Genomic DNA, 57,671 nt, shown 5'->3' with positions numbered 1-57,671 from the left:
CGATCTAGTGGCAAACTATGCTAACCTTTGGGGTGTGGGCAACGAGAATAACAATGAATCGATTTTTGAGATTCAGCACACCCAAAAGGCTGACTGGGGCGACTGGGGATGGCGTAACGGCACCGAAGGCAACTGGGCTGTTGTAATGACTGGTTTCCGCGGTGTTGAAGATCCCATTTACGAGTCCGGATGGAGTTTTCAGCCTGCCAGCCAATCACTTGCCGATGAGTTCGAACCAGGTGATTCGCGTTACTCAGTATCAATACTAGATGCAGCAGCCGAAAGTTTGGTTTACAAGCCTGAAAACTGCTACCAGCATACCGGGTATGCATTCAAAAAGTTCTACCCTCGTAAGGCTGACAGGCCCGCCACTAACGATGCCTTGAACTGGCCTTATAACCGTCCCGTAATCCGTTTTGCCGATGTACTGCTTATGGGTGCTGAGCTATACCTTGACAACAATCTTGGTAAAGCACAGGACTACTATAGCCGTGTTCGTAAACGGGCTTTTGGCGATGCACACGTTGCGCCTACTCTAACAAACGATCAGGCTGGCCTTGACCTCATTTACCATGAGCGCAGGGTTGAATTTGCTGGCGAAGGGCTCCGTTACTGGGATTTGCTCCGTAGGGGTTTAACCTATGCTGAAACAAAGATTAACGCAGCAGCAGGTGCAAGTCCTTTGGATGAAACATTCAGCTCGGCAACTAAGGGCTTGTTGCCAATACCCCAGACAGAAATTACACTTTCGGGGAATAAACTAAAACAAAATGCTGGTTACTAATAAATTAAGAAGAGCTATGAATAAACGACACATCATATTTTCCGCTCTGGTTCTTGTTGGGCTTACCTGGTTTGGTTGCGAGCCCATGGAACTAGATAAACCAAAAATTGGGAATGCCCCTACAGCTGAACAGTTAGATTTTACCATTACCCCTGGCGATGATGCATTTCACTTTGTAATTACTAACACATCTACAGTAAAAGGTATTGCAAACTGGGATCTTGGCAATGGCGTTAAAGCAGTTGGGAATTCAGTTACTGCATACTACCCTCTTGCTAAAACCTACAATATCACTCTAACCCTATATGCCTCGGGTGGTAGTACATCTAAAACAAAGGAGTTAGAACAAACAGAGACCGACTGGTCATATCTGGAAAGCCCGATCATTACTGCCCTAACAGGTGGAGTTGATGCACCTAATGGGAAAACATGGGTAATCGACAGCCTTACGGAAGCACATCTTGGCGTTGGCCCTGCCGATTCATATTCGCCGGTATGGTGGGCTGCAGCCCCATTAGCCAAATCAGGGCACTTCCTCTACGACGATGAATTTACCTTTAAGCTTGTTGGATTTACCTATACCATTGACACTCATGGCAAAACCCATGTAAACCACGATGGTAATGCCGATGAAGATGGCTTATCCGCTGGTTACTATGTATCATCATTCTGGAACGACGCCTACGACATCGACATGAACACCAACGATGCTGCCCGTGGCGAACTTACATGGTCAATCAGTGAGGAAAATGGTAAATACTATATTCAGATTTCGAGCCAGTCAGGCAATATCTCTTACGACGATGGCAACCCCCGCAAATACGAAGTTCTTGAATGGAACGAAAACTTCTTCCACCTCCGAACAGTAGGTGGGGCTGCCCGTTACCACAAGATAATTCCTAAAGGGTATGTAAGACCTACTATATCATATACACTAAATGTTACAGCAACCGCTAACCCCAACGAGTACACATTTGCTCTTGAGGATTTAACAGTACCCTCATCGTTTACCATTTCGAATATTACTTACGACTTTGGCGATGGCTCCAGCTATCAAACAACCAATGGAGCCGAGGTGGTAACTCATACCTACATGCGTAAGGGAAATTACAACGCCAAAGTTACAGTAACAGCTAACGGGCAGGATTTTGTTAAAACCTCAACGGTTGACGTTGCCGCTAATCACCCAACCTACCAGGAGTACCTGCTCGATGCTATGGTAATGTACAACGACTTTGGCGAAACCACCCTTGTTCCCATGCAGGTTGATCAGTCCGATGGGGGAGCCACACTTGAAATAGTAACCAACCCCGACAATACCCTTTACCCGAACCGTAGTGCGCATTGTGCCCTATTCACAAAATACAATTCCCAGTGGGCAAACGCTTATACTCGCCTGCCCGATGGCTACCGCTTTGACCTAACCAAACAAACTGTATTCAAGGTTTTGGTTTACGGTAAGGCTGGCGACGAGGTGCTTTTGAAGCTCGAAAACACTGACCGAGGCGGTAATGCTTGGCAAACCGGAACCCATGATTTGAAATACACCATCCAGAATGATAATAAGTGGGAAATTGCCGAGTTTAACTTTGCCGGTGTTGGTGCAGGTTGGGATTGGACAGGTGACATTTTCACCGGCGATGTAACCACTGACTCAAGGTTTAACAAGGACTTCTACAACGTGGTTCGCATAATGATTAACCCCGGTAACAACTTAGGAACCTTTAGCGTTCACCTCGACGATTTGGCTGGGCCTCATATCGAAGGGCTTAAGTAACCTATTCTGTTCACAGGGTAACCCTTAACGGGTTACCCTGTTTTAACCCGAAAAACGGAAAATGATGAGATTGAAATTATTAATTGCAGTTGTAACGTTGGCAGCATGGTCGTGTAGTGGCAATAAAACCACAATGGACCATTCGGGGGGCAAACTATCTATCGAACCAGCAATTGAAAGGAAGGTTGACTCGGTTCTAAAGCTTATGACCATTGACGAGAAGATAGGCCAGCTAAACCAGTTAACCGGTAATGGAGAGACCACTGGCCCTATCACCTTTGCAACTGAGTACCAGGATGCTATTCGGAAAGGTGAAGTGGGAAGCATGCTCAACGTTAATGGCGCAGCCTACACCTATAAGGTGCAAAAAATTGCTGTAGAGGAAAGCCGTTTGGGTATCCCGCTCATTTTTGGCTACGATGTGATACATGGCTATAAAACCATATTTCCCATTCCGCTGGGCGAGGCAGCCTGCTGGGATTTAGATGCCATCGAAAAATCGGCACGTATTGCAGCCATAGAGGCTGCTGCTGCAGGGCAGCACTGGACTTTTGCACCAATGGTAGATGTTGCCCGTGACCCACGCTGGGGGCGGGTAATGGAAGGAGCCGGAGAGGATCCTTTCTACGGTTCGCTTGTGGCAAAAGCACGGGTTAAAGGTTTTCAGGGCTCATCGTTGGCTGACCCATCAACAATTGTTGCATGCGCCAAACATTTTGTAGCCTATGGAGCAGCAATGGGAGGCCGCGATTACAATACGGTAGATATTTCAAACAGAACACTGCACGAAGTTTACCTACCCCCATTCAAGGCTGCCATTGATGCTGGTGTTGGAACATTTATGTCGTCGTTCAACGAGCTAAACGGTGTACCCGTTACTGGTAACAAGGAAATGGTTAAGGATATCCTTAAGGACGAATGGCAGTTTAATGGATTTATTGTTTCGGATTGGGCCTCAATACGCGAGATGCTGGTTCATGGGATTGCCGCTGACGACTACCAAGCAGCCGATTTAGCCATGAATGCCGGAATAGACATGGATATGGAGGGTCATATCTACATACATCAGCTTAAGAAGTTGCTTGCCGATGGCAAAATTACCGAAAAACAGATTGATGATGCCGTAAGGCGTATTCTTCGCATTAAATTCATGCTTGGCCTGTTTGATGACCCTTACCGCTACTGCGATACAATTCGGGAGAAAGAGTTAATACTCAACCCACGCCATCTTGAGATTGCACGTGAAGTTGCACGTAAATCGATGGTTCTGCTAAAAAACGATGGGGTGTTGCCACTTAGCAAAAAACTCAACACCGTTGCAGTTATTGGCCCATTAGCCGATAATACCGAGGATATCATTGGAACCTGGTCAGCAAGGGGTGAAGGCAAGGATGCTGTATCGGTTTTGACCGGTATTCGTCAAAAATTACCCAACACAAAGGTAATTCACGCAAAGGGTTGCGATATTACAGGCGATTCAAAAGCTGGATTTGCCGAAGCAATAGCCACAGCTCGCAAAGCCGATGCTGTTGTTTTGGTAGTAGGCGAAGCGGCAATGATGTCGGGCGAGGCGCTCAGCAGGGCTTTCCTCGATTTGCCTGGTGTTCAAAAGGATCTGGTTTTGGCAATCAATGAGCTTAAAAAACCCTTGGTGGTTGTTCTCATGAACGGTCGTCCGTTAACCATTGAGTGGATGGACAATGCAGTTCCTGCCATACTCGAAGCATGGTTACCCGGAACAATGGGAGGCCCTGCCGTTGCCGATGTACTTTTTGGCGACTACAACCCATCGGGCAAACTTCCAATGACCTTCCCCCGTAATGTTGGACAAATTCCATTATTCTATTACCATAAAAACACCGGTAGACCAAGGGTAGAAACCGAAAGGTACACCTCAAAGTATATTGACAGTCCAAATACACCGCTTTACCCATTTGGCTACGGACTTAGCTACACCTCTTTCGATTACAGTAATTTTGGTATTAGCGCCAATGAAATTGGCATGAGCGATACCCTTAAAGTTTGGGTAGATGTGACCAATACCGGAAACTACGATGGCGAAGAGGTTGTACAGCTCTACATTCGCGACATGGTGGGATCTGTTACCCGACCAGTTAAGGGGCTAAAGGGTTTTGAAAAGGTGTTCATCAAAAAAGGAGAAACCGTAAAGGTAATGTTTAAACTTACCGCAAGCGACCTGGCTTTTTATACACGCACCATGGAATTTAAAGCCGAACCCGGCGATTTCAAGGTGTTTGTAGGTGGCAACAGCCGCGACTTGCAAGAATTGAGTTTTAGGTTGAAGTAACTTTGGGTAAAAGGCTTTCGGATTAATTGTCCATAAAAAAGTTTTTTTTCGTATAAGTATGGTTAGGTGAGATGGACAATTCCCGAAAGCCTTTTTCTTAAAAACAAAAAAAAGAATGAGCAGAAAGTTTATCAATAGCATCATAGCGCTACTATTGGTAGTTCCCTTTACATGCCTTGCTCAGGTTAAGGTTCTGGTATGGAACGATGAGTTTAACTACACAGGATTGCCTGCAACCGATAAGTGGGGTTACGATGTAGGTGGAGGAGGTTGGGGAAACAATGAGCTACAGTACTACACTAATGCCCGATCCGAAAACGCTCGCGTTGAGAATGGGAAACTAATAATCGAAGCCCGGAAGGAACAGTACGAGGGCAGCGATTACACCTCGGCCCGATTAGTTACCCGCCATAAAGGCGATTGGCTTTACGGTAGGGTTGAAGCTTACGCTAAGCTGCCATCGGGCAGAGGAACATGGCCTGCCATTTGGATGCTACCCACCAACTGGGTTTATGGCAGTTGGCCTAAGAGTGGTGAAATTGATATCATGGAGTATGTTGGCTACGACCCCGGGGTAGTGCACGGAAGCATTCATACGGAAGCCTACAACCATGTTCTTGGCACTCAAAAAACCGCAACAATCTCGGTTCCCGATGCCGAAACGGCTTTTCACCTTTACGCCCTTGAATGGACACCAGAAAAAATTGACATCTATGTAGATAACAACAAATACTTCACCTTTGCCAATGAGCATAAGGATTATAAGACCTGGCCATTCGACCAGGTGTTTCACCTGATTCTTAACATTGCTGTTGGCGGGAACTGGGGTGGTGCTCAAGGAGTTGACCCCAATATTTGGCCACAAAAAATGTATGTTGATTATGTTCGGGTTTACCAATACATCGATGTATCGGCCTTGAAAGTTTCCGGTCCCGATTACGTTTCACCAAACCAAACGGGCGTTACATTCAGCATTCAGAATGTTGCCGATGCAACGTTTAGTTGGAGTGTCCCTGCAGGTGCAACCATTGTTAGCGGTCAGGGAACTAACTCAATAGTTGTTAACTGGGGAGATGTGCAGGGTGATGTATCTGTAGAAATTACACACCCACAAGCCGGTGGAACATACACCAAGACAGTAAAGACAGCCGTTATTCCAACCGGCGATAGGTATAGCCTGTTAAATGTAAAAGAAAATGGACTTATGGGTTGGGCTGGTTTAAATACCAGCCCCAACACCATCACGCTTTCAGCTGTCGATACGCTTTTGAAGGTTAACTACAATATCACTAAACCTGAAGACTTTCCGTATTTCACCTATACATTTCAAAGCCCTGTAGACATGAGCAACCTTACAGTCCTCAATGTGGAAATGATGACCTATAACCAAAGCAAATCGGTAGTAATGCGCGCCGACCTTTTCGACACTGATGGCCGGCTAACCGATGTATCGCCTGTTTTCCGCTTTTACCCCGTTGAACCCCATGGTGTATTCCATTACTACTCATTCGACTTTAACAACAACTGGGGGTCGAACACTCCTGAATATGGAAAGCAAGTAAACTACCATCAAATTGCAGGTGTTCGATTTTATGTAAACTATGGCGTTTACGGCAAAGCCGCATCTGATTCATTGTGGATTTCAGATGTTGTTTTGAGCAATACATTGCTAACCATCCACTCGCCAAGTGAGAATAAAATAAGCAGGTTTGACATTTACCCAAATCCTGCATCAACCTATATCAAAATCAACTCAAGCGCTTTAAAGGGAAATGTAAAAATTCAAGTAATTAACATTGCAGGTGTTCTTGTAAAAGAAATTATTGCAAATAGTGATAGTGAAATTAATATCTCAGACCTTCCAAATGGGTTTTACAGCGTAAGAATAATTACACAAACAAACTTGCTACAAACTGGCAGTTTTATTAAGCTTTAGCCTTACAGGTTCAGCATAAAATCAACCAGGTTTGTATCGCTTTCAATTTTGAGCTTTTTCCTTAGCCTGTATCGGCTTATTTCCACCCCGCGAACGCTAATATTAAGTATCTGGGCAATATCCTTTGTGGTCATGTTAAGGCGAAGGTATGCACACAACCTAAGTTCGCTGGGTGTTAGCTCCGGATACAACTCCTTAAGCTTCTTGATAAACCCGCTATGAACCTCATCGAAATGGTGCTCAAAGCGCTGCCATTCCTTGTCCATCTTCAAGTCATTGTCAATATTTCGGATGAGGTCGAGCACTTCTTTCTGAGAAACAGGGTTAATTGATTTAGCAATCACTTCAAGCCTTAACCTAAGCCTGTTAAGGAAGTCGTTCTTGTGCGCAATTTGCATTGCAATAGCGGCTAGTTCACGGTTTTTGTGTTCAATCTGTACCTGAAGATTCTCTGTTTTAAGCCTTATGATCTCCCGTTCCGCCTCAAGCACTTGACGCTTATGCTCCTCCTCCTTTACTTTTAGCTCCAAATTCTTTTGCTCTTTTACCCTTGCAGTGGCACGTTGAACCTTCCTCCTAACAAGAATGCGAAGCGTATAAAAAGCAGCTACCAAAAGTACCAGGTAAAGAATAAAAGCATACCAGGTAAAGTACCAGGGCAAACCAACCTGAATATGCACAACAGTGGGTTCAGATATTCTGCCCATTGCATCGCGTACGCGAACCATTAGGTTGTACTCACCGTAGGGAATTTGGCTAAAATCCTTAGCATTATCACGCTGCCACGGACTCCAATCGGTATCGTAGCCCTTAAGTAAAAAACTAAATGTAATTTCGCCTGCATTGTAAACAGGGGCAGCCGCTGTAACCCGAATTGAATTTTGGTTAAATGGAATATACAAGTCTCCATTGCCTGTTACAGCATAATCGTTGAAAATCACGCTTTCATGCTTACCAGTTGAGCTGATACTTTTTACAGCACAATACAACTCGTTTTTTTGCAGTTCAGGATTATAAAGGCTGCTGTAATACACCAACCCATTTTCAGTACCAATGAATATATTACTATGATTGTAAACGTAGATATTTTCAAACGAAGTAACAAGGTTCGAGCCAAATCGGCTAACGGGAGTTTGATAAACCCTTTTAGTTCCATCTGCTTCGCGGACTAACTTTAGAAGACCATTTGACTTTAATATCCATATATTTCCCTTTTCATCCTCAACCATACGCCGAACGCCTGTAGCATCGCCAATAATCTGATTCAGCTCCTGGTATGGCTCCATATTATCGGTAAGGGAGTTATACCTATACACACCTTGTGGGGTAAGGAATACAACCTGATTTCCAATCTTTTCAACATTTATGGCAAACTTACCCGGAAACCCCCTTGTATTATCGTAAAGAGTTGAAAACCTAATGCTATCCTTGCTTTGGTTAAGCATCAACTTAAAAATACCTTTATAGCCGTGGGCCATCCAAATGCTCTCGTTATCATCCTCAACCAACAACCTTGACGACTCGTTGAATCCTGCAATCTTTTTAAGGTACCTCCATTCACCATTAGCTTTTGAGTACAGATGAAGGCCCTTATACTTACCAACAATCATCAGGTCGGGAACGCTACGAATAGGTAAAAACATCCACGAGCCCTCCTCGGGCGATATCAGCCTGACATTCAACCCTTTATCAATAACAAAAGTACCAAAGTTATGGCCACAGTAGAGCTTGCCATCGCTTTCAAAAAGCGACCATACCTGTCCTTTGGTTAAAGGAACCATCCGGAAAGGCTTGGTGCCATCAATAAAAACGCCAATAGGCCATGATGCCACGTAAAGCCCCTGATTAGTACCTACAAATATTTTTCCGTCAAAAATTTTTGTGGCATACACTGCCCCTTCAAGCCCTAACCCCTCACCAATAAAGCTGAGGGGTGAGTTAAGCTCAATGTAGTCGATCCCGTTATCCAAACCCAGCCAAAGATTATTGGCATTATCAACAAAAGTGCTTAAAATTGTATTATTCTGTAACCCGGTTGATTTATTGATAAACTTAACCAGATTCCCCTGATTGTCGGTAATGATTAACCCGTTCTGAATGGTACCAAAGGCTATGTAACCACCACTTACCCTCGATGCCGAAAACACCTGGTACGCTTTAAGCAAATCGTTAACCTGCCCTTTCCAGGGTGTAAAGGCGATTCCATCGAAAATCCAAACGCCGTGGTTTATGGTAGCAAGCAAGGTTTTACCGCCCGAGATTTCGAAGCATGCCCAAATTTGCTTTCCGTTAAAAATACCGTTATCGTTAAATCTATCAAAGCTACCATTCTGATAAAGGTAAATATTTCCCTCCTTACCCTGCACGTAGTAGTTGCCCCGCATCACAAACGAGAACTGAAGCAGTTCTGGGGCTCTAAAGACGCGCATTTCTCCTTTGCTGTATTCTAGAATGTGGCTAAAAGTTTGAAAAATGTATGTTGGACCGATCTTAAATATCCGCCAAGCCTCATCAAAATTCACATCGGTTTTAGGTACTAGACTGATTAATGAGTGATAAACCATATCGGACTGGCGGTGATATACAAAGTAGCCTATCTCCTCAAAAGCCCCCACAAAAATTGTATCGCCGCTACAGTAAACCGATCGGACTAACTGGTTGTTTGGCAATGGGAATAAATCCCAGCTATTGCCATCGTAACGGAGCAACCCGTTGTTGTTGGCAAAATATAAAAATCCACGACTATCCTGGCAAATAGACCAGTTTTGGGTTCCTGCACCATATACCGATTTGGGGTAATGCTTTATGATAGGTAACCCTGCAGTATTGATCTGAGAAAAAGCATTTGTTGCAAAAATCGCAAAAGCGATGAATATCAGCTTTCTCATCTATCCTTCATTAATGAATTAGCACAGAAAGTTATGAAATTAAATCTAAATATAAAAAATCGCAAACAAGTATCAATATATAAACATTTGTTTATTAGTTACTTGCATTCAGAAATCGATTTCGGGATTACAACACTTGTTAACCTTTCACCACGGGTCAATATCGCCAAAAAAGAGTAAATTTGTGCTCCACTCAGTAAACAAACTTGAACTTGTAAACGTTTTTTGAATAAGGAATTTTCAGAAAGTTTTTAACCTTTTAACAGCACACTTTAGTATGATTAAAAGTAAAGTCCTTTTAATGATTCTCGATGGATGGGGAATTGGGAACAAAGACAAATCGGATGTAATTTATAGCACTCCTACACCTAACATCGATAGGCTTACCAGCAAATACCCTAACGCCCAGCTACTAACCAGCGGGGAGAATGTTGGATTGCCCGATGGTCAAATGGGAAATTCCGAGGTGGGACACCTCAACATAGGCGCCGGACGAATTGTTTACCAGGATTTGGTTCGCATCAATAAAGATATCAAGGAGGGTAAATTGGCCCAAATGCCAGTTCTGGTTAATGCGCTACAATATGCCAAGCAGAATAACAAGGCAGTTCACTTTATAGGATTGGTTTCCGATGGTGGCGTTCACTCGCTGGACAAGCATCTGTATAAGCTATGCGACATTACCAAGGAATACGGATTAAGCAAGGTTTACATCCATGCCCTTACCGATGGTCGCGATACCGATCCACAAAGCGGCCTTGGCTTTGTGAAAAGCCTTGAAGATCACCTAAAATCAAGTAATGGCGTTATTGCATCGTTGGTTGGTAGGTACTACACCATGGACCGCGATAAGCGTTGGGAACGCGTAAAGGAGGGTTACGACCTGATGGTTCATGGCAAGGGTAAACCCACCACCGATATAGTTAGGGCAATTGAAGAGTCCTACGCCGAGGGCGTAACGGATGAGTTCATCAAACCCATAGTGCGGGTTGATGCTGAAGGTAAGCCGGTTGGCCTTATCCGCGAAGGCGATGTGGTAATCTGCTTCAATTTCCGCACCGACCGACTCCGTGAAATAACCATTGTGCTTACCCAAAAGGATATGCCCGAGTTTGGTATGCAAACCATGCCACTGCATTACGTTACCATGACCCGCTACGACGACACGTTCAAGAATGTTAATGTTATTTACGAAAAGGATAACCTACTGAACACCCTTGGCGAGGTGGTTAGCAATCAAAACCTGAAGCAACTGCGTATTGCCGAAACCGAAAAGTATGCCCATGTAACCTTTTTCTTTTCGGGTGGTAGGGAGCAAGAGTTCCCGGGCGAAAGCCGTATTCTTATACCCTCGCCCAAGGTAGCCACATACGACCTACAACCCGAGATGAGCGCACCCCTGGTAAAAGATGCCATTGTTGCCGAACTCCACAAGAAAACACACGACTTTATCTGCCTTAACTTTGCCAATGGCGACATGGTAGGGCACACCGGTGTTTACACCGCCATTCAAAAGGCAGTTCAAACAGTTGATGCATGTGTTGGTGAGGTAGTTGATGCCGCAACCGCTAACGGCTACGAGGTGGTAATCATTGCAGACCATGGCAATGCCGATTATGCCTTAAACCCTGATGGCTCCCCTAATACGGCACACTCACTTAACCCTGTTCCCATCATCCTGGTTTCCGACAGGTTCAAAAAGGTAGATAATGGTATTCTGGCCGACGTAGCTCCAACTATCCTTACCATGATGGGCCTGCCAATACCCCAGGAAATGACCGGAACGGTTCTCTGCCAGTAAAAAGTTAGGTAAATGATGATAGAAATAGACAACAAGGTGGTAAGCAGCGAGATCCTGGAACAGCGGTTTTGCTGCAACCTGCCTCGTTGTTTGGGGAAATGCTGTGTTCACGGCGACTCAGGAGCACCCTTAACACCCAACGAAGCTCTTACCCTTGAGCAAATCCTCGAAAAGGTTAAACCCTACATGACACCCCAGGGTATTGCTACCGTTCAGGAGCAAGGAGTTGCCCTTACCGATAGCGATGGCGATTTGGTTACCCCGCTCATTGACGGCAAGGAATGTGCTTTTACTGCATTTGAAAACGGTATAGCAACCTGTGCCATTGAGAAAGCATGGAACAATGGTATAGTTGATTTCCGTAAGCCAATATCGTGCCACCTTTACCCAATTAGGGTTAAAGAATACTCAACCTTTACTGCAATTAACTATCATCAGTGGGATGTTTGCGCTCCCGCACGTGAACTGGGGGAGCAAATAGACCTACCGGTTTACAGGTTCCTTAAGGATGCTATAATCCGCGCTTACGGCAAAGAGTTTTATGACCAGCTTGAGGACGCTGCAAAATTGTTATCTTTACGAACAGAATAGCTAAATACTAAAACCAAATCTTATGGATACAATCAAAGCCTACATCGAGGAGAACAAACAACGTTTTCTCGACGAGCTTTTCGGGCTGCTCCGAATTCCATCCATCAGCTCAATCTCGGAACACAAACCCGACATGGTTAGGGCAGCAGAATACTGGCGCGAAACGCTACTCAAAGCCGGAGCCGACAGGGCTGAGGTAATGCCAACTCCGGGCAATCCGGTGGTGTACGGCGAAAAAATTATCGATCCAAAACTCCCAACCGTTTTGGTTTATGCCCATTACGATGTAATGCCGGTCGACCCTATAGAGCTTTGGAAATCGCAACCCTTTGAACCCGAAATTCGCGATGGCAAAATATTTGCCCGTGGTGCCGATGACGATAAGGGACAAGGCTTTATGCATGCTAAAGCCTTTGAGCTGATGGTTAAAACCAACACCCTGCCCTGTAACGTTAAATTCATGATTGAGGGTGAGGAAGAGATTGGTTCACCAAACCTTGGTAAGTGGTGCCAGGATAACAAGGAGATGCTAAAAGCTGATGTTATTCTGGTTTCCGATACATCAATGATAGGGAAAGACGTCCCATCAATTACAACCGGGCTTAGGGGATTAGCGTATGTTGAGGTTGAGGTTACCGGACCAAACCGCGACCTTCACTCGGGACTCTTTGGAGGAGCCGTTGCCAACCCCGCAAACATCCTTGCCAAAATGATAGCCTCGCTCCACGACGAGAATAACCGCGTTACCATTCCCGGTTTTTACGACGATGTGTTGGAGGTAAGCCCCGAAGAACGCGCCGATATGGCTCGTGCTCCTTTTAACCTTGACGATTACAAGAAAGCTCTGGATATTGATGATATTCATGGCGAAGCCGGATATACTACCATGGAGCGCACAGGAATTCGCCCCACGCTCGACGTAAATGGCATTTGGGGAGGATATATTGGCGAGGGAGCTAAAACTGTTCTTCCCTCCAAGGCTTACGCTAAAATATCGATGCGACTGGTACCCAACCAGAACCACGAGAAAATTGCTCAACTTTTCAAAAAGCATTTTGAGTCAATTGCTCCAAAATCAGTAAAAGTAAAGGTTACCCCACACCATGGCGGACAGGGGTATGTTGCCCCCACAGACACTCCAGCCTATAGGGCTGCCAGTAGGGCTATTGAGGATGTTTACGGCATTAAACCGGTTCCTTTCCGCAGCGGGGGCAGCATTCCCATTATTAGCACTTTTGAGCAAGTGCTTGGAATCAAATCAATCCTTCTTGGTTTTGGGCTTGAGTCCGATGCCATCCACTCACCAAACGAGAACTATCCACTTGAACAATTTTTCAAAGGAATTGAAGTTATACCCCGATTCTACAAATATTTTAGCGAAAAGTAAAAAAATGAAAAAGGGGCTGAGCCCCTTTTTTATTTTGATCCATTCCGTTTCCTTTTCCTTTAAAATTATTGTAAATTTACTGACAGCTTTTACTCTTTTTCAGTAAGTTTTTTTAATTCGGTAAATTTATAACAACTATAATACCCATGGAAAAATTGAAAATGAAATTTGCACTGCTTATTGGATTAGCAGTAATTGTTTCCTGCAAGCAGGAAACTAAAAAGCAGGCTGCCACTACCGATGAAATTGTTCAGCAATCCATAAAGAGTTGGATGGAAAACCGGAAAGAGGAATACCCCAACTACGTGCCATTAGAGTTTGGCGAGCTAACCCCACGCTACCGGTTCAACAGCCGTACCCATAGCATAGAGATTGCTCTAATTACTGAGAAATCAAAGGATAACCCAAACCAGAATACTCTCGATAGCCTAAAAAGGCTGCTAAATGAAAATAGCACCGACTTTTTGGGTTATACCATTACACACCAATTCACCACAAAGGGAATTGATGGTGAGGTTAAAAAGGATGAAAAACTTTTCTTTATTGACCCGCAAAACCGTGTAATAACAGTTCTAAACTCCGATGCATGGGATTTGATAATGGATAAGGAACTATTCTTTAGGCCCGAAAGTCCCGATAGTGTGAAATAAAAAAGCCCCCATTTACCGGGGGCTGTGGTGCCACGTGGAATCGAACCACGGACACAAGGATTTTCAGTCCTTTGCTCTACCAACTGAGCTATGGCACCAGCGCTCAATTGCGGTGCAAATATATATTCAATTTTTTAATCGTGCAAAACATCAACTAAAAAAAATCATAAAACATCCTAAATGGCTATGAAACAGAATATTTATTCCATCCTAAAAAGTGTAACACTACTTGTTGTTATCACCTACAGTAATCAAGGGGCTATTTATGCTCAAAATCAGGATTGCAAAGTGCTTCTCCCTGAAATATCGGCAGCTTACACAGGAAAGTGCAAAAATGGTTTGGCTCACGGAAAAGGCAAGGCATGGGGTACCGATAGCTACGAGGGGAAGTTCAAGAATGGACTACCTCATGGTTTTGGTATTTACACCTGGGCAAATGGCGATAAGTACGAGGGTAACTTTTATAATGGCCAAATGGACGGAAAGGGTATCTTTAAGGGCAAAATCAACGGGAAAGACTCAGTATATACAGGCTTTTGGCAAAAAGGAGTACTACACCATAAAATCTTACCCCCTAAGTACCAAATTATAAATGCAAGGAATGTTCAGCGTTATACCATAACTAAAACCGGTTCGGAAAACCGTATTCTAATTGCATTTACTCAAAACGGAACCACAAACAACCTTGTGACCAACCTTCAAATTGTTTGCGATACAGGCTCCCCATTTAAATTAGGCGAGAAATCCGGCTTTGAAAACATCCTTTTCCCGGTAAACTGTAAAATAACATATCAAACACCCAATGCACTCAGAACCGTTTGGTACGATGTAACCTTTGAGTTTACAATAAACGAAGCCGGAGAATGGGCAATAAATCTATTTAACTAGGCGATATCGCCAACCGGCTCAACGCCTGCCCCACTCTTCAGGGTTTTGTCGCCAACTTTTAAGCAGCTCAAGTTCTGTTGGGGTAATGCTACCCTGTTCTAATGCTGCCTCAATTAACACTGAGTAGTTCGATAGTGTTGCAAATTCAACACCAGCTTTAGCAAAGCTACTTACTGCCTGATCGAACTGATACGAAAAAATGGCCAGCAAGCCAAGAACCTCACAATGTGCATCGCGAAGAGCATCAACAGCAGCAAGGCTGCTCATTCCGGTTGATATTAAGTCTTCAATTACCACTACCCTTTGGCCGGGTTTATAATCGCCTTCGATTTGATTTGCCAAACCATGCGATTTGGGCGCTGAACGGACGTAAATAAAAGGTAGATTTAGCCTGTCGGCTACAAGCATTCCATGCGCAATGGCTCCGGTGGCAACTCCGGCAATAACCTCAACCTGAGGATACCTCTCCTTTATTGCCTTGACAAAGCCATCGCAAATGGCATTGCGAACCTCGGGAAACGATAATGTTTTTCGGTTATCGCAGTAAATGGGCGATTTCCATCCCGATGCCCAAGTAAACGGATTTGCAGGATTGAGCTTTATTGCGTTTATTTGCAGTAATTTATTGGCTATAACTTTGCTATCCATGACCTTGAATTATACCATTTTCTTTTACAATCGCAAATTTATTATCACTTCGGACCCCCAAGAAGTGCTCATGGCCGACTCAACATTTTTCTGTTGGGGCGACACTAAGCCCGAAGACATTTCAAAGTTAATCGATTTTTTCCAAAGCCATACCGAGGTGTCCACACTTTTTGCCTGCTCCTCCGATCCCAAAACAACAATGAAACATTTCACTAACAGCTTTAACCACATTGAGGCAGCCGGTGGAGTTGTATGCAATGACAAGAATGAGATTCTACTCATTAAGCGTTTTGGCCGCTGGGACTTGCCCAAAGGCAAGGTAGAGCCAAACGAACCTATTCCCGATGCCGCTTTACGCGAAGTTAGTGAGGAAACCGGGGTAAAAGGCATTACTCTTGGAAAGCAAATTACAACAACCTACCACACCTATACTTTAAATGGCAAGCAAATGCTAAAATCCACGCATTGGTTTAATATGTACACCACTAAATGCGATACCCTAAAACCCCAAACCGAAGAGGGAATAGAACAGGTAAAGTGGGTTAAAAAATCGGATATCTACGTCTATCTTGCTGGCAGTTACTCAAGCTTACTTTCCGTACTTAGCGGACTTGACTAAATTTCCCCTTTGCTTCGGAGCAATTGAAAGAATCGGCGTTCAAAGCCCTCCTCTGGCGAAGGCGCTGGTGAAAGAATCATTTTCCGGTCAGGCCCAATCAAAAAATATGTTGGATATACACGTATATCGTAATCCTTTAGTATTTCCGGTTTATTCCCAAAGTGTAGGAATGTCCAATCGTACTTACTGTTTTCCAAAAAGCTTTTTAAATCATCGATATTATCGTCGGCTGAAATGGTGACAACCTCCAGATGCTTCTTGTACTGCTTGCTAATTTTTTCAAGCTGAACAAACTCCTTTAAACAAGTGTAGCTTGTGGTGGTGCAAAAGTTTAGGTAAACATACTTGCCCTTGAATCTATCAAGCGAAACCTCACGACCATTAACATCGTTGAGCGAAAAAGGCGCAGGAACAAAACCCGGTAAAAGCTTGGTAATCCTGTTCCTGATATTCTCTGCAACTATCACATGTTCCGGTATGGTGGTGGTTCTGTAAATGGAGTCGAGAATGGTAAGCAGAGCCGATCGGGAGAAATTATCGCTGAAAAACTCATCGTGCAACGATTTAAGAATTACCATCTCCATCAGGGTATCGTTACTAAGCACATCGTCGGTGGCAAGGGTACGCTTTAACCTACTCAAACTCTTGTAGCGCGAAATATCATCAAAAATGGCATTCCCCTGCGATGTTCTTGAAAAGAACAAAAAGTACTTGTCGTAAACCAGGTTGAACAATTCCATGTATGCCGGGTTACGGTACAGTATAGGCCTATTCAGGAACAACTCTTTTGATGTGGCAGTAGATTTTTTTATGAAGGTGATTTGCCTGAGCAAACCGTACCTGTACTCACGGTAAGCATCGAAAAAACGGTTGCCGGTTCCGGCAAACTTTTCCTCAATTCTGGTTATTAACGAATCGATGTTATGCTGACGGCCACGGTATGCATCCTGCACAATCTGATCAAAATCTTGGTTGAAGCGCAAGTCGAATGCATTTACCAGGAAGTTGATATCGTTCCCATCAACATTTTTTATGCCCACCTGCAAATCGGTTTCACGGAAAAAAGGATTGAGTCGTTGTGCCTCGGTTTTATCCTCGCGAGGGGGAAGCACTAGCTCATACCGTTTACCAGGCTCGGCAAAGAAATAAATCCTATAAACACCAAGGTGGGCAAAAACAAAGCTGGTTTCAAGCACTTTAAGCTTTGCGCTAAACTTGCCATCGCGCTCAACCTTACACCTACCAACCTCGTATTCGGTTTCAGTTATGTAATCGGAATAGGTATAAAATATGATATCGGAGCCCTTGTATTCAGTAGCATTGCCAAAAATCATGGCCTCCTGGGCGCCGATTTTACATTCAACGCCAATAAACAGCAATAAGGATAATAAAAGAAACTTAAATTTAGCCATAAGCTTAAAGATAATCCTTGATATTAATGGCTGAGGGGATAAACTGCGATGGGTCACCATTATGCAAAAGAATATCGCGGATAATGGTTGAGTTAACGGGTGTGTGCTGGGGTGCAGTAAGCATGAATACCGTTTCAATATTTGGGTGCATAAGCTTATTCACTTGCGCAATGGCACGTTCAAACTCAAAGTCGGCTGAAGTACGTAGTCCCCGTAGGATGTACTGAACGCCAAGCCTATTGCAAAGATCTACGGTAAGGCCCTCGTAGCTAATCACCTGAACGCGTGGCTCCTGAGCAAACACCTTTTGGATCATGGCAATCCTTTTTTCAATGCTGAAAAAAGCCTTTTTATTGGCATTATAGCCAATAGCAACAATCACCTTATCGAAAAGTGATAATGATCGGTAAACAATTGATTCGTGACCGACTGTAATAGGATCGAACGAACCGGGAAACAGGGCAACTTTTTCCATGGCTAAGTTTATTTAGCTCCAGCAATTTTCATACAATTATAGGTAAAATTGACGACTTAATAGTTAATAAACAAAAAAAGACCCTTAATTCAGGGTCTTTTCATGCATTATATTCACGGCTAATCAATATTCATAGGTTTATCTACCTTCTCGTTTAGCAAAGCTAAATCAAGCACCTCGTGGATGTTGCTAACGTAATGGAATTTCAACCCTTTAACGTATGCAGCATCAATCTCGGAAACATCCTTGCGATTATCGGCCGAAAGAATGATATCGGTAATGTTGGCGCGTTTAGCGGCAAGTATTTTCTCCTTGATACCACCCACTGGCAGCACCTTGCCTCTAAGTGTTATCTCCCCAGTCATTGCTACGTTTGCCCTAACCTTACGCTGGGTAAATGCCGATGCTAGCGAGGTTACCATTGTAATACCAGCCGAAGGCCCATCCTTTGGGATTGCCCCTTCGGGTACATGGATGTGCACATTCCATTTCTCAAAAACCTCGTGTTTAATTCCAAGATAATCGGCGTGCGATTTAATATATTCAAGGGCCAGAATGGCCGACTCCTTCATTACCTCGCCCAGATTACCCGTTAGGGTGAGATTACCTTTACCGCGGCTAAGACTGGTTTCCACAAAAAGTATTTCGCCACCAACTTCAGTCCAAGCCAGCCCGGTAACAACACCAGCAATATCGTTGCCTTGATAAAGTTCCTTTGTATAGCGCGGAACTCCAAGAATCTTTTCAACATCCTTATTGGTTAGCTTGGGATTATACTTTTGCTCCGAGGCAATCATACGGGTAGCGTATCGAACCAGCTTTGCAATTTTCTGGTTCAGGTTTCGAACGCCACTCTCCCGGGTGTATTCCTGAATTACCTTTGCCAATACTTTATCGCTCAACTCCAAGGCATCACTATTCAAGCCATGCTCCTTGAGCTGGTTAGGAAGCAAATGGCGCTTAGCAATCTCGACCTTTTCCTCCAAGCTGTACCCGCTAACCTCAATCATTTCCATACGGTCGCGTAGCGCAGGGTTTATGGTGCTCACGGTATTGGCAGTGGTAATAAACAGCACCTTTGAAAGATCATATTCCACCTCTACAAAGTTGTCGTGGAATGTGCTATTCTGCTCGGGGTCGAGCACTTCCAGCAAAGCCGAAGCGGGATCGCCATGGAAATCTTTACCCACCTTATCAATCTCATCGAGGATGATGACAGGATTCGACGATTTTACCTTTTTCAGGCTTTGAATTATGCGGCCAGGCATGGCGCCAATGTACGTTTTGCGGTGACCACGAATCTCAGCCTCATCGTGCATTCCTCCTAACGAGATACGAGCATACTTTCGACCCAACGCTCTGGCAACCGACTTGCCAAGCGAGGTTTTACCCACTCCCGGAGGCCCGTACAAGCATAGGATTGGCGCCTTTAAGTCGCCTTTAAGCTTGAGCACAGCCAAATGCTCCAGGATACGCTCCTTTACCTGCTCAAGGCCAAAGTGGTCTTCATCGAGGATATTTTTGGCATGATCAAGGTTGAAATTGTCATTGGTGTACTCATTCCACGGCAAGTCGAGCAGTAACTGAACGTAGTTCAGCTGAACCGAATACTCCCCGGCCATGGGGTTCATACGGTTGAGCTTGTTGACCTCCTTATCAAAATGTTCAGCAACTTCCTTACTCCACTTTTTGGCCTTAGCGCGCTCCTTGAGCTCATTTATCTCCTGCTCAATGGGGTTTCCTCCCAGCTCATCCTGAATGGTTTTCATCTGCTGCTGAAGGAAATACTCACGCTGCTGCTGGTCAAGATCGTGCTTGACCTTGTTCTGAATATCGTGTTTCAACTCAAGCATTTGCAGCTCACGGGTTAAAATCCGTAGCAGCTGCTCAGCCCGTCTCTTAAGGTCATGCTCTTCAAGCAATGCTTGTTTTTCATCAGTCTTAATATCGCTATTTGCCGATATAAAGTTCACAAGCATTTTGGGGTTATCGATATTCTTTATGGCAAACGAAGCCTCCTTGGGTAGATTTGGCGAAAGATGTATTATTCGAATGGTGAGATCCCTTATTGATTCGGTTAAGGCTATGAACTCTGTATCGTCCTCGTTTGGTAAAAGCTCAGCCAGTTCCAGAACGCGAGCCATAAAGTAGGGCTCCTCACTTACAAATTGGTCGACACGGAATCGCGATAATCCCTGAAGTATAACTGACGAGTTGCCATCGGGCAGTTCAAGCACCTTAATAACCTGAGCAATGGTGCCAACCTTAAAAAGATCGCCTGATGAGGGATCCTCAACACGGGCATCGACTTGCGAGAGCACTCCAATTATTTTCTTTTTTGGTGGTAGACTTGCAATTAGGTTTAGCGATTTCTCCCGCCCAACGGTAATTGGCATCAGTACACCGGGAAATAGAACAGTGTTACGCAATGCCATTATGGGTAGCACATCGGGGATATCTGCCTTTTTGACCTCGGGCACTTCGCCCTCTGCCAAAATGGGTATAAAGTTTACTTCTGAATCGTTAGTATCGTCCATTTGCTGATTTAGTATTGATAGTCCAAACTTTTTCTTCATTTTATCTCCTCTCAATTTTCTGACAATATGACACATTAAAGGGTAAAACTAACCCAGCTTACTATATGGTCAATTGCTATGCCAAAAAGTAGTTGATGGTTGTTGGTATTAAAACCTTGCCCCCCAGAGCGGTACAGGCCATTAAACCCTGAATCTTTATCCTTTACCTTTATCCTTTATCCTTTTCCCTTTATCCTTAATACATCCTGTATTCTCGGGTTAGCTCAAAAACCTTTAGTAGGATTTCCTTGTCGATATCGGTAAAAGGCAAATCGCGACGCGACATCATAATCCGGGCGGTTTCAAAAGCTTTTTGGGGTTGATAGGTTGTAAAGCCGGCCGCCCCTCCCCACGAAAAGCAAGGGATAAAATTTCGGGGGAAACCATCGCCAAAAATGTTGGCACTTACACCAACCACTGTGCCGGTATTAAACATAGTATTTATGCCACATTTTGAATGGTCGCCCATTATTAGCCCACAGAACTGCAAACCGGTATCAACAAATCCCTTTTTTCGGTAGCTCCAAAGCTTAACAGAAGCATAATTGTTTTTGAGGTTTGAGTTATTGGTATCGGCGCCCAGATTACACCATTCTCCTATTACCGAATTACCGATAAAACCATCGTGAGCCTTGTTTGAAAAAGCAAAAAACACGCTGTTATTAACCTCGCCGCCAACCTTGCAGTATGGACCAACGGTGGTTGGGCCATATATTTTTGCACCCATTTTCAGCGCTGAATGCTCACCAAGGGCAAAGGGGCCACGCACTATGGAACCCTCCATTACTTCGGCATCCTTCCCTATGTATATCGGACCAGTTTCGGCATTAAGAATTGCGCACTCCACGCGAGCACCCCCCTCAATAAAAACATTATCAGGGTTTAAAACAGTATTGGTAGCTGAAATTGGTTGCGACTTCCGCCCCTTAGTGATAAGGCTATAATCGCGAACCAGGGCTTCGCCATTGTTTCGGAAAATATCCCAGGGATACTTGACCTCGAGAATATCATCCGGATACTCAAACGTCTTCTCGAACAAGCCTGCTGCGGGTAAAGTGTCCACTGTGCTGTTAAGCATTGCCGCTATAAGCGTGTCGCCCTTAACAATTGCCTGGTTAGGCTTGAGCGCTCTTATTTTATCAACCAAATTGCTATCGGGGCAAACACCTCCATTTACAAACAAAACAGGTTCCCCCTTGGGAGCATTTGGATATTTGGCCTGAAGGTAATCCTGCGTTAAATAGTGAACCGATGCCCCGGTTAGCATTGACCACTTTTGGGATATGGTAAGAATACCCATGCGGATTTCAGCCACCGGACGGGTAAAGGTTAAAGGCAGTAAATCGTCGCGCCTTTGGTCATCAAAAAGAACTATGATGTTAATCATATAAATCGATTTATTTTGAACAAAGTTACCAAAAAAAGTAACCCTCTTAAAACAAAAAAAGCTCTTATACCTAAGAGCTTTTCCTGAATTATTTGAGCAACATTACTTTTTATTATCCATGTGCTTTTTGTAGCGGTTCATGAACTTATCCACACGACCGGCGGTGTCAACCAACTTAACTTTACCGGTGTAGAATGGGTGTGAAGTGTTCGAAATTTCAACCTTTACCAAAGGATACTCAACTCCATCGATAGTAATGGTGTCCTTGGTGTTCACAGCCGACTTGGTGATAAATACATGCTCATTGGACATGTCCTTGAATGCCACCAGACGGTAATTTTCCGGATGTATTCCCTTTTTCATTGTATTATAAATTTGTTTACTTCCAACTTCGGTTTAATGGGCTGCAAAGTTATCAACTTATATTTAAATATCAAACTATTGCAGCTAAAAAATGATTTATCCGGATAAGTTTTAATTTCGCCTGTTCAGTTTGGCAAGCAGTTTAAGAATTTCAATGTAAAGCCAGATAAGGGTAACCATCAAGCCAAATGCTCCATACCACTCCATGAACTTGGGTGCACCCGATGCTGAAGCCCTATCAATAAAATCGAGATCGATAATGATATTAAGCGCTGCAACACCAACCACTATTAGGCTAAAGATGATTCCAAAGGTTCCGCTACCATGAATAAAACCCAAGCTTATGCCAAAGAAACTGAGTATAAAGGAAATAAAGTAGGTTAATGCAATAGCGCCAGTGGCTGCTATAACCATCACCTTAAATTTACCTGTAGCTCTGATTGTTCCGCTGCGGTAAGCCAATAGCATCAGGAAGAAAACGGCTAGGGTTAACCCAATTGCCTGCATTACTATACCAGCTCCATACGATGATGCAAAGTAGGCAGATATTCCACCAAGGAAAATCCCCTCAAGCAAGGCATAAATCGGAGCAGTGTAAGGTGACGTTTTGGGCGCAAATATCACCACCAGCGATGTAATAAAACCGCCTATTCCTCCAACCAACATCCACGGAACAACCGATGCGGGGTTGACACTCTCGAAAAAGATACGCCAGGTATAAGCTGCTCCCAGAATTACCAGCCCAAGCATTAGCAATGCCTTATTCAAAGTTCCCTGAAGTGTCATAACCTCAGCACCCGAAGCATAACCGGCTTTTGAAAATATCCTGTCCGATAGGGCAGGATTTGATGATTTAGTTAAGTTCATACAAATACCTTGTTTAAAATTCAATACGCATTAATCAAAAATTATGCCGTGCAAAAGTAGCAGATTATTCGGTTAATTCAAAAAGTAGCTCATTACCAACCCAAGCGGCCAGTTCGTTCTCCGACTCGGTCATCCTACTGGCTGTTTCCGAAACCCTTGCAGCCAGTTCAGGGCTGCGTTTAGCAATTTCGCGTAAGGCGAACTGGGCTGCCGACTGGGTTAAATCGGTCATCTCCTCGGCCATATTCTCAATGATGCCGATATAAGGTTCAAGCAAACTCTCTTTAATGGCTGTATCGGATGCCTTACGGGCAATAATTAGCAAACCTGCTTTACGCAAAAGCTCATCGTTGCTTAGGCACCATTCAATGCTACGCGAAAGCGCAAATTCCGATTTCCAGAACAAGTTACCGCAAACCTGTTCCACAATTTCGGGGTTGGTAAACTCCGCAGCCCACTCATCAATCTGCTCACCTGTCAATCTTTCAGGGTCGGCAATCAGGCTTGCCAGAATTTTACACTCCCTGATATCTTCGGCATAAAGCTCTAACGCCAGGTCATGGTCGCCCTTATAGGGCTTTGCCAACTCCTTGAGCTCAGGAATAGGAACTCCATAGTTCACCTTGTAAATAATACCGGCCATACGCATGTTCTCTGCCACTTCGCCATTAGCCCTGTGTATTACCTGCGATTTTATCTCCAAGACCTTTTCCAACGATGCCATAAACTCTCCAATTTTGCTCAAAATTACACTGAAAAAGTGCCGTTTCAAAGTTTCGAGGTAAATAGTTCAACATTTAAAAACGCAACTATAATAAGGTGCTTGATTGGTTACTTTCCACTTAATTGCTTTTACCCTTCTGCCTGTTTTACAGGAAAAACCAAGAAAACGCAAAAACGGAAAGCGTTAACAGGGAATAGGCCAAAAATATTTTTACTGGTACATATGAAAGTAAAGGAATTTTCAACTGGTAGGAGTTGTATGCCATAAGCAACACTTTTTCAAGGGCATATACAATTACCGTTGCTGCTGCTACTCCATTTATTCCAAAATACTTAACCAGTAAAAGGCTCAGAATGATATTCATTATCATTTCAACAATTGAAATGGATAGTACAGCCACGTTTTTACGAAATCCCTGGGTAACCGTTTGCGGGAATATAACCCTGCTTATTACAATTAAGCAGTATATCATAAAAACATTAGCACTTTCCTGGAACTCAGCCCCAAAAACAAGGGGGAATAGCCATCGGGATAGAAGGATTGCAGCAATTGAGGTAGGGAAAAGAATGTGCATCAACCTTGAACTCTCCAGCTTAAGATTCAAGAGAGTATTTCCCAGCCTTTGCCTGTCGGCAAAATCGGCCAACATGGAATTGCTTAACGATGCTGCAAGAACTGTAGCCAATGGGATTTCGCGCGCTCCAAAACGGTAAACCGCAAAGGTTGATGAATCGTAATAGTATCCAATAATTAACTGATCGATATATAAGCCTGAGCTGCTAATAAGGAATTTCAAGGAAAGCGGGATGCCATCGCTTAGGTAATCCTTTAAAAAATCGACATTAACTCTGAATTTTGAATTACGGACTAAAAGCGATATTAACCAAATAAAACGGACTGCCGATACCACTATCAAACCCAATACAGCAAATGCCACATCTAAACCAAACAATACAGGCAAAACCACAAGGATTATCTGAATGCCATAGGTAATGATGCCATACGATAGCATGGCCTTATAATTTCCGTGCAGAAAGTAAATGTATTCGGCCATTGTTGAAGGGGTGCTCAAAAGCATGTAAAGTAGCATCAAGGGGAAAAGGCTATGATTAATGGCTGCAAAACCAGTAATAGTTGCGGTAAAAACTGTAGCAAACAGGCAAGCCAAAACAGTAAGCCCCAAAATAACCATAAAGGCATTAAACAAACTGTCATCTTTTGAAATGTCGTTATTACGGGGATAAAGCGGAAGCAATGCTTGAATTAGCCCTGTAACCCAAAATGTAGTAAGTAGCCCGCTAATAAAGAGCACCGCCTCATAGTTTCCTATTGCAGTTTTGCCAAAGCCAAGCCTTGCCATGGCTATCCCAATGGTAAGCATGGCAACAAAGCGCATTACCTGAAAAGCTTGCAATGCGCGTGTTGAATTTGATGCAAGGCCAAACATAAATATAACTTGCTAATGCGAAGGTATTAAAATTGATGTCAAAACAGCGTTTAATCAAATTACTTTTGAACATTTTTGCATTTAGAAAAAATGTTTATACCTTTGCAGCCGCAATTGACATGGTGGATGTAGCTCAGCTGGTTAGAGCACCAGATTGTGGATCTGGGGGTCGTGGGTTCAAGTCCCATCTTCCACCCAAACCCGGCCAAAAGCCGGGTTTTTTATTTTGATAGATTTAAAATTGCAGGTAAATTATTTTCAAATTTTCTGCTGGTCATTTCATCCTCTTCAAAACTTCTGAACGTACTCCTAGAGGAACCGCTTCAGCTGAAAACGCTATTCCATTCCTGCTTAAACATTTCTGTCGTTTCCCCTTGACTTTTCCCAATCCTAAGGGTAAATTTGGGGAAATACCAAACCGTTAGCATAATGTATAATCTGCTTAACCGTAGTAAAAAGCTATGTGCTTTTACGCTAACAGTTTTAATAGTAACCGAAACATCGTGTAACGGACAGAATATGAATAAACCTAACGATTTCGACAGGCAGCCAGCTGTGGCAGGACAATTTTATCCTGGCACAAAAGCTCAGCTGGAAAAGGAGGTGAAATCTTACTTCGATAGTGCACAAAAGGTTTTGGATGCTCAGCCCCTAGCCCTGATTGTACCTCATGCCGGTTACGTTTTTTCCGGTCAGGTGGCTGCAAGCGGATATAGGCAAATTGACAGGGATAAAAAGTTCAAGCATATCTTCCTGATAGGATCGAGCCACACCATGTTTTTTACAGGAGCAGCCGTTTACACCAAGGGGGCATTTATTACGCCGCTAGGCAGGGTTCCTATTGACCCCTTGGCAAACGAACTGGTTCAAAACCATAAGGTGTTTACGGATGATGTTAAACCACATATCAAGGAGCATAGCCTTGAGGTTCAATTGCCATTCCTGCAATACTGGCTAAAAAACGATTTTTCCATTATCCCCATTATTATTGGTGGCGAATCGCAAGCCACTGTTACCCTTTTGGCCGAAGCATTAGAACCATACCTTAACCCCGATAATCTTTTCATAATCAGTTCCGACTTCTCACACTACCCCTCTTACGAGGATGCCCGCCGCACCGACGACGATATGGCCCATGCCATTGTCTCTAACTCGCCTGTAGAGTTCATGAAAGCCAAAATCCGAAACGAGAATGCCGGTATCGACGACCTGGCAACAGCCATGTGTGGATGGACATCGGGGCTTACACTTTTGAAAATCACCGAGGGGAAACCGGGTATTACATACAAAACAATAAAGTATAGGAACTCCGGCGATTCGCCTTACGGCGGCAAGGATAGGGTTGTAGGCTATTGGGCTATTGCTGCCATTCAACAGCAAGCCAAAACTGCAGACTTCAACCTAACCGACAACGATAAACGCGAGTTACTCAAACTTGCACGGAAAACCATCACCGAATACCTTTCCGGGAAAACCCCCACACCACCCGATGAGTCAAAACTATCATCAACCCTAAAAACCAATGCCGGCGCCTTTGTAACACTGCACAACCACGGTAAGTTACGTGGATGCATTGGAAATTTTTCCACCACAACCCCACTCTACCGTGTAGTAATGGCCATGGCCATATCGGCGGCAACTGAGGATTACCGTTTTGAATCGGTAACAGCCGATGAGTTGAACGATATTGATATTGAGATTTCGGTTCTTACCCCAATGAAACGAATAAGCAACATTAAGGAGATTGAACTGGGTAAGCATGGAATATATATCAAAAAAGGAGGTCGTTCCGGAACGTTTTTGCCACAGGTGGCAAAGGAAACCCGATGGTCGCTTGAAGAATTCCTTGGCTACTGCGCACGCGACAAGGCTGGTATTGGGTGGGATGGCTGGCGCGATGCCGAAATATTTACCTACGAGGCCATTGTTTTCGATGAGAAGGAACTGGGCTTAAAGTAGATTGCCACTCATGAGTTCACCCTACCTCCTGATTCCCATTTTGTTAGCCATCACCATATATTATCTACTTGGCAGCCTAATGGTGCAAGCAGGCATTATATCTTTTTCTACCCATAGGAAGTTCTGGAACTTTGCTCTGCTGTTTGTATTCCTTGGCTGTGCCATTCTTGGAATTCTACTAACAATCAATATAAACTATAAGCTGGGGTGGAGTTTTGTAAAGGTCATACTACAGTGGCACGTTCAGCTTGGGATTGCCATGAGCGTGGTGGCATTCATTCATACCCTTTGGCACAGGGGGTACTTCAGCAAATACCTTTTGTTTAGGGGTAGGCAAACCAAAACAGCAACGGTTAATACAAAGCAGCAACTTGTAAAGTCAGCTTTTGCACTTGGACTACTCTCGGTATCGCTTCAGGTACTGCTGATTAGGCAGTTCACTAAGGTATTCCAGGGGAACGAGTTCCTAATAACATGGATAATAGGTATTTGGATGCTACTGTCGGCTGCGGGTGCCATTGCCGGAAGCCGAACGGGAAACGGGATAAACCCCCAAAAGTTAACCCGAATGGCACTAGGGTTTATGTTTCTCTCAGCCATAATTTTCATTTTCTTATCGGGCGAAATCAGGCAAACCTTTTTCCCGTCGGGAGTGCTTATTCCACCTTACCATGTTATGGTGATGATTGTCGTAATGATGACTCCCACCGCTTTCCCATCGGGCATGGTTTACGCCTTGCTCACCAAACAATTAAAATCGGAATACTCATCCATTTATGCTTACGAAGCATTAGGAAGTTTGGCAGGGGGACTTTTGCTATCGCTTGTAATTATCTGGATTTTTAATACATACATTGCAGCAATAGCGGTTGGTTTTTTAGCAAGTTTAATCATAGCCTACCCCCTTAAAAATTTTGCCAGACTTGCATTTCCATTGGCGCTTTTAACAATAGGCATATCAGTAAAAATATTAAATTTTGATATTAAAGCGGAGTCGTTGCTTTTTCCGGGGCAGAAGGTAGTATCGGTAACCGATTCGCCCCATGGAAGTATAACCGTGACCGGGTCGGAGGATCAACTCAATTTTTTCGAAAATGGAACAATGCTTTTTGGCACGCAAAATACCATTTACTGCGAGGAAGTAGTGCATTACACCATGGCGCAACGCTATATGCCCAGTAAGGTTTTACTGGTATCGGGAGGTTATGCGGGTCTGATTGATGAATTGAAAAAGTACAAGCTTGTAAAAGTAGATTATGTAGAACCTAATCCCCATCTTTTAAGGATGAGTCAAAACTATTGTAAGGTTGATTTCCCGGACAATACTAAAATTACTAATAGTGACATTCGTGGTTTTTTGAGAAAATTATCGGAAAAGTACGACATTGCAATTATCACAACGCCCGAGCCAACATCGCTTGAACAAAACCGTTTCTATACCATTGAATTCCTTAAACTTTTAAAGAAGCACTTAACAGCAGATGGGGTTTTAAGTATTAGCCTTTCAGGTATTGGGAACTACCCATCGGCACCAAAGCAAAAGGCCTACACGTCGATAGCAGCTACTTTTAAGAGCGTTTTCCGTAAAGTAGAGGTAATAAGCGGCGAGCGCGATTACCTGCTTGCATCGGATAGCACTATACGTATTGATATGGCTCAATTACTAAGCGAGCAAAATATTGGCGAAGCCAACTTATACGTACGCCCCGATTACATCAACGATGAGCACATTGCTCAGCGTAACCATTTCTTTCATGAGCAAACCCAATCAACCCAGAAAATAAACACCGATAATCATCCTTGGCCGGTATTGCAAAACACGCTAGGGTACCTATCGATGTTTGGCGATAAGGTTTGGCTACTTATGGCCGTTGGAGTCGTCCTTTTGCTTATCCCTTTCTTTGTTACTAACTACCACCTTCGCGCGATGTATGCTGTAGGATTTGCCGGATCGGCTATCCAAACCCTTTACCTATTAACTCTACAAATTGCAGCCGGCTTACTTTACGGCACGCTTGGCGCAATGATTGCCCTTTTCATGGGAGGACTTGCGCTAGGCTCAATGGCAAACGGGAAGGTAATCAGTATAAAACCTAAACACATAAAAATTTCACTAATCGGTTCATTTATTATTCTTTTTGCCCTTTTTATAACTATGATGCATGTGGAAATTTGGCTATTAATAGCCATTGTAAGTGCAGGAATACTCATTGCTTCGTTTAGTGTTGGTTACCTGTATATTAGTATTACCGAGAATTCAAACTCTAACCCCAACCAACCTGCCAAAACCTATGCTGCCGACCTTATGGGATCGGCTGCTGGCATTGTAATTGTTACACTTTTACTAATACCATCAATTGGATTTCTCTCAAGCATTGCGGTATTATTGGTTTTCATTGGCATTTACCTGTTTCTTAAAGTTTAAAAAATTCACACCATGGAAAAGATATCGCGCCGCGAATTCCTAAAAAGGAGCCTATTAGCTACCGGTGGTTTAATGGCTCTGCGATACTTAAGCCTATCGGCATTTGGATTGGACGATAAACCCTGGAAGTGGAGCCGCGAGGCCATGTTTTACACACCCACTCCGCGCGGTATGCGTTGCAACCTTTGCCCCAATGAGTGCAATATTCGTCCCGGAGAAACCAGTCAGTGCCGCAACCGGGTTAACTACAACGGAAAGCTATACACCATTGCCTACGGAAATCCGTGCGCTGTGCATATCGATCCCATTGAGAAGAAACCGCTTTACCATTACTACCCGGGAAGCAAATCGTTTTCCATTGCAACGGCTGGTTGTAACTTTGGTTGCCTAAACTGTCAGAACTGGGAGATCTCGCAAAGCAGCCCCAAGGATACCCGAAATGCAGAACTATTCCCCGAACAGGTGGTTGAGCAGGCCAAGCGCAATGGATGCAAAAGCATAGCATACACCTACTCAGAGCCAATTACTTTTTACGAATACATGTATGAAACCGCTGGAATTGCTCAGAAAAAGGGCATAGGCAATGTACTAGTATCGAACGGTTACATAAACGAGGAACCGCTACGCGAACTCGCAAAAAGGATTGATGCCGCCAACATCGATCTGAAATCGTTTAGTAATGAAATCTACCTAAAGCTTAATGCAGGAACCCTGGAGCCTATTCTTAACACCTTACGCACACTGCTCGAGATGAACGTTTGGGTTGAAATAACCAACCTGGTTATACCCACATGGACCGATGATTATGCCATGATACGTAAGATGTGCCAATGGCTGGCAAGTAATGGATTTTCCGAAGTGCCGTTGCATTTTAGCCGGTTCTTCCCGTTATACAAGCTTACCCAGCTCCCACAAACACCAACATCAACGCTGATTAAGGCAAGAGAGATTGCCCAATCGTGTGGGTTGAAATATGTTTACATAGGCAATATAGCTCTGCCCGGATCGGGCGATACCATTTGCCCATCATGCGGTAAGGTGGTTGTGGAACGTAAGGGATACAATGTAGCACTTGTTAACCTTAACAATGGGAAATGCGGCTGGTGTGGAGCAAAAATTAACGGGCGATGGTCATAGCCATTTCAACGCACTGCTCCCCTTGCTCACTCGCGTCTGCGGACGCGTGCGGCATACGCCACTCATTGCTGGCTCGGGCTTGTAGCCCGTGACAAATACTTCTTACACTTTTTTACTTATTCGAGCTGGGCTTCATTGAAAACACCTTTTAAAATAATTGCACGGATTACAAATCCGCGCGAGCGGGTCAATTTTAAGCAAACATTCAAACATTTTCGATTACTATTTCTGCAATCAAGTTAAACCTTAAACGCATAAGCCAGCTTCACTTGTGTTTGCGAATATTTTTGCAAAACCATTTTAATGTAATAGGTTTGCAGATTATTTTGCGGGAATGGAATTTGAACTCTATACACTACAAAACGGGATACGACTTGCCCATAAACGAACCGATTCGCCAGTGGCATACTGCTGCATAATGGTAAATACCGGCACACGCGACGAGTTCGATCATGAGCATGGCCTGGCCCATTTTATTGAGCATGTAATTTTTAAGGGAACAAAAAAACGCAAGGCATTTCACATCATGAGCCGTATGGAGGATGTGGGTGGCGACCTAAATGCTTACACATCCAAGGAGGAAACAGTTATTCATGCCACGTTCCTCAAGCAAGATTTCGCCCGCGCAGTTGAGTTACTGGCCGACATTATGTTCCATAGCACTTTCCCGGAGAAAGAGCTCAAGCGGGAAAAGGAAGTAATTGTTGATGAGATAAACTCATACCACGATTCGCCTTCCGAATTAATTTTTGATGATTTTGAGGAGTTAATTTTCCCCAACCACCCCTTTGGGCGAAATATTTTAGGTACAAAAAAGCAGCTTGGGAAGTTTACCAGAAAACACATTGTCGATTTTATGGGACGCACCTATAACACCGACGAGATGGTTTTTTGCTCAATTGGAAACATCCCATTTAATCGGATAGTTAAGCTTGCCGAAAAGTATTTTGGTGGCATACACCCAAACACCCGTAATTACAAAAGGCTTCCTATTACCGAATACTTACCACAAAGAAAAACTCTAAAAAAATCAACCTACCAATCGCACTGCATTGTTGGCACTACTGCGTACGACCTGCATAACCCAAACCGTATTGCAATGCACCTGGTAAACAACATCCTTGGAGGTCCTGGAATGAACTCAAGGCTCAACCTGGCGCTCCGTGAACGGCATGGCTTGGCCTACAATGTGGAATCGTCGTACACTCCATACAGCGATACCGGTATATTTACCATTTACTTTGGCACCGATAAGGCTGATACCGATAAGGCAATTGAACTTATTCTTCAGGAACTGGATGGCCTACGAAATAAACGGATGGGTATACTGCAGCTCTCCAAAGCTAAAAAACAACTTATCGGCCAACTGGCCATTGGTGCCGAAAGCGGGGAAAACCTAATGATTTCCACGGCCAAAAGCATTTTGGTTTACGAACGCCCCGATAACATTCAGAACGTGTTCAAAAGAATTGAGGAGATAACGTCGTTGGAGGTTATGGAGATTGCCAATGAAATACTTAGCCCCAATAGGCTGTCGATGCTAATATACAAGTAGCCATGTATACCACAAACCATGAGATTGACAAATACCTCGAAAGCCACACTACCCCGGTGGATGAGGTGCTCCATGAGCTAACCCGCCATACATTCCTTACCACCTATAACCCACGCATGATAAGCGGCCCCGTTCAGGGTAAATTCATTGAGATGATTTGCCAGATGGTACGCCCAAATCGTATACTTGAGATTGGTACATTTACAGGTTACTCAACCATTTGCATGGCAAAAGCGCTTCCAGCAGGCAAATACATCGACACCATTGAGGTAAACGATGAGCTGCAGGAAACCATTGAACATTATACTGCTAAAGCAGGGGTCTCCAGCAAGGTTAACCTTATCATTGGCAACGCCCTTACAGTAATCCCCGGCCTTCCCCACACATACGATTTGATATACATTGATGGTGAGAAAAAGGAGTATCCACAGTACTTGAACTTATGTACAGAAAAATTAAACGCAGGTGGATTCCTGATAGCCGATAATGTTTTATGGAATGGCAAGGTGGCTGACCCAACATGCACCGACGAGCAAACAAAAGCAATCCGACAGTTCAACAAAATGGTTCAGGAAAACACCACCCTTGAAAATGTATTGCTGCCTATTCGTGATGGAATGATGATTGTTAGAAAAAAATTCTGATAATTTTGTTAAACCTTTTAACCATTTTAGCGTTAAACCGATAAACACTTTTAGCAGTTAGCAAAATGGCTCAATACACTATTAGGCAAATGGAGTTGCTCTCAGGAATAAGAGCATCTACCATAAGGATGTGGGAAAAGCGCTACAATATTTTTTCACCCCAACGAACCGACACCAATATCCGCCGCTACGACGATAACGATTTAAGGTTTATCATTAACCTATCGTTACTGCTTAAACGCGGCTTTAGGATTAGCAAGCTGGCAAGCATGTCGCTTGAAGAGCTTTCGGACCTAGCCTCCAAGTTTGTATCGGACCACCGCATGGGCAATATCAACCTTGAACCCATGATTACAGCCACCATACAGTACAATGAAACCGAATTGCTAAAACACATCAGCGAATGGTCCGAGAAGCATGGAATTGAGTATACATTTGAGAATCTGGTTCTGCCCTATCTCCAAAGGCTTGGCGACCTATGGCAAACCGGAGCAATAACTACAACACACGAACACTTTGCCAGTAACGTAATTCGGAATTTACTTAGCCACCTTTACCGCACCTGCAAACAACCCGAAATTGGGAAAACAACACCAATCATCTTCTTCCTACCCGAAGGCGAATTCCATGAGATTGGACTACTATATTTCGCCTATATAGCAAAAAATGCAGGCTATAAGACCATTTACCTTGGCCAATCGACACCAATCGACGATGTTATTAGGTGCTCCAAGGACTTAGGCTGCAAAATGGTGTTTACATCGCTTTCATCGTTTGTTAGTGCCGATATGGACGAGGCCTTTGAGCCCATGAAGAAGGCATTACCCGATGTGGAGATTATTGCAACCGGACATGCTTTTACGGAGAAAAGCGGTCCATCGTACCTTACCTACGTTTCATCGGCTCAAGACCTGATGAAGATAATTGCCCGACTCGACCCAACAATAATTAAGTAACCACCCCAAATAAGCTAATTAACGTTATAAATCCCGCCCCTGGCGGGATTTTTTCTTTGCATGCTATTTAGACAAATTCATTCAACGCCAACCAAAACAATCAAGTTGCCATAAACTTATTTAGAACCCATAAAAGTTTTGTATCAATTGATAAATATCATCTTGCACATTGTTTAGATTAATTCTAAATTTGTTTCAACAAATTAATTTTAACTAGTCCAAATAAAAACCAAATCATATGTCACAGCAAGAATTCAACCAAGCACTCATAGAGCTGGAGCCAAATCTGGAGCGATTTGCATACAGTCTCACAGCAAACCGCGAGGATGCTCGCGATTTGTTACAGGAAACTTACCTTAAAGCTTTAACCTACAAGGATAAGTTTGAGGATAACACAAATATCAAGGCGTGGACATTTACTATAATGAAGAACACCTTCATAAACAACTACCGCAAATCGGTAAAGCAGAGCACCACCTTTGATGGCAGCACCAACCAATTCCTAATAAACAGCAAACCCGACAGCTTTGGCCCCGATGCCATGTACTCGCACAGCGAGATAAGCAAAAAGATTAATGAGCTCGACGATGAGTTCCGCATCCCCTTTCAGATGCACACATCGGGCTACAAGTACAAGGAGATAGCCGAAAAGCTAAACCTTAAAATTGGTACCGTTAAAAGCCGAATCTTCTTCTCCAGGCAAAAACTGATGAATGTTTTAAAGGACTACGAGTAGGATAATTCGGTATCCGTCCCGAAAAGAGCGCTACTTGTGTAGCGCTCTTTCATTTTACAAAAGCGATTACTTACACGAACCCAAAAATATCTTAAAGTGGAAATAATGGAATTGCTATATTTGCAGTAAACATAAGGTGTAATGCAACTAAAACTTATTGTAATCACATTCTTACTTTTCCCGCTCACATTGGCTTCGCAGCCGGTGATTGACGTATACTTTAGTTCCCTTGCACCCGAATCGAAAGGCCCATCGTTCAGTAAGGTGGAGGAAGTACATGAGTTGCTTATTCCCAAAAGCGGAACTCCGAGTTACTTTAAAATAGTAAAACAGTACAACTCCAACGGGAAGATTGTTAGCGAAAAACGTTACAACAAAGCAGGTGGAATTATGGGTGAAAGCCAATGGGAGTATAATGCAAAAGGTGAACTCACCAAAAAGGTAAACAGGCAGTTCATGAATTTTAAGGGATGGATCAACGAGCAAATCCTGCTAACCTATAACGACACCTCTGGAGTACTTGAAGAGATATCATTGTTTTTTGAGAATCAGCTTAAACAACGGGCACAAGTAATCCCCGACAAAGACCTTAAAATTACCGAGGTGCTGGTTTTTAACGAAAAAAACGTGCTAACCGGAAAGGAACGGATTGCTTATCTCCCCCAAAACAATACTATAAGGGTACTTAGCTACAAATCAAACGAACAGTTTATAGGTGCAGCCACCTACCCACTCGACCCTAAACTGCCTGAGCCACCTTCAGCCATAAAGCGCGAGTTTAACTCACACGGCGATATTGTGCTGGAAGCACTCCCCAACAGTAAAATGGAGCAGGGTTACTTTTACGAGTATACATACGACAGCTACGGGAATTGGACTGAAAAACTCACCTACCAATGCAGGGTAACCAAGAATAATAAGGTTAGGGATAAAAAGCTAGAGTACAAAATCACACGAAAGATTAGCTACTAACTCCTAAAACCCTGGCCTTACCCCATTTGCTCGCCCATTACCAAGCAAGATCTATTCTTTAAAAGAATTTTATAATGACCAGTTGCTAGTTTTGTGCACGATATTGCAAGTGCGGCGTAATGGACAAAATTCAGGCTATTTTTTAGATAATCTGTTCTAATGGACATTTTTCAGGCTTTTTTAATTTTAGGTGATTTTAAAAAGTTGCATTAAGTTAATAGTCTTACGTTTAAATGTCTGGTAAGCATAAACGGGCTTGCCTGGAGAGTAACCTGTAAGGAATACCCGAATTGTCTAACATAGATTTTCTTGAGGGCTGGCACTTGTTAACCATTAATATCGACTATTCCAAGAGCAGATGCCTTATAAAACCCATTTAAAAGCATTTCTTTTTGTTTTCAGCTTGACAATTTGAAAAAAAGCAAATTTTTCATTCAAGGCTTTCAAATTCTCCAAAGTTCGATAGTTATTGGAGTTAAGCGCCATGTCAGCCTGAAATATGTCCATTAAGCCGCAAGTGCTAAACTTATCACTTATCAATCAATTTTCTCAACAAACTTTCTCGAATCTATTGCATTTTAAAATAGGCTTAACTGCATATTTCAGAGTTAATGAACTATGAAATTTTTCTAAAATGGCCCAAGTTTTCTGGCATCCTATCATGAAAGCCAACGGGTAGTTTCACCAAAAGGGATTGATTTATAAACAAGATCCATAAAAAGTTTAAAAAAATCCGTTTCGTATTTTTACGAAATACAAAATATTTGTATACTTGCCAAGAATTTTTTGGAGAAAGATGAAAAGTAATTATACCGAGGAACAAGTAAAACTGGCGCGTTACGCCAAAGCGCTTAGCCATCCAGTACGGGTGCAGATACTCCAGATACTCTCGCAGCAAAGCTGCTGTTACAGCGGCGATATTGTAAACGACCTGCCAATAGCCCGCAGTACGCTATCGCAGCACCTAACTGAGCTGCGCGAGGCAGGCCTGATACAAGGGGAGTTCAATCCGCCCAAAATCAAGTACTGTATCCGCCCCGAGGCATGGAATGAAGCCCGTAAAATATTCGACCGTTTTTTTAATAGTAATACCTGGGAGGCTGTAAACACAAATTCATGTAGCACAAATGCCGGAAAATCAAAATAATAATGTTAAACCATTAAAACTACAGTCAATGGAAATAAAGGTTTTAGGAACAGGATGCCCCAAGTGCAAGGCACTTGAACAGGCTACCCAGAATGCAATTAATGAGCTAGGAGTTCAGGCAACCATCAAAAAGGTTGAGGACATTGTGGACATAATGAACTACGGAGTTATGCGTACCCCAGCGCTTGTTATTAACGAGAAGGTTGTTCTATCGGGCCGAGTTCCCGATGCTAAGGAACTAAAGGAAATTATAACCAAAAACCAGCAGTAAATATGAAAGCGCTAAAATACTTTTTGCTTGCAGTGGCAAGTTTTACCATTGCAAGCTGCATGGGAAATTCGGGCGAAAAAAACACTATTGCAAGCACCGATGGCAGTGGTAATCCTGTTACCGTTTACTACTTCCATGGTGAACATCGCTGTCCAACTTGTATAACCATTGAAAACGAAACCAAAGCCACCTTTGAAATAAACCTAAAAAAAGAGTCAGAAGAAGGAAAGGTAGAGCTACAGGTTATTAATGCCGACGAAGGACGAAACAAGCAGATTTGCGAAAAGTATGGAGTATATGGTTCATCGCTGCTGCTTGTAAAGGGCGATAAGGTGATTAACCTAACTAACATGGCATTTGGAACAGCACGTCGCAACCCCGATAAATTCAGGGAGGAGCTATCCAACGAAGTTAAAAAACTCATCAAGGGTTAGCCATGGATTTCATTCAGGATTTCATTTACAGCTCGAACATTCCAATACTAACCGCTTTTTTGCTAGGGTTGGCAACGGCCATAAGTCCTTGCCCCCTGGCAACCAATATCACCGCTATAGCATACATCAGTAAGGATATTGAGAACCAACGCAGGGTATTTTACAGCGGCCTGGTTTACACGTTAGGCAGAGCCATTACCTATACAACCATTGGGCTGTTATTCTTTTTTGGTGCGAGCCAATTTAAAATAGCCGGCTTTTTAAATAAGTACGGTGAACGTATAATTGGACCCGCACTTATTATTATTGGTCTGTTCATGCTCGATATCATAAAGATTAAACTGGGCGGGACTGGAAAACTTACTGAAAATTTTGGAGAAAAAGCCAAAAGCGGGAACTTTCTTAGTGTACTAATTATGGGAATGGCTTTTGCTTTAGCCTTTTGCCCCTATAGCGGAGTGCTCTACTTTGGAATGCTAATACCCATAACAATATCCAGCGCTAAAGGGTTATACTTACCGGTTATATATGCACTTGGCACAGGTTTACCGGTTATCATATTTGCATACTTTATTGCATTTACAGTACATGGCATTGGGAACCTATACAATAAGGTAAAAACCTTTGAGCTATGGTTTAGGCGTGTAGTAGCCGTTGTCTTTATAGGCGTTGGAATTTACTACCTAAGCATTTTTCTTTTATAGTAATTTTAAACGAACCTTGAAATGGAAAACAAAAAGGAATTACAAGTACTGTTTTGGATAATATTCTTCTTTGCATTTGCCTTTTTCATGCCGGTTGATAATACAACCTTCAGAACAGCCATTGATGCCACGCTTGATTTAACGCGTTGGTATGCCCGTGAACACGTTGTGCTATGCCTGCTGCCAGCGTTCTTTATTGCAGGGGTTATTTCGGTTTTTGTGAGCCAAGGCTCAGTTTTAAGGTACTTTGGGGCTAATGCAAAAAAATGGCTTGCCTACACTGTGGCGGCAGTATCGGGTACCATACTGGCGGTTTGCAGCTGCACCATTTTACCTCTTTTCTCCAGTATACACAAACGCGGAGCGGGTCTAGGGCCTGCCATTGCCTTTCTGTACTCCGGCCCTGCAATCAACATATTAGCCATTATTCTCACAGCCCGTATTTTGGGCATTGAAATGGGTATTGCCCGAACTGTTGGGGCTATTGCATTTAGCGTAATAATTGGCATAGCCATGTCGCTAATCTACCGCAAGGAAGAACAAGCTAAACGCGAAGGACAAATGAACATAGTTCTACCTCCCGAAAAACGACCCATGTGGCAAACTTCATTCCACTTCTTCACGCTGGTACTAATACTTGTTTTTGCCAACTGGGGAAAGCCTGCTGCCGACGATACATCGAGTGCATGGTATTACCTATATACCTATAAGTGGTACATTACCGGGTTTTTCGGCCTATTGCTCGCTTACTCTTTAATCTACATCCTTAAAATAAAATGGCAATGGGTAGCCGGAGCTATTGGTGCCACATTGTTGTCAGTAATACTGGCTAATATATACATCGCCGATCCCAAAGTACTCCCGCTTGTACCCATGCTGGTAGGGATTATTGCTTTAGCCTTTATCACCCTGAAGGACAAAAATGATGACGAGAATAAGGAATGGACAATAGCCTCGTGGGGATTTGCAAAGCAAATCATGCCACTGCTGGCAGTAGGGGTGGTTACTGCCGGATTCCTACTTGGATCGACACACGATGGAAAAACAATAGCTGGGGTAATACCCAACGAGTGGATTGCCTACTTGGTAGGTGGCAACTCAATATTTGCCAACTTTTTTGCATCCATTGTAGGGGCATTTATGTACTTTGCCACCCTAACCGAAGTTCCCATACTTCAAGGGCTACTTGCTTCCGGTATGGGTAAGGGTCCTGCTCTGGCTCTACTCCTTGCAGGGCCATCGCTATCGCTACCCAACATGCTTGTAATCAGAGGCGTGATTGGCACAAGGAAAACGGTAGCTTATGTTTCGCTTGTTGTAATTATGGCAACCATTTCGGGCCTTATATATGGCTATTTCTTTTAGCCATGAAAGATTTTGATAATTTCATACGTAAAGCATGAATTGCACCATCACCGGATGTGGAAAGCATCCGGTATGGTTGCAATTGATGTTCTAAAGCCAATCAATTTCACATATAACCCGAATCTTAATGGGGAAATGCAAAATCAGAATTGTGTTTTTTTTGATTTCAATTTAAAACCCTCAAATACAATATAATGATTGGGTTAACCATAATGGTTTCTGTACTCCTAGTGATATCGTTGCTTACCGATGCTCTAAAGACCATTAAAGGTGTCACTCGGGGTCTAAAGATGTTTCTCAAATTGTTGCCAGCTCTGGTTACAATGCTGGCACTGGTTAGTATTATGTTCTTTATCATTCCAAACGATACTCTGGCCAGCCTAATAGGGAAGGATTCAGGCATTAAAGGCTACTTTATTGCTGCAGTCATTGGTTCGGTATCGCTTATCCCAGGATTTATTGCATACCCACTTTGCAAAATCCTTATTGTTAACGGAGTTGAATACTCCACGGTCGCAATATTCATCACCACCCTTACAATGGTAGGGATAATAACCCTTCCGGTGGAAGCTAAGTTTTTTGGATGGAAGGTAAGTATCCTTAGGAATGTTGTAAGTTTTGTAGCAGCTATGGCAATTGGTATTATAATGATTTTTCTTTTATGAAAAATATAATAAAATACTTCCTCCCTATTCTCTTCCTATTATTTATAGGATTTTCATATTTGAATGACAATAGAGTTGGGGAACAAATTGCCTTAAATTTCTGGATTTTTTTTAAGGAGATGATACTCTTCCTTCCATTGATGTTCATTCTTATAGGACTTTTTGATGTTTGGGTGCCCAGAGAAAAAATAGAAAAACATATTGGTGAGGACTCGGGTTGGAAGGGAACACTCCTGGTTATTCTTTTGGCATCGCTACAGGCTGGCCCACTTTACGGAGCCTTTCCCTTTGCCTATCTACTCTGGATTAAGGGCTGTAATATCAAAAACATATTTATTTACCTTGGGGCATACTCCACCATAAAAGTACCAATGCTAACCTTTGAGATAGGATTTTTGGGGCTCAAATTCTCGCTGCTGAGAACTCTAATAACCCTGCCAATATTCATACTCATTGGCTTTGCCATGGAAAAGTACTTAAAAGGGAAAAAGTTTGAAGTTAAACAACCATAACAATAAAGTTAGTTATGAAACCAGCACTCCTTGCAGCACTTGTATTTTTTTCAAAATGCATTGCAACTGCTCAAACATCCGATTCCACATTTAAACCAAATGGTAAACCAATAATACAGGTTTTTGGTAATTTCGATTACAACGCCACCAACAATGCAAAAAAAACCTACGGATTTTGGTTTGGCCGTGCACACTTTGGCTACGAGTACCAGTTCAGCAAGCAAATTTCGGGTAAAATTATTATTGATGCGGGTCGCCCCACCACAGTTGGACAGATTGAAGTGGAGGACACATCAGGCAATAGCCTTGATGTTACCAATAAATCGAAGGAGGGCAGCTACTACACAATGACCCTTAAGTTCGCATCCATTGAATGGAAACCCAATAGCTTTGTTAGAATACAGGCTGGCGGCGTTTTGCAGAACCATTACATCACTCAGGAGAAGTTTTGGGGTTACCGCTACGTTGCACCTACCTTTCAGGATAAGTACTACGGATTACCCAGTGGCGATTTGGGAATAATCGGATATTTTAGCCTTAACGAGATGCTTGGTTTTGATATTGCGCTAACCAACGGCGAGGGCTTTCGGTTCGACCAGGATGAATATGGCGATGTTAAGATAGCCGGAGGCATTGATTTTAACCCAATAAAAGGGCTGCAAACCCGCTTTTACACTGATTACACCAAATCCGACAACCCGCTAAAACCAGCAGAGCAACAGCTATTCTCGATTTTTGCCGGCTATAAATTCGATGATAAGTTCAGAATTGGCGCCGAGTATAACTACCGCAAGAATCATTTAAACATCAATAAACATAACCTTTACGGATTATCGGTTTACGGTAGCGTTTCCGTTGTAAGGAATGTGGAGCTATTTGGCCGTTTCGACCAGCTACAGGCTAACACCATAAATGGAAATGCACAAAGTTGGTATTACAGCGGGATTGGGAATGCTTACATTGCGGGTATTCACTACAACCCGGTGAAGGGGGTAAACATTTCACTAAACTATCAGGGTTGGAAACCCAAAGAAAGCAGTATTAATTTTCAGAACCACTTAGTGTTAAGCTTTGAGTATAAACTTTAATTATTCTTTACATGGAAGACAATAAAAAATCAGGATGCCTTTGTGGCGTTGATGAGTACATGGTTTTAGCCTGTTCGGGCGCTTGCGATTTAGGACAAGTAACCGATATGGTTGCCCGCAAACTCAGAGATAACGGCGTACGGAAGATGAACTGCCTTGCAGTGGTTGGAGCAGGAATAGAGCCGTCCATCGAGGCCTTCAAATCAAGAAACATTCTTATGCTCGATGGCTGCCCCACCGATTGCGGCAAACGCATATTGGATAAATATGGTTTTACCGATTATAAATACTTTAGGGTAACCGATTTGGGTTACAAAAAAGGACAAACCCCTGTAACCGAAGAGGTAGTAAATAAAGTGTACGAAAAGGTTGAAGTTATTTACTGATGCAAGCTTTTGAATGGCTTTAGATGCCAACTATTCATCAGGAAATAATATTGGTTTCAACACCATGACGAGTAGAACACACCAAATCAAATCAACAACCCATTATTGATAACCCACTGGAATTAACAACATTAATTATTCAAACGCACAAGATAATGCTTCGCCCGTATTTTAAGAATAAAGTAAGAATAATTTTTTCGCTAACTTGTTTAGCTTGCCAGCTTGTGCTACCAACTTTTTCAAATGCCAAAACAGGAGGTGATTCAACCCTTTTAGAATTCAATCTTACCCTACGCGAGCGTTTTGAGGTTTGGGATGGCATGAATGCCAAAAATTACGGTAATCCCAATGGTGTTGGCTCGCTAAACGATAAATTGTTGTTTCAACGAATTATTGCGGGCTTCACGTTCAAACCCACAAGCAAAATCGATTTTGCGGCTCATATTCAGGACTCAAGGGCTTTCGGCTGGTCGTTAAGGAACTCGGAGTATCCCGAGCTGTTCAGGGTAAAGCAGAAGAATACACAAGAACCCTACTACACCATGAACCCCAACGAGGAGTTTTTTGAGATTTACGATTTGTACATCGCGGTAAAAGAGATTTTTAAGGGGGTAAGCCTGAAAATTGGCCGACAAAAGATTTCGTTTGGCGACAACCGCATTTTTGGCCCAGGGGAGTGGGGAAATACTGGTCGTTGGACGTGGGACGCAGTTAGACTTTCCTATAACAACAAGAATAATTCGTTGGATGTGTTTGGCGGAGGCACCAAAACTCACGACCCCGAAAAGGGGGCAATACTATTTACCGAAACCGAACATTGGGGTGGCGGAGCCTATGCGCATATCGAATTTGGTAAACTTGCATTGGTTGAACCATTCTATGCTATCAAAACGCAAGGCTCAGCCGATTACATCCGGGAACAAAGTTTTACTAGGCATTGGATTGGTGCTAGAGTTTTTAGCGATGAAGTAAATCGCTTTAAATACGATTTTACCCTAACTCAGGAGTTTGGACACGAAAACGGAAAAACCATTAACGCTTTTGGCATAATCGGTTTGTTGGGGTATCAGTTTCATGGCCTACCAGCAAAGCCTACGCTATGCTTGAGGGAAACCTTTGCAAGTGGTGGAAATAATGACGATACGAGGGTTCGAACTTTCGACCCTGCTTTTGGGGCAAAGGATAGTTTTTACGGACGAATGAACATCACATCTTGGTCAAATCTCGACGACCGCGAGGTTGTATTGTATCTTACCCCTTCAAAAAATTTAAAAATGGAAATGAACTATCACTTTTTCTACCTCCCATCACCTGAAAATAATACGCTGCTTGGCACAATGAATCTTCAAACTGGCAAACATCACCTTGGCAATGAGTTTAACATTTTTGCCAGTTACAATGCTGGCAAACAATTTCAGTTCGTTGGGGTGTTCGGATATTTTTGGGCTGGCGACCTTCAACCCATCAATGGAACAACTGCTCAAAACTCCAACTGGTTTGCCGTGCAAGCCATTTTTAAACTCGATAAAGAAATATTTGCAAAGCATTAAATGAAATAATAAATTTAATAACCTAAAGTGATTGATAACCTTAAAAAACCAAACTATGAAAATCAAACTAACCCAAAACGGAGAATGGCACTGGCTTACTGGTGGGATAGTGGTCTCACTACTATCCATTGCCACATATGTGCTATTCGAAAAGTTAAGCTACAAGGATTACCCCTTTGGCATTACTGCTGGTGTAGCCTACATTGCTGCAAGTTTTAAGTATGTTTTTGTATCGCTTGCCGATAATCCTGTAATTCAGAAAAATTGGACCAGTCCAGCAGCTTTTGTTGAGTTTATAATGCTGTTTGGGATAATTCTGGGCGCATACATTGGTGCAAAGCGTAGTAAAAACTACTCCCCAGAGGTAATTCCTGCTGTTTGGGAGAAATACCATGGCACAAACGTATGGAAACGTTTTGGGGTAGTGTTGCTTGGAGGTTTCTGCTTAGGATTAGGGACCATGCTGGCTGTTGGTTGCACAACAGGTAATATCCTGCAGGGCTGGGCTCACCTGTCGCTTGGTAGTATGGTGGCTGGAGCCTGTTTCTTTATTGCCGGAATTATTGTTGCAAAGTTACTTTACCCTAAAGCTGGAGGACGTTAATCATGTTACTACAAATTTTAATTGGATTGGCAATAGGCCTAATATTCGGCTATGCGCTACAACGTACCGGGGTTACAAAGTACCCAAGGGTAACAGGGATGCTTCTGCTAAAGGATTTCAAAATCCTAAAGTTCATGCTAACAGCAGTAACCTTTTCGATGATTGGTTTTTACACCCTTGGAAGTTTAGGTGTGATTGAACTACATCCTAAAGCGTTAGATTGGGGCAAAGTGGTTGGCGGGTTAATTTTTGGAACAGGGATGGGCCTTCTTGGTTACTGTCCAGGAACGCTGTTTGCCCGTATTGGCGAAGCCAAAAAAGACGCATGGGTAGCACTGCTTGGAATGGTTCTGGGAATTCTATTCTTTGCAGTGAATGTGAAGTTTTTCAAGTCAAACCTGATGACCAAAAACATTAATGGCGATATATCGGCAGCGCTGGGCATAAACCAATGGATAATTGTTCCTATAGCCGCATTGGTTTTTGTTGGCATTATCTACATTGCCAACAAGGTTGACGATTTTAAGAAAAACTTTTAAGTGGTAAGCCATTAATCCAAATTCTTTACACTATGTTTAAACATGCTATACTTGGCACCGACCTTTCAAAAGCATCCTCTACGCTTATTGAATCGTCGGATGAATTCAGCAGAATTGGCATCGAAAAAATCACCCTTATTCACGTTATTGACCTACGGAACACAAAACTTCTGGGATCGTTCACTCTTGAAACAATTGAAGAGTCGCTTACTAATCAAAAGACCATACTCGAGGGGAAGGGCTTTGATGTTAACGCTGAAATCATATATGGGATACCCAGTATTGAGATTGAAAAGAAGCGGAAAGAGGTATCGGCCGACTTAATCATTGTAGGATCAAACGGTAGTAACTGGAGTGGTACGGTGCTAGGCGAAAATGCATCGGAAATTCTCCATAACATAAAATCACCGGTTTTGCTGATAGTTCTTAAGCAAACCAAATCGCTCGACGAGATTCTTTCCAATACAAGTTTTTTTAAGTTTGAACAATTAGTTAAACATTGGCAAACATTTGAACCCGATTGGGAGTTGTATTGCAAGAACATCACAGAACACGTCCTTTTCCCCACTGATTTTTCAAACTTTTCTGAACATGCATTTGAATGCTTAATGGAGCAACCCTTTAAAATTAACAGGTTAACCTTAATGCACGTTCAGGATGAGGTTAAGATTGGCCCACACCTGGAGAGCAAGCTGGGCGAATTCAACAAAATTGATGGTGAACGCTTACACAGGTTAAGTCAAGCTTTTAAGCAAAAACACCCCGAAACCGAGGTTTCAATTAAGCTTGTTTATGGTAAACTCAAAAATGAAATTGTTAAAGCAATTCAAACCGATAAAGTAACCCTGACTGTCATGGGTAGTCAGGGGAGAGGGTATTTATCTGAGATTTTTCTTGGAAGCGTAAGCCATCATGTGGCAAGGCATGCCGACTCCCACGTCCTGCTTATACCATTGATTTGCTAAAGAAATATATTCCAGTAAAGAGTGCCAAAAGTTGAAAAACATCAGATTGGCTGCCGATTTTTGTGTTAGATTAAAATATCTATCTAGATTATTAACCATTAAGGCTTAAAAATCACATCAAACAGTTAAACAAAATGAAAACACAAGTTGGATTTATTGGCGCAGGCCGCATAAGCAAAATTTTTCTGGAAGCATGGGAAAAAGCAGGCCTAACCAATATCAGTTTTACAATATTTGATATTGATGAGAGTAAAATGTCAACCCTAGCTGAGCGATACCCAACAGTTACCAAAGCAAATAGTATAAGTGAGTTAGCGAGTGATTGTTCAGTAGTTTTTTTGGCTATTCATCCCCCTGCCTTTAAAGATGTAATGCCTGAACTAAAAAAATGTAAAACTAAACCCGAGCTTATAATCTCGCTTTCTCCCAAAATATCAATAAGGCAAATAGTTGAGATGGCTGGTTACGACCATATAGTCCGTTCAATTCCCAATGCACCATCGGTGATAGGGAAAGGGTTCAACGTCTATGCACCCGCTCCCAACCTTGCTAACCATTTGCTCGAAAAGGTAGAGCATCTTTTTAAACCCCTAGGTAAATTAGTTAGGGTTGATGAAGAATTGCTTGAGGCCTATGCCACAATTACAGGTATGGGGCCAACATACCTTTGGTTCCTTTTTGAGCACCTAAAAAGCCTTGCCCAAAAAATTGGTATTCCCGAACAAGATGCAAAGAATGCAGTTAATGAAATGATTGCCGGATCGGCGGATACATTACTCAAATCAAGCTTAAGTTTTGAAGAGGTACTTGACTTAATTCCAAGCTATCCGATGAAGGCCAGGGAAAATGAAATCACAAAGGTTTACAGCGAGGTTATTGAATCGTTGTATAGCAAGCTAAAAATTTAGCAACAATGCTGGAATACGAAATTACTGCTGTTTCAAACTCGGGAGGCGATGCGAGAGTGTCAGCTAACAAATCCTTTATCCCGTTCGATGCCACCTCAGGCCGACATGACCAACTTCCCAACCCAGCGGAACTTTTACTATCCTCATTGGCAGCATGCATGCTTAAAAATGTTCAGCGGTACTCTGAGATGCTTAATATGCCATACCGTAAAGCACGAGTAAGAATTAAAGGCACTAGAACTGATAACCCTCCATCAATGGCGAAAATAGAGTATGTACTGGAAATTGATACCGATGTTGATGATCGGAAACTGGAAACCTGGCATAAAAATATTTTGAAGTTTGGTACCATCACCAATACACTTATGCGTTCATGCCATTTAACCGGCAAAATTTCCAAGTGGAACTCGACACCGTAAATCTTTTAACTCTTTTTAATTTTTATTATTTCATTATTTCATATATTTGTGAAATAACAAACACGTGAACAGCATGAGCCAAACCAAAGAGATAACCGAGGATATTCAAAAACTTGCGGAATTTGCTAAAGCCATGAGCCATCCTGTGAGACTCTATATTCTCAAAAAGCTATCGAAAGTTGATGCTTGCTGTTATAGTGGCGATATTGCTGATGAACTTGGGATTGGACGTTCTGGCTTATCGCAACACTTTAAAGAGCTAAAACATGCTGGTTTAATCAATGCCCATGTGAAAAAACCATACATTAAGTATTGTATTAACACAGAGAATTGGAATATTGCCAAAAAACTGTTTAACGATTTGTTCAACGAATAATTTTTTAATCAGTATTTCACTATTTTTTGAAATACTAAACAATTACATAAACCTTAAAACAAAATGATATGGCATGGTTAGCTGATTATCCGAGAGAAAAGGTGAAATGGTATCCTACGGTTGACTTAAGCAAATGCACACGTTGCGGAATATGCATGAACTGTGGGAAACAGGTATTCACTTGGACTACCAAGGGGCCTGAAGTTACAAATCCAACCGCTTGTACTATTGGTTGCACAACCTGTTCCAACCTTTGCGAAGGCAATGCAATAACTTTCCCTAGTAAATTAGAGTTGAGGGAACTTTACGAAAAGGAAAGGCTATGGGCAAAGGTGACCAAGCAAATGAAAAGAGATGGTTTTTTAGAATTCAAGGAGATTTAGTTTAACCCTTAAAATGAATAGCCATGGCATGGATAACAGGATATCCCAGGGAGCAAGTTAATTGGCATCCCACAGTGGATTTGGAAAAATGCGTGATGTGCGGCATTTGCATGAACTGCGGCAAACAGGTTTACACCTGGACAAAAAAAGGTCCAATAGTTACCAATCCTAATAGCTGTGTAGTAGGCTGCACATCCTGTGCAACGCTCTGCAAAGGAAACGCAATTACCTTTCCCGATATAAACGAACTAAGAGAACTATATAAACGCGAAAATATTTGGGCCAAGGTTAAGGAACAAATGAAAAACGAAGGGAAGTTAGACCCTATCGCTAAATAACATGGCAATAAAAAATAATAAAGATGGATAAGATTCGGTCCCAGTCTAAAAAAATGAGAAAAATACTTGAACTTAACACCTCAATGGTAGGTGTTAAATTTATCTTCTCAGAAAAAGATACACCTGCAAATATTGAAAAACTTGAGGGTCATCGATATTGTCAGGCTTTAATGAAAGCACGGCATGGTAAACATGTAGTACTTGATGCAGCGGGTATTGCATGTCCTGCTGCAGCCGCAGCCTTTGGCTTTAAGCCACTACCCGATGGGTTAAAAACAGGCAAAGGCCTGGTTGGCTTTGGTATTGTTAATGAAGATGCAACCGGGAAAGCCATGTTTGAGGGGATGACCACTTTGCCCCAAGGCAAATTAAAATCACTATACCTTTACCCTCTTGAAACAGCAACCATGGAACCCGATATTGTGGTGGTTGAAGACGAAACTGAAAAACTGATGTGGATTGCCCTTGCTAATCTTAACCTAAAGGGTGGGCAACGGGTGGAAAGCAGCACGGCAATTTTACAGGCTACCTGTGTTGATGCAACAACCATTCCATACGTACAACAGAAATTCAACATGAGTATGGGTTGCTACGGCTGCCGCGATGCCACGGATATTGGCCATAACGAAACAGTTTTAGGGTTTCCGTTCAAAGATTTTTATGCAATTACTGAAAATATTGAATTCCTAAATCAGAAAGCCATCCCTAATTCGCGGAGCAAAAATGCGCTCGCCTTGCTAAAACGGAAGGAAGCTGAAAAAATAGGTAAGATTGACCCTTTTCAAGAATCATAACACCTAAATAAAAGTTTTAATTCTATTCCACTTACAATAATAAGCCTACTATGACTATATGGAATCGTATTATTGATTAGCTTTAGCAAGTAATCGTAAAACATCAATTTATATGTTTACCTGCCCAATATGCCATAGTGAATTAACTGAATTAGATTCCGAACAGCAAGCTACCTGTACCTTTTGCGGTGCTATTGAGGAAACAGGCTACATTTGTCCTAACGGTCATTACCAATGCGAGGATTGTCGCATGGCTACCCAAACTGAAATAATTGAAAGGGTAAGCCTTAACACTAAAATAACCGATCCCATTGCCATTGCCAACCTTATAATGAAACACCCCTCATTTAACCCTTACGGAGTAGAACACCATGAACTTGTAGCGGCAGCTTGCCTTGCTGCTATGCGTAATCTTAACATAAAGAACATCAACGACATAAAACTGACAGCAGCTATTAAGCGAGGAAATAAAATCCCATATGGAGCATGCGGCAGCATGGGTACCTGCGGAGCATGTGTTTCGGCTGGTATAGCCATTGGTATTTTGACAAATTCAAATTACCTAAAGGACCAAGAACGAAACCTTACAATAAGAACAACAGCCAATGCCTTACTTAAGCTCACTGAACTGGGAGGCCCTCGTTGCTGTAAGTTTAGCACCTACTCAAGCATACTTGCAGTTTGGGAAACCGCAACCAACGAGCTTAACATGAATTTACCCCCTTTATCTGTTATGTGCGATTTTCAAGGAATACTAAAAGAGTGTCACCTGGAGAAATGCCCTTACTATGAAAAAAGATAGAGTATGGCGACTTGTTGCCGATGATATCAGTGAGCCTGCCATGCACTTTGCCATGGAGGAAGCTCTTCTTCGGCTGACCGACGAAGACCATACCCAACCTACACTCAGGATTCGGAGGGTTGAACCCTCAGTGTGGATTGGCTACTATCAATTACCAACCGAAGATGTAGATGTTGATTACTGTAAAAAACACAACTTGAAGATAGTAAGACGCATGAACTCCGGCGGTGCAGTGTATCAGGATGAGGGAACGTTTTGCTATTCGGCATTCTTCCAAAAGGAGGATTTCTTTAAAACTTTTAACATTGATAAGCCCGAAGACCTTTACCCTCTTTTCGGATCCGTTATCATTGACCTATGTAAAACTCTTGACATTGATGCCACCCTTTCGCCCGTAAACGACATTACAGTAAATGGCCGAAAAATTTACGGTTCGGCTCAGTTAGACTGGTACTCTGCATTTGTTCACAGCGGAAGCATTTTAGTTGATGTAAACCGTAATATCATGCAGGATGTACTGCGACCATCGAACCTAAAATTTGCCGACAAAGGTTTCAAGAATGTGAAGGACAGAGTTATAAACCTTGCCGAAGTTTCATCAAAGCCAATTGAAGTAAATAAAGTGATTGAACTATTTAAAACATCCTTCCAGAAAGTATTGAATGTAATACTTGAGCCAGGCCATTTCACGGCCAAGGAGAAGGCATTAGCCACTCAGCTTTACAACGAAAAGTACTCACAAAAGGAATGGACGTTCAATCAGTTTGCAGGCCCCCAATCAATGGTTTCAGTAAAAATTCCAAGCGGCGTTCTGACATTAAAGTATGAATTAGCAAACGCTCGCTTCAAAACCGTTTCGCTACATGGCGATTTCCTACTCCCAAATCATAATGAAGCGCAAAGGTTTGAATCAAATTGCACCAATAAAACGCCCCTCGAGGTTGTTCAGGAACTGAAAAATATTAACTTGCCTACCGATTTAAAGGAGGGAATTATGAACCTACTTTATCAAATTAACAACAATGGAACCCGTTAGGCTTGAAGTTCTTGTGGCATCGCCACCAACCAAAAAGTGCAAGGCCATTATTAGCATGTTTGAAAGGTTTCTTTCAGAGTTTCCTGGGAAACTAAAGTTAGACATTTACTTTGCCGGTGAACCCATGACTGGAACGCCAACCGAGGGATTTCGAAAGGAATCAGGCAAAATTCGCAAAATACCATCGGCGTATGTAAATGGCATTAATGTTGCCTCCAAGGAAGTTCCCGACGAGGAAATTGTGCGACAGGCCATTGTTAAGGTATTAAATAACCCTTAGGATACACCTACTCATAGAGAAAATATTTATGTTTAACACTAAAAAAACAGTTCAATGAAACGACTAGTAATTTATTTAACCATTACCGCATTTTGTATAGCAGCTCTTTCATCAAATACATTTGCGCAAACCAAAAGCCAAGCCAGTAAAACAGAAAGGAAATACAAGGTAACCTTTATTGAGTTGGGTTCAGTTAGATGCATCCCTTGCCAACAAATGCAGCCTATACTAAAATCGGTAGAAGAAAAGTATGGCAAACAGGTAAAGGTAATCTTTTACGATGTTTGGACTGACGATGGAAAGCAATACGCCAAAAAGTATAATATCAACCTTATACCCACCCAAATTTTTTTAGATGAGAATGGTAAGGAATACTTTAGGCACGAAGGCTTTTTCCCCGAAAACGAACTTATTGAAGTGCTAAAGAAAAAAGGGGTAAAATAAAAAACCACCATCACCTTTTAATATACTTTAACACAAATTTTTGTGGTAGTATTAAAAGTAGCCGTATGTTTGCAAGTGTTTACTTACTTAATACATGAGGCAATCAACTGAGGTTCGGCAGGAACAGATAAAGCAGGCAGTGCTAGATATCATCCATACCGATGGATTGAAAAACCTATCCACTCGTATGCTGGCTCAGCGTATCGGTATGAGCGAAGGGGCTATATTCAGGCATTTTCCGACAAAGCAAAGCATCATTCATTCCATTATTACCGACGTACAAAGAGATTTTATTGAACAGTTACGAAAGATTGCCACTTCTAACGAACTGCCACAAAAACGCTTGGAACACTTACTTTGCTTTACCGTTAAGTACCTAACCGATAACAAGGGTATCACCCTACTACTCTTTTCAGAAGCATCACATAATAACGATGAAGAGCTAAAACAGGCCTTGATGCAGATATTTAATACACAAAAAAAAATGGTAAGCAAGGTTGTTCTTGACGGTATTGCTGAAGGGATATGGGACGAAAACATACCCGTTGAAAACGTAGCCATGCTATACATGGGCATACCTGTTTCACTAAACGTTGAACTAATACTCAACAAGGGTGCTTTGGACACGTCGAACTTTTGTAGCAGGATGATGTTTCTCATAAACAAAATGCTCACCAGGTAATTTTTTTAAATCTAATGTAAGTATGTACTCACTTTAATTTTTAAAAAAATATGCTTTTCATAATTGTATTTATAGTAATTTCAATAGCCTCCTTCATTTTTGCCATGCTAGGATTAGGCGGAGGAATGGTTTACGTACCAGTACTAAACTGGGCTGGGTTTGATATGGTTACGGTTGCAATTCCTTTGGGTTTGCTTTTGAATGGTTTAAACACCGCATTGGTACTCATCCCATTTGCCCGTAAAAAGATGGTTGATTGGAAGGGTGGTGCCGTAATGGCTGCTACTGCATTAGTGGCTTCGCCTCTGGGTGCAATGACCAGCGAACATGTTCCAGTTCAATTGCTAAAATTCTTGTTTGCCATAATGGTTGTTGCTGCTGCCCTCCGCACGCTTTGGGCATCAAAACAGGAGGAGCCCGAAACCATGATGTCGTTAAAGAAACGAAGCATCATAGGTTTCTTCGTTGGTGGCTTTGCCGGTTTTATCGGTGGCATGTTGGGTTTAGGCGGCGGCTTTATCATTGCACCAATTCTCATGATGATGGGCTACAAAACAAAGGAGGCTGCAGCCACAACCGCATTTGTGGTGACATTCTCATCCTTTTCGGGTTACCTGGGGCACGTATCCCATGGCCATATAAATTGGCCACTCACCATAGTAGTTGTCCTTGCTGTAATCATAGGGTCACAACTTGGCGGTTTATACATGACCCAAAAAGCTAAATCGAAACAGGTAAAAGTTGTATATGCTGTTGTTCTTCTACTCATAGCAACTAAAATGGTTTACGGAATTTTATCTTAAAAATTGTACCCATGAGTCATGATCATAACCACCATAAGGTAAGCGGTAAAAACTTAGGCATTACAATTCTTCTAAACCTTTTTATTACAGTTGCCGAATTCCTTGGCGGTATACTTTCAGGAAGCATGTCGCTTCTTAGCGATGCAGCCCATAACTTCAGCGATGTGCTATCGCTAATTATAAGTTACACAGCAAATAGGCTATCAGGGCAAAAAGCCACTCTTACCCGTACCTACGGGTTAAAACGCTCCGAAATCCTGGCAGCCCTGATAAACTCTGCTACACTTCTAGGTTTAGCTATTGCTATTCTCTTGGAAGGCGCCAAACGCCTCTATGAACCCATTCCAATTGATTCCAGCTGGGTGATATGGCTATCGTTGTTAAGCATTCTGGTTAATGGCTTAAGCGTCCTTTTCATAAGAGATGATTCACGCAATAGCATCAATATACGGTCGGCATACCTTCATCTTTTTAGCGATATGCTTACCTCTGTAGCCGTTCTGATTGGTGGACTAACCATGAAATACCTCCAATGGTATCGGGTTGATTCCCTCTTTAGCATACTAATTGCCATATACTTACTTTTCACATCGTGGAGAATAATAAAAACTTCCTTGAGAATTTTCATGCAATTCTCCCCTGAGAATATAAACATCGAAGAAATTACAAAACAGGTTGAATCACTTGAGGGGGTAAAAAACTTACACCATGTGCACATCTGGCAAATTGATGAGCATGAAATCATGTTCGAGGCCCATTTGGATGTTACAAATAACATCAGAATATCGGATTTCGAAAAAATTCTTGAGCAAGTAAATATTTTGCTTGCAAAGCAAGGCATAAATCATGTAACTATTCAACCGGAGTATTCGGTTACTGATAATAAACAACTAATTCATTAACAATTAAATTTTTAAAGTATGATTAATCCTAAAGATTGGTTGGAATTTGGTCAAAAATTCCATGGACATAAATGTCCTGCAATGCCTATGGGGCTTAGGGTAGGTGCTGCTGCAATGAATGCACTGGGTGTGGAACGCGCAAAGGATGGCCAGCTAATAGCCCTTGTTGACCTTGGCGATGACCATTGTGCTACCTGCTATGCCGATGGTTTACAGGTTATTCTGGGCGCAACCTTTGGCAAAGGCAATATCAAGAAAACCCATAAAGGGAAATGGGCCGTTACTGTTATTGACAAAGCTACCGGCCGCGCTGTAAGGGTTACACCCAAAGCAGAAGCAATGCTTGCCAATAAGCAAACATCATTCTTTAAGGATTACCGCGAAAAGGGAATACCCGCAAGTAAAGTTCCCGATTTGGTGGTTGACCCTTTGGTTAATAATGTAATGAACGCCCCTGATGAAAAGTTAATCAATATTTCAGAGGTCTTCCAGTACGACCTTAAAGAACATCCACACAGCTTTAATAGCTTTGTATGCGAGGAGTGTGGCGAAATGACGGTTATGGAGTACGGACGCATTAAAGGAGATAAAAAGGTTTGCATCGATTGTGCTAACAAGCATTAAAACTACCCACCCATAATGCAAAAACGGTTGGCTAAAACGCCAACCGTTTATTATTTCATTCCAACTAAATAAACATTAACAAGCTGATTGACATGACTATCATGCCACCAATAAGTCCGTAAATGGAAAGGTGGTGCTCACCATACTCGCGGGCAGCAGGAAGTAACTCATCAACAGAGATAAATACCATTATACCTGCAACTGCTGCAAACAAAATACCAAATGTAACACCATTAATAAACGGCATAAGCAGCAAATATCCAACTATAGCACCAATAGGCTCAGCAAGACCCGAGAGGAACGATAGTCTAAACGCCTTTCGCTTATCGCCTGTAGCATAGAAAATTGGTACCGAAACGGCAATACCTTCTGGTATATTATGTATTGCAATGGCAACAGCAATGGCAATCCCCAAGTTAGGGTTCGATAAAGCTGCGGTGAACGTGGCCAAGCCCTCGGGGAAGTTATGGATGGCAATGGCTAGGGCTGTAAAGAGCCCCATGCGCATCAGTTTCCCTTTACGCTTTCGGCCACTCTCAGCATCCTCAACCAGCATAACCTCGTGGGGGTTTTCCTGCTCGGGTATAAACTTATCAATCAACGCAATAACCGCCATGCCACCGAAAAAGGAGGCAACCGTAATCCATGAACCTAAATGCAAGCCAATTGCATCGACCAGCGACTCACGTGCCTTGGAAAAAATTTCAATAAACGACACATAAATCATTACGCCAGCCGAAAACCCTAACGCAAGCGACAGAAACTTAGTATTGGTATGCTTTGAAAAAAAAGCAATAGCACTCCCAATACCGGTTGAAAGACCAGCAAAAAGTGTTAAACCAAATGCTATAAGTATATTTGACATCTCATACTCCATATCTCACGGTATTAAATGAACCTTAGTAAACAAAGTTAACCAAAATAAGTTTAGTAGGCCCCTAAGTTAGCCTCCAACTAGTTCATTATAGCTTTTCACCTCCATTTGGATATTATCGGTATTCAGAAACGCCTCAATAAAAGCGGCTGCAAGTCGAGCATTGGTAATTAGCGGGATATTGTAATCAACAGCTGAACGGCGAATGGTATAATCGTTATCGAGCTCGCTGCGCGAGAGATTTTTAGGGATGTTGATTACCAAATCAACCAGTCGATTCTGAATAAGATTCAGACTATTGGGAGCATTTTCTGGCTCATCGGGCCAGGAAACGGCAATGGCAGGTATGCCATGGTCGTTAAGGAACGATGCAGTTCCCCTTGTTGCGTAGATTACAAAACCGCGCCTGGCCAAACGGGCAATGGGATCGATAAGGGAGAGTTTTGACCTTAAAGGCCCAGAAGAAACCAAGATTGAACCCTGTGGAATTCTATGGCCTACCGACAACATCGCTTTAAGCAAGGCCACATTAACACTTTGCCCAATGCAGCCAACCTCACCGGTTGAGGCCATCTCAACACCCAGCACCGGGTCGGCAAAGGTAATCCTTCCAAATGAGAACTGTGAGGCTTTTACGCCCACATGGGCAATATCGAGCATCGATGGGGGATTGGTTTTAGGTGCTACACCCATCATAAAATCAACGGCAACGGCTATCATATCAAAATTCATCACCTTTGAAACAAACGGAAAACTTCTACTTGCCCTGAGGTTGCACTCTATTACCTTAATTTGGTTGTTTTTTGCCAAAAACTGAATGTTAAAGGGGCCTGTAATTTTTAGTTCGGCTGCAAGGGCTGCAGCAACACGCCTAATACGGCGAATAGTTTCCAGGTAGAGGCGCTGGGGCGGAAATACCAAGGTAGCATCGCCCGAGTGAACACCGGCAAACTCAATATGTTCCGATATGGCATCCACAAATATCCGACCATCATTAGCCACTGCATCGTATTCAATTTCCTTTGCCCCTTCGATAAACTCAGAGATTACTACCGGGTGGGCTTTGGACACCTCAGCTGCAACAGTTAAGTACTCGTTCAAATCGTCGGCGTTTGAAACCACATTCATTGCCGAACCCGAAAGGACGTAGGAAGGACGAATTAAAACGGGATAACCAACACGATTTACGAACTCCTGCACCTGTTCCATGGTGGTTAACTCCTGCCACTCTGGCTGATCGATACCGAGCTTATCGAGCAAAGCCGAGAATTTTTGTCGATCTTCGGCCATATCAATTGAAACCGATGAGGTACCCAGAACCATCACCCCTGCTTTACTCAGCCTTCCTGCCAGATTATTGGGTATTTGCCCACCAACCGATACTATTACCCCTAACGGACGCTCAACCTCAACAATATCCATCACCCTCTCAAAGGAAAGCTCGTCAAAGTAAAGCTTATCGCATACGTCGTAATCGGTACTTACGGTTTCGGGGTTGTAGTTCACAACAATCGCCTCAAATCCCAAGCGTCGGAGCTCCTTTACTGCACTAACGGTGCACCAATCAAATTCAACAGAACTACCAATACGATACGCACCTGAACCCAAAACAAGAACTTTGGGCTTAGGTTTTACGGACGTATCATCCTCATTCCCATGGTAGGTCATGTAAAGGTATGCCGTTTCCGATGGGAATTCGGCTGCCAATGTGTCAATCTGCTTTACACAAGGAACAATCCCACAGCTTTTCCTGTAGTTCCGTACTTGCTGTTGGTAATGCTCAATTTTATTGTTGGATGGATTGTAAATGATACGAGCCAACTGGAAATCGGAAAAACCATTCCGTTTAGCTTGAACAACAAGT

General features: G+C 42.7%; 57 protein-coding genes and 2 tRNA genes (2 of these 59 cut by a window edge). 46 read left to right on the top strand and 13 right to left on the bottom strand.

The features are described from left to right. The 4 genes from WHS63_RS01890 to WHS63_RS01875 all read left to right on the top strand — a co-directional run. Positions 1-784 carry the 3' portion of a RagB/SusD family nutrient uptake outer membrane protein gene (locus WHS63_RS01890; RefSeq protein ID WP_445203641.1) on the top strand. The gene continues 764 nt to the left of window position 1, outside the view, so only the last 784 of its 1,548 coding nucleotides appear in the window; the start codon falls outside the window, past its left edge; the stop codon is at positions 782-784. Positions 785-800: 16 nt separating this feature from the next. After that, positions 801-2,561, top strand: a complete 1,761-nt coding sequence (locus WHS63_RS01885; protein ID WP_445203640.1) for a PKD domain-containing protein — start codon at positions 801-803, stop codon at positions 2,559-2,561. A 61-nt stretch (positions 2,562-2,622) separates the two neighbouring features. Beyond that, a complete protein-coding gene (locus tag WHS63_RS01880; protein WP_445203639.1) occupies positions 2,623-4,869 on the top strand; it encodes a glycoside hydrolase family 3 N-terminal domain-containing protein in 2,247 nt (748 codons plus the stop codon). A 115-nt stretch (positions 4,870-4,984) separates the two neighbouring features. Further along, the gene (locus WHS63_RS01875) at positions 4,985-6,805 is read left to right on the top strand and encodes a family 16 glycosylhydrolase (protein WP_445203638.1); all 1,821 of its coding nucleotides are present in this window, start codon (positions 4,985-4,987) and stop codon (positions 6,803-6,805) included. Positions 6,806-6,807: 2 nt separating this feature from the next. On the opposite strand, the gene WHS63_RS01870 is transcribed toward WHS63_RS01875, so the two are convergent. Further along, a complete protein-coding gene (locus WHS63_RS01870; RefSeq protein ID WP_445203637.1) occupies positions 6,808-9,693 on the bottom strand; it encodes a LuxR C-terminal-related transcriptional regulator in 2,886 nt (961 codons plus the stop codon). 277 nt (positions 9,694-9,970) lie between these two features. Between WHS63_RS01870 and gpmI the strand changes: the two genes are divergently transcribed. The 4 genes from gpmI (at position 9,971) to WHS63_RS01850 (ending at position 14,122) form a co-directional block, all read left to right on the top strand. After that, positions 9,971-11,494 carry a 2,3-bisphosphoglycerate-independent phosphoglycerate mutase gene (gene gpmI, locus WHS63_RS01865; RefSeq protein ID WP_445203636.1) on the top strand — a complete coding sequence of 508 codons (1,524 nt, stop codon included), beginning with the start codon at positions 9,971-9,973 and terminating at the stop codon, positions 11,492-11,494. A 12-nt stretch (positions 11,495-11,506) separates the two neighbouring features. Further along, positions 11,507-12,085 carry a DUF3109 family protein gene (locus WHS63_RS01860; RefSeq protein WP_445203635.1) on the top strand — a complete coding sequence of 193 codons (579 nt, stop codon included), beginning with the start codon at positions 11,507-11,509 and terminating at the stop codon, positions 12,083-12,085. Between the two features lie 22 nt (positions 12,086-12,107). Further along, the gene (locus WHS63_RS01855) at positions 12,108-13,472 is read left to right on the top strand and encodes a dipeptidase (protein WP_445203634.1); all 1,365 of its coding nucleotides are present in this window, start codon (positions 12,108-12,110) and stop codon (positions 13,470-13,472) included. Between the two features lie 146 nt (positions 13,473-13,618). Beyond that, positions 13,619-14,122 (top strand): hypothetical protein, encoded by a 504-nt coding sequence (locus WHS63_RS01850; RefSeq protein WP_445203633.1) that lies wholly within the window; start codon positions 13,619-13,621, stop codon positions 14,120-14,122. A gap of 25 nt (positions 14,123-14,147) precedes the next feature. On the opposite strand, the gene WHS63_RS01845 is transcribed toward WHS63_RS01850, so the two are convergent. Next, positions 14,148-14,220, bottom strand: a tRNA-Phe gene (locus tag WHS63_RS01845). 88 nt (positions 14,221-14,308) lie between these two features. Here WHS63_RS01845 and WHS63_RS01840 point away from each other — a divergent pair. Beyond that, a complete protein-coding gene (locus tag WHS63_RS01840; protein WP_445203632.1) occupies positions 14,309-15,010 on the top strand; it encodes a hypothetical protein in 702 nt (233 codons plus the stop codon). Between the two features lie 18 nt (positions 15,011-15,028). Here the strand turns inward: WHS63_RS01840 and pyrE are convergent, their stop codons facing one another. Continuing rightward, positions 15,029-15,658, bottom strand: a complete 630-nt coding sequence (gene pyrE, locus WHS63_RS01835) for an orotate phosphoribosyltransferase (protein WP_445203631.1) — start codon at positions 15,656-15,658, stop codon at positions 15,029-15,031. Here pyrE and WHS63_RS01830 point away from each other — a divergent pair. Then, the gene (locus WHS63_RS01830; protein ID WP_445203630.1) at positions 15,657-16,277 is read left to right on the top strand and encodes an NUDIX hydrolase; all 621 of its coding nucleotides are present in this window, start codon (positions 15,657-15,659) and stop codon (positions 16,275-16,277) included. The two genes, pyrE and WHS63_RS01830, sit on opposite strands and share 2 nt — an antisense overlap. Here the strand turns inward: WHS63_RS01830 and WHS63_RS01825 are convergent. The 8 genes from WHS63_RS01825 to WHS63_RS01790 form a co-directional block, all read right to left on the bottom strand. Further along, a complete protein-coding gene (locus WHS63_RS01825; protein WP_445203629.1) occupies positions 16,274-17,689 on the bottom strand; it encodes a TlpA family protein disulfide reductase in 1,416 nt (471 codons plus the stop codon). The genes WHS63_RS01830 and WHS63_RS01825 overlap by 4 nt on opposite strands. Positions 17,690-17,693: 4 nt before the next feature. Continuing rightward, positions 17,694-18,164, bottom strand: a complete 471-nt coding sequence (gene coaD, locus WHS63_RS01820) for a pantetheine-phosphate adenylyltransferase (protein WP_445203628.1) — start codon at positions 18,162-18,164, stop codon at positions 17,694-17,696. Between the two features lie 119 nt (positions 18,165-18,283). Then, the gene (lon, locus tag WHS63_RS01815) at positions 18,284-20,740 is read right to left on the bottom strand and encodes an endopeptidase La (RefSeq protein ID WP_445203627.1); all 2,457 of its coding nucleotides are present in this window, start codon (positions 20,738-20,740) and stop codon (positions 18,284-18,286) included. Between the two features lie 196 nt (positions 20,741-20,936). Next, on the bottom strand, positions 20,937-22,127 hold the full coding sequence (locus WHS63_RS01810) for a GlmU family protein (RefSeq protein WP_445203626.1): 1,191 nt from the start codon (positions 22,125-22,127) through the stop codon (positions 20,937-20,939). Between the two features lie 102 nt (positions 22,128-22,229). Further along, positions 22,230-22,490 (bottom strand): type B 50S ribosomal protein L31, encoded by a 261-nt coding sequence (locus WHS63_RS01805; protein WP_369489318.1) that lies wholly within the window; start codon positions 22,488-22,490, stop codon positions 22,230-22,232. Positions 22,491-22,601: 111 nt separating this feature from the next. Next, the gene (locus tag WHS63_RS01800) at positions 22,602-23,357 is read right to left on the bottom strand and encodes a Bax inhibitor-1/YccA family protein (protein ID WP_445203625.1); all 756 of its coding nucleotides are present in this window, start codon (positions 23,355-23,357) and stop codon (positions 22,602-22,604) included. A gap of 64 nt (positions 23,358-23,421) precedes the next feature. Continuing rightward, positions 23,422-24,081: a DNA alkylation repair protein gene (locus WHS63_RS01795; protein WP_445203624.1), complete on the bottom strand. Its 660-nt coding sequence runs from the start codon at positions 24,079-24,081 to the stop codon at positions 23,422-23,424. Positions 24,082-24,226: 145 nt separating this feature from the next. Then, on the bottom strand, positions 24,227-25,528 hold the full coding sequence (locus tag WHS63_RS01790; RefSeq protein ID WP_445203623.1) for an oligosaccharide flippase family protein: 1,302 nt from the start codon (positions 25,526-25,528) through the stop codon (positions 24,227-24,229). A 121-nt stretch (positions 25,529-25,649) separates the two neighbouring features. Here WHS63_RS01790 and WHS63_RS01785 point away from each other — a divergent pair. The 36 genes from WHS63_RS01785 (at position 25,650) to WHS63_RS01610 (ending at position 54,933) form a co-directional block, all read left to right on the top strand. Then, positions 25,650-25,725 (top strand) — tRNA-His (locus tag WHS63_RS01785). 232 nt (positions 25,726-25,957) lie between these two features. Beyond that, positions 25,958-27,487 carry an AmmeMemoRadiSam system protein B gene (gene amrB, locus WHS63_RS01780; protein WP_445203622.1) on the top strand — a complete coding sequence of 510 codons (1,530 nt, stop codon included), beginning with the start codon at positions 25,958-25,960 and terminating at the stop codon, positions 27,485-27,487. 10 nt (positions 27,488-27,497) lie between these two features. Next, positions 27,498-29,912 (top strand): hypothetical protein, encoded by a 2,415-nt coding sequence (locus tag WHS63_RS01775; protein WP_445203621.1) that lies wholly within the window; start codon positions 27,498-27,500, stop codon positions 29,910-29,912. A 12-nt stretch (positions 29,913-29,924) separates the two neighbouring features. Further along, positions 29,925-31,049: an AmmeMemoRadiSam system radical SAM enzyme gene (gene amrS / locus WHS63_RS01770; protein WP_445203620.1), complete on the top strand. Its 1,125-nt coding sequence runs from the start codon at positions 29,925-29,927 to the stop codon at positions 31,047-31,049. Between the two features lie 334 nt (positions 31,050-31,383). Beyond that, a complete protein-coding gene (locus WHS63_RS01765) occupies positions 31,384-32,604 on the top strand; it encodes a M16 family metallopeptidase (protein WP_445203619.1) in 1,221 nt (406 codons plus the stop codon). A 2-nt stretch (positions 32,605-32,606) separates the two neighbouring features. Continuing rightward, positions 32,607-33,248, top strand: coding sequence for an O-methyltransferase (locus WHS63_RS01760; RefSeq protein ID WP_445203618.1), 642 nt, complete (start codon positions 32,607-32,609; stop codon positions 33,246-33,248). A 65-nt stretch (positions 33,249-33,313) separates the two neighbouring features. Next, complete coding sequence (locus WHS63_RS01755) at positions 33,314-34,204, top strand: MerR family transcriptional regulator (protein ID WP_369489306.1); 891 nt, start codon at positions 33,314-33,316, stop codon at positions 34,202-34,204. Between the two features lie 238 nt (positions 34,205-34,442). Beyond that, positions 34,443-34,940, top strand: coding sequence for an RNA polymerase sigma factor (locus tag WHS63_RS01750; RefSeq protein WP_369489305.1), 498 nt, complete (start codon positions 34,443-34,445; stop codon positions 34,938-34,940). A gap of 141 nt (positions 34,941-35,081) precedes the next feature. Further along, complete coding sequence (locus WHS63_RS01745) at positions 35,082-35,912, top strand: hypothetical protein (protein WP_445203617.1); 831 nt, start codon at positions 35,082-35,084, stop codon at positions 35,910-35,912. Between the two features lie 796 nt (positions 35,913-36,708). After that, the gene (locus WHS63_RS01740; RefSeq protein WP_445203616.1) at positions 36,709-37,059 is read left to right on the top strand and encodes an ArsR/SmtB family transcription factor; all 351 of its coding nucleotides are present in this window, start codon (positions 36,709-36,711) and stop codon (positions 37,057-37,059) included. Positions 37,060-37,087: 28 nt separating this feature from the next. Next, the gene (locus WHS63_RS01735) at positions 37,088-37,330 is read left to right on the top strand and encodes a thioredoxin family protein (RefSeq protein WP_445203615.1); all 243 of its coding nucleotides are present in this window, start codon (positions 37,088-37,090) and stop codon (positions 37,328-37,330) included. 2 nt (positions 37,331-37,332) lie between these two features. Further along, positions 37,333-37,764 carry a nitrophenyl compound nitroreductase subunit ArsF family protein gene (locus WHS63_RS01730; RefSeq protein WP_445203614.1) on the top strand — a complete coding sequence of 144 codons (432 nt, stop codon included), beginning with the start codon at positions 37,333-37,335 and terminating at the stop codon, positions 37,762-37,764. Positions 37,765-37,766: 2 nt separating this feature from the next. Beyond that, positions 37,767-38,468 carry an aromatic aminobenezylarsenical efflux permease ArsG family transporter gene (locus tag WHS63_RS01725; RefSeq protein ID WP_445203613.1) on the top strand — a complete coding sequence of 234 codons (702 nt, stop codon included), beginning with the start codon at positions 37,767-37,769 and terminating at the stop codon, positions 38,466-38,468. 21 nt (positions 38,469-38,489) lie between these two features. After that, positions 38,490-39,833, top strand: a complete 1,344-nt coding sequence (locus WHS63_RS01720; protein WP_445203612.1) for a permease — start codon at positions 38,490-38,492, stop codon at positions 39,831-39,833. 194 nt (positions 39,834-40,027) lie between these two features. Beyond that, positions 40,028-40,498 (top strand): permease, encoded by a 471-nt coding sequence (locus WHS63_RS01715; protein WP_445203611.1) that lies wholly within the window; start codon positions 40,028-40,030, stop codon positions 40,496-40,498. After that, on the top strand, positions 40,495-41,010 hold the full coding sequence (locus tag WHS63_RS01710; protein ID WP_445203610.1) for a permease: 516 nt from the start codon (positions 40,495-40,497) through the stop codon (positions 41,008-41,010). The genes WHS63_RS01715 and WHS63_RS01710 overlap by 4 nt, the downstream gene beginning before the upstream one ends. Positions 41,011-41,024: 14 nt before the next feature. Next, on the top strand, positions 41,025-42,098 hold the full coding sequence (locus WHS63_RS01705) for a hypothetical protein (protein ID WP_445203609.1): 1,074 nt from the start codon (positions 41,025-41,027) through the stop codon (positions 42,096-42,098). Between the two features lie 11 nt (positions 42,099-42,109). Then, positions 42,110-42,484: a putative zinc-binding protein gene (locus WHS63_RS01700; RefSeq protein ID WP_445203608.1), complete on the top strand. Its 375-nt coding sequence runs from the start codon at positions 42,110-42,112 to the stop codon at positions 42,482-42,484. Positions 42,485-42,639: 155 nt separating this feature from the next. Continuing rightward, positions 42,640-44,034 carry an alginate export family protein gene (locus WHS63_RS01695; protein ID WP_445203607.1) on the top strand — a complete coding sequence of 465 codons (1,395 nt, stop codon included), beginning with the start codon at positions 42,640-42,642 and terminating at the stop codon, positions 44,032-44,034. A 55-nt stretch (positions 44,035-44,089) separates the two neighbouring features. After that, positions 44,090-44,638, top strand: coding sequence for a YeeE/YedE thiosulfate transporter family protein (locus tag WHS63_RS01690; protein ID WP_445203606.1), 549 nt, complete (start codon positions 44,090-44,092; stop codon positions 44,636-44,638). A gap of 2 nt (positions 44,639-44,640) precedes the next feature. Next, a complete protein-coding gene (locus tag WHS63_RS01685) occupies positions 44,641-45,177 on the top strand; it encodes a DUF6691 family protein (RefSeq protein ID WP_445203605.1) in 537 nt (178 codons plus the stop codon). Positions 45,178-45,209: 32 nt separating this feature from the next. Beyond that, a complete protein-coding gene (locus WHS63_RS01680) occupies positions 45,210-46,142 on the top strand; it encodes a universal stress protein (RefSeq protein ID WP_445203604.1) in 933 nt (310 codons plus the stop codon). A gap of 134 nt (positions 46,143-46,276) precedes the next feature. Beyond that, positions 46,277-47,050: a pyrroline-5-carboxylate reductase family protein gene (locus tag WHS63_RS01675; protein WP_445203603.1), complete on the top strand. Its 774-nt coding sequence runs from the start codon at positions 46,277-46,279 to the stop codon at positions 47,048-47,050. Positions 47,051-47,055: 5 nt separating this feature from the next. Next, complete coding sequence (locus WHS63_RS01670; RefSeq protein WP_445203602.1) at positions 47,056-47,469, top strand: OsmC family protein; 414 nt, start codon at positions 47,056-47,058, stop codon at positions 47,467-47,469. A gap of 73 nt (positions 47,470-47,542) precedes the next feature. Further along, positions 47,543-47,845, top strand: a complete 303-nt coding sequence (locus tag WHS63_RS01665) for an ArsR/SmtB family transcription factor (protein WP_445203601.1) — start codon at positions 47,543-47,545, stop codon at positions 47,843-47,845. Between the two features lie 68 nt (positions 47,846-47,913). Next, the gene (locus WHS63_RS01660; protein WP_445203600.1) at positions 47,914-48,228 is read left to right on the top strand and encodes a 4Fe-4S dicluster domain-containing protein; all 315 of its coding nucleotides are present in this window, start codon (positions 47,914-47,916) and stop codon (positions 48,226-48,228) included. A 23-nt stretch (positions 48,229-48,251) separates the two neighbouring features. Continuing rightward, positions 48,252-48,566 carry a 4Fe-4S dicluster domain-containing protein gene (locus WHS63_RS01655; protein WP_445203599.1) on the top strand — a complete coding sequence of 105 codons (315 nt, stop codon included), beginning with the start codon at positions 48,252-48,254 and terminating at the stop codon, positions 48,564-48,566. A gap of 53 nt (positions 48,567-48,619) precedes the next feature. Continuing rightward, a complete protein-coding gene (locus tag WHS63_RS01650) occupies positions 48,620-49,360 on the top strand; it encodes a DUF169 domain-containing protein (RefSeq protein ID WP_445203598.1) in 741 nt (246 codons plus the stop codon). A 112-nt stretch (positions 49,361-49,472) separates the two neighbouring features. After that, entirely contained in the window at positions 49,473-50,162 is a 690-nt protein-coding gene (locus tag WHS63_RS01645; RefSeq protein WP_445203597.1) for a DUF5714 domain-containing protein, read from the top strand. After that, positions 50,149-51,198 carry a lipoate--protein ligase family protein gene (locus WHS63_RS01640; protein WP_445203596.1) on the top strand — a complete coding sequence of 350 codons (1,050 nt, stop codon included), beginning with the start codon at positions 50,149-50,151 and terminating at the stop codon, positions 51,196-51,198. The genes WHS63_RS01645 and WHS63_RS01640 overlap by 14 nt, the downstream gene beginning before the upstream one ends. Next, positions 51,185-51,478, top strand: a complete 294-nt coding sequence (locus WHS63_RS01635; RefSeq protein WP_445203595.1) for a hypothetical protein — start codon at positions 51,185-51,187, stop codon at positions 51,476-51,478. Before WHS63_RS01640 ends, WHS63_RS01635 begins: the two co-directional genes overlap by 14 nt. A 54-nt stretch (positions 51,479-51,532) precedes the next feature. Further along, positions 51,533-51,922, top strand: a complete 390-nt coding sequence (locus WHS63_RS01630) for a thioredoxin family protein (RefSeq protein WP_445203594.1) — start codon at positions 51,533-51,535, stop codon at positions 51,920-51,922. Positions 51,923-52,016: 94 nt separating this feature from the next. Beyond that, entirely contained in the window at positions 52,017-52,604 is a 588-nt protein-coding gene (locus tag WHS63_RS01625) for a TetR/AcrR family transcriptional regulator (protein WP_445203593.1), read from the top strand. Positions 52,605-52,654: 50 nt separating this feature from the next. Next, positions 52,655-53,407, top strand: a complete 753-nt coding sequence (locus WHS63_RS01620; protein WP_445203592.1) for a sulfite exporter TauE/SafE family protein — start codon at positions 52,655-52,657, stop codon at positions 53,405-53,407. Positions 53,408-53,418: 11 nt separating this feature from the next. Further along, positions 53,419-54,309, top strand: a complete 891-nt coding sequence (locus tag WHS63_RS01615; RefSeq protein WP_445203591.1) for a cation diffusion facilitator family transporter — start codon at positions 53,419-53,421, stop codon at positions 54,307-54,309. A gap of 18 nt (positions 54,310-54,327) precedes the next feature. Next, on the top strand, positions 54,328-54,933 hold the full coding sequence (locus WHS63_RS01610; RefSeq protein WP_445203590.1) for an FmdE family protein: 606 nt from the start codon (positions 54,328-54,330) through the stop codon (positions 54,931-54,933). A gap of 64 nt (positions 54,934-54,997) precedes the next feature. Here the strand turns inward: WHS63_RS01610 and zupT are convergent, their stop codons facing one another. Both zupT and carB read right to left on the bottom strand, forming a co-directional pair. Continuing rightward, a complete protein-coding gene (zupT, locus tag WHS63_RS01605; protein WP_439655709.1) occupies positions 54,998-55,810 on the bottom strand; it encodes a zinc transporter ZupT in 813 nt (270 codons plus the stop codon). A 66-nt stretch (positions 55,811-55,876) separates the two neighbouring features. Further along, positions 55,877-57,671: the 3' portion of a carbamoyl-phosphate synthase (glutamine-hydrolyzing) large subunit gene (gene carB / locus WHS63_RS01600; protein ID WP_445203589.1), read on the bottom strand. It continues 1,439 nt past the right edge of the window; 1,795 of the gene's 3,234 nt are visible here — the last part of the coding sequence; its start codon lies beyond the right edge, outside the window — the gene reads right to left on this strand; the stop codon is at positions 55,877-55,879.

Source organism: Tenuifilum sp., from assembly GCF_037481895.1.
In the GTDB taxonomy this organism is placed as follows: domain Bacteria; phylum Bacteroidota; class Bacteroidia; order Bacteroidales; family Tenuifilaceae; genus Tenuifilum; species Tenuifilum osseticum.
This window is presented reverse-complemented; position numbering and strand designations above follow the sequence as displayed.

What these genes read in the sequence shown, in the direction of transcription:
- WHS63_RS01885 (WP_445203640.1), top strand. Translation starts at nt 801, where the DNA reads ATGAATAAACGACACATCATATTTTCCGCTCTGGTTCTTGTTGGGCTT.
- WHS63_RS01880 (WP_445203639.1), top strand. Translation starts at nt 2,623, where the DNA reads ATGATGAGATTGAAATTATTAATTGCAGTTGTAACGTTGGCAGCATGG.
- WHS63_RS01875 (WP_445203638.1), top strand. Translation starts at nt 4,985, where the DNA reads ATGAGCAGAAAGTTTATCAATAGCATCATAGCGCTACTATTGGTAGTT.
- WHS63_RS01870 (WP_445203637.1), bottom strand. Translation starts at nt 9,693, where the DNA reads ATGAGAAAGCTGATATTCATCGCTTTTGCGATTTTTGCAACAAATGCT.
- gpmI (WP_445203636.1), top strand. Translation starts at nt 9,971, where the DNA reads ATGATTAAAAGTAAAGTCCTTTTAATGATTCTCGATGGATGGGGAATT.
- WHS63_RS01860 (WP_445203635.1), top strand. Translation starts at nt 11,507, where the DNA reads ATGATGATAGAAATAGACAACAAGGTGGTAAGCAGCGAGATCCTGGAA.
- WHS63_RS01855 (WP_445203634.1), top strand. Translation starts at nt 12,108, where the DNA reads ATGGATACAATCAAAGCCTACATCGAGGAGAACAAACAACGTTTTCTC.
- WHS63_RS01850 (WP_445203633.1), top strand. Translation starts at nt 13,619, where the DNA reads ATGGAAAAATTGAAAATGAAATTTGCACTGCTTATTGGATTAGCAGTA.
- WHS63_RS01840 (WP_445203632.1), top strand. Translation starts at nt 14,309, where the DNA reads ATGAAACAGAATATTTATTCCATCCTAAAAAGTGTAACACTACTTGTT.
- WHS63_RS01830 (WP_445203630.1), top strand. Translation starts at nt 15,657, where the DNA reads ATGACCTTGAATTATACCATTTTCTTTTACAATCGCAAATTTATTATC.
- pyrE (WP_445203631.1), bottom strand. Translation starts at nt 15,658, where the DNA reads ATGGATAGCAAAGTTATAGCCAATAAATTACTGCAAATAAACGCAATA.
- WHS63_RS01825 (WP_445203629.1), bottom strand. Translation starts at nt 17,689, where the DNA reads ATGGCTAAATTTAAGTTTCTTTTATTATCCTTATTGCTGTTTATTGGC.
- coaD (WP_445203628.1), bottom strand. Translation starts at nt 18,164, where the DNA reads ATGGAAAAAGTTGCCCTGTTTCCCGGTTCGTTCGATCCTATTACAGTC.
- lon (WP_445203627.1), bottom strand. Translation starts at nt 20,740, where the DNA reads ATGAAGAAAAAGTTTGGACTATCAATACTAAATCAGCAAATGGACGAT.
- WHS63_RS01810 (WP_445203626.1), bottom strand. Translation starts at nt 22,127, where the DNA reads ATGATTAACATCATAGTTCTTTTTGATGACCAAAGGCGCGACGATTTA.
- WHS63_RS01805 (WP_369489318.1), bottom strand. Translation starts at nt 22,490, where the DNA reads ATGAAAAAGGGAATACATCCGGAAAATTACCGTCTGGTGGCATTCAAG.
- WHS63_RS01800 (WP_445203625.1), bottom strand. Translation starts at nt 23,357, where the DNA reads ATGAACTTAACTAAATCATCAAATCCTGCCCTATCGGACAGGATATTT.
- WHS63_RS01795 (WP_445203624.1), bottom strand. Translation starts at nt 24,081, where the DNA reads ATGGCATCGTTGGAAAAGGTCTTGGAGATAAAATCGCAGGTAATACAC.
- WHS63_RS01790 (WP_445203623.1), bottom strand. Translation starts at nt 25,528, where the DNA reads ATGTTTGGCCTTGCATCAAATTCAACACGCGCATTGCAAGCTTTTCAG.
- amrB (WP_445203622.1), top strand. Translation starts at nt 25,958, where the DNA reads ATGTATAATCTGCTTAACCGTAGTAAAAAGCTATGTGCTTTTACGCTA.
- WHS63_RS01775 (WP_445203621.1), top strand. Translation starts at nt 27,498, where the DNA reads ATGAGTTCACCCTACCTCCTGATTCCCATTTTGTTAGCCATCACCATA.
- amrS (WP_445203620.1), top strand. Translation starts at nt 29,925, where the DNA reads ATGGAAAAGATATCGCGCCGCGAATTCCTAAAAAGGAGCCTATTAGCT.
- WHS63_RS01765 (WP_445203619.1), top strand. Translation starts at nt 31,384, where the DNA reads ATGGAATTTGAACTCTATACACTACAAAACGGGATACGACTTGCCCAT.
- WHS63_RS01760 (WP_445203618.1), top strand. Translation starts at nt 32,607, where the DNA reads ATGTATACCACAAACCATGAGATTGACAAATACCTCGAAAGCCACACT.
- WHS63_RS01755 (WP_369489306.1), top strand. Translation starts at nt 33,314, where the DNA reads ATGGCTCAATACACTATTAGGCAAATGGAGTTGCTCTCAGGAATAAGA.
- WHS63_RS01750 (WP_369489305.1), top strand. Translation starts at nt 34,443, where the DNA reads ATGTCACAGCAAGAATTCAACCAAGCACTCATAGAGCTGGAGCCAAAT.
- WHS63_RS01745 (WP_445203617.1), top strand. Translation starts at nt 35,082, where the DNA reads ATGCAACTAAAACTTATTGTAATCACATTCTTACTTTTCCCGCTCACA.
- WHS63_RS01740 (WP_445203616.1), top strand. Translation starts at nt 36,709, where the DNA reads ATGAAAAGTAATTATACCGAGGAACAAGTAAAACTGGCGCGTTACGCC.
- WHS63_RS01735 (WP_445203615.1), top strand. Translation starts at nt 37,088, where the DNA reads ATGGAAATAAAGGTTTTAGGAACAGGATGCCCCAAGTGCAAGGCACTT.
- WHS63_RS01730 (WP_445203614.1), top strand. Translation starts at nt 37,333, where the DNA reads ATGAAAGCGCTAAAATACTTTTTGCTTGCAGTGGCAAGTTTTACCATT.
- WHS63_RS01725 (WP_445203613.1), top strand. Translation starts at nt 37,767, where the DNA reads ATGGATTTCATTCAGGATTTCATTTACAGCTCGAACATTCCAATACTA.
- WHS63_RS01720 (WP_445203612.1), top strand. Translation starts at nt 38,490, where the DNA reads ATGGAAAACAAAAAGGAATTACAAGTACTGTTTTGGATAATATTCTTC.
- WHS63_RS01715 (WP_445203611.1), top strand. Translation starts at nt 40,028, where the DNA reads ATGATTGGGTTAACCATAATGGTTTCTGTACTCCTAGTGATATCGTTG.
- WHS63_RS01710 (WP_445203610.1), top strand. Translation starts at nt 40,495, where the DNA reads ATGAAAAATATAATAAAATACTTCCTCCCTATTCTCTTCCTATTATTT.
- WHS63_RS01705 (WP_445203609.1), top strand. Translation starts at nt 41,025, where the DNA reads ATGAAACCAGCACTCCTTGCAGCACTTGTATTTTTTTCAAAATGCATT.
- WHS63_RS01700 (WP_445203608.1), top strand. Translation starts at nt 42,110, where the DNA reads ATGGAAGACAATAAAAAATCAGGATGCCTTTGTGGCGTTGATGAGTAC.
- WHS63_RS01695 (WP_445203607.1), top strand. Translation starts at nt 42,640, where the DNA reads ATGCTTCGCCCGTATTTTAAGAATAAAGTAAGAATAATTTTTTCGCTA.
- WHS63_RS01690 (WP_445203606.1), top strand. Translation starts at nt 44,090, where the DNA reads ATGAAAATCAAACTAACCCAAAACGGAGAATGGCACTGGCTTACTGGT.
- WHS63_RS01685 (WP_445203605.1), top strand. Translation starts at nt 44,641, where the DNA reads ATGTTACTACAAATTTTAATTGGATTGGCAATAGGCCTAATATTCGGC.
- WHS63_RS01680 (WP_445203604.1), top strand. Translation starts at nt 45,210, where the DNA reads ATGTTTAAACATGCTATACTTGGCACCGACCTTTCAAAAGCATCCTCT.
- WHS63_RS01675 (WP_445203603.1), top strand. Translation starts at nt 46,277, where the DNA reads ATGAAAACACAAGTTGGATTTATTGGCGCAGGCCGCATAAGCAAAATT.
- WHS63_RS01670 (WP_445203602.1), top strand. Translation starts at nt 47,056, where the DNA reads ATGCTGGAATACGAAATTACTGCTGTTTCAAACTCGGGAGGCGATGCG.
- WHS63_RS01665 (WP_445203601.1), top strand. Translation starts at nt 47,543, where the DNA reads ATGAGCCAAACCAAAGAGATAACCGAGGATATTCAAAAACTTGCGGAA.
- WHS63_RS01660 (WP_445203600.1), top strand. Translation starts at nt 47,914, where the DNA reads ATGGCATGGTTAGCTGATTATCCGAGAGAAAAGGTGAAATGGTATCCT.
- WHS63_RS01655 (WP_445203599.1), top strand. Translation starts at nt 48,252, where the DNA reads ATGGCATGGATAACAGGATATCCCAGGGAGCAAGTTAATTGGCATCCC.
- WHS63_RS01650 (WP_445203598.1), top strand. Translation starts at nt 48,620, where the DNA reads ATGAGAAAAATACTTGAACTTAACACCTCAATGGTAGGTGTTAAATTT.
- WHS63_RS01645 (WP_445203597.1), top strand. Translation starts at nt 49,473, where the DNA reads ATGTTTACCTGCCCAATATGCCATAGTGAATTAACTGAATTAGATTCC.
- WHS63_RS01640 (WP_445203596.1), top strand. Translation starts at nt 50,149, where the DNA reads ATGAAAAAAGATAGAGTATGGCGACTTGTTGCCGATGATATCAGTGAG.
- WHS63_RS01635 (WP_445203595.1), top strand. Translation starts at nt 51,185, where the DNA reads ATGGAACCCGTTAGGCTTGAAGTTCTTGTGGCATCGCCACCAACCAAA.
- WHS63_RS01630 (WP_445203594.1), top strand. Translation starts at nt 51,533, where the DNA reads ATGAAACGACTAGTAATTTATTTAACCATTACCGCATTTTGTATAGCA.
- WHS63_RS01625 (WP_445203593.1), top strand. Translation starts at nt 52,017, where the DNA reads ATGAGGCAATCAACTGAGGTTCGGCAGGAACAGATAAAGCAGGCAGTG.
- WHS63_RS01620 (WP_445203592.1), top strand. Translation starts at nt 52,655, where the DNA reads ATGCTTTTCATAATTGTATTTATAGTAATTTCAATAGCCTCCTTCATT.
- WHS63_RS01615 (WP_445203591.1), top strand. Translation starts at nt 53,419, where the DNA reads ATGAGTCATGATCATAACCACCATAAGGTAAGCGGTAAAAACTTAGGC.
- WHS63_RS01610 (WP_445203590.1), top strand. Translation starts at nt 54,328, where the DNA reads ATGATTAATCCTAAAGATTGGTTGGAATTTGGTCAAAAATTCCATGGA.
- zupT (WP_439655709.1), bottom strand. Translation starts at nt 55,810, where the DNA reads ATGGAGTATGAGATGTCAAATATACTTATAGCATTTGGTTTAACACTT.